The organism is Streptomyces sp. NBC_00328 (assembly GCF_036139655.1).
GTDB lineage: Bacteria > Actinomycetota > Actinomycetes > Streptomycetales > Streptomycetaceae > Streptomyces.
This window is the reverse complement of sequence record NZ_CP108013.1, coordinates 4,882,222-4,939,892: the sequence shown is the minus strand read 5'-3', so window position 1 is coordinate 4,939,892 and position 57,671 is coordinate 4,882,222. Positions and strand designations below refer to the sequence as shown.

Sequence of the window (57,671 nt, the reverse complement as noted above, 5' to 3'; positions counted from 1 at the left end):
ACACGGCCCCCCGTCACGCGGGTGCGGCCCGGCTTTCCGGGCGGCCGGGCGGGCGGTTCCGCCCCGGCGCGCCCCCGCCGTCGTGCGGGCGCGTTCCCTTGTCGTGGCGGGCGTGCCACCGGCGGCGGTGCGGCTTTCCCGAGGGCGTGGTGGCGGCGGTCGCGTGATGGCGCGCCGCCGCATTCCTTCATGGGCGTGTCGGCCGGGGCCGCGGCGGGCCCGGTTCGGACCTCTCCGCAGGTGGGCCGGCCGGCCCCGCGGACACGGCGCCTGTTCGGCACGGCGAGAGCTGTGGCGGAGCGGGGCGCTCCCGCGGATCTGGAGGCTGCCGTCCGGCGGTGTGGCGCAGGCGGCGGGGCCCTCCGGCGGGTCGGGGGCGGACGGGACGGGGCGTCCGGCGGATGTGGCATGCGACGGGACGGGGGGCCGGCGGGTGTGGCGCAGGGGCCGGGGGCCGTCCTGCGGTGTGGCGCGGGCCGGGGCCGTCCGGAGCCGGGCAGGTGGGGCGGCGGGCGTCCGTCACCAGCGGAACGTGCGCATACGCATCGCGTGGCGCAGGCGGGCGGTCTTGGCGCGGCGGGGCTGGACCCGGTCGCGCAGTTCGCGTGCCTCGGCCAGGTCGCGCAGGAACTGGGCCCGCCGCCTCCTGCGCTCGGCGTCCGTCTCCAGCCGTTCGGACGACTCCTCTTGCTGGTTCCGCATTGGCACACCACCCCAGGTCCGTCCCTCCCACCTTCCCTCCGATGGACGGTTTGATGCCAGCGGACGGGTGATGCCGGGCGGCGGACCTTGCCGGGCGGGTCAGTGGCGGGTGCCCTCGGCCCCGCTACTGTTGTGGACATGCGTCTTCACGTCGTCGACCACCCCCTGGTCGCCCATAAGCTCACCACCCTGCGCGACCAGCGCACCGACTCCGCGACCTTCCGGCGGCTGGCCGACGAGCTGGTCACCCTGCTCGCCTACGAGGCCACCCGCGACGTGCGCACGGAGCAGGTCGACATCGTGACGCCGGTCTCCCCGACCACGGGCGTCAAGCTCTCCTACCCGCGCCCGCTCGTCGTGCCGATCCTGCGCGCGGGCCTCGGCATGCTCGACGGCATGGTCCGGCTGCTGCCGACCGCCGAGGTGGGCTTCCTGGGCATGGTGCGCGACGAGGAGACGCTCGAGGCCTCCACGTACGCCACCCGGATGCCGGACGACCTCTCCGCCCGTCAGGTGTACGTCCTGGACCCGATGCTGGCCACCGGCGGCACGCTCGTCGCCGCGATCCAGGAGCTGATCAAGCGTGGCGCCGACGACGTCACCGCCGTGGTCCTTCTCGCCGCCCCCGAGGGCGTCGAGCTCATGGAGCGCGAACTGGCGGGCACCCCGGTCACCGTGGTCACGGCCTCGATCGACGAGCGCCTGAACGAGCACGGCTACATCGTTCCGGGCCTCGGCGACGCGGGTGACCGGATGTACGGGGCCGCCGAGTAACTCCGAGGTGACGGCGTAGCGCCGCGCCTCACTTGTGACCAGCGGCTCTTCCCGGGCTGCGGCCCCGGAGCCGGCTGCTCCCGTGCGACCGTGACTCCGGAGCCGGCCGCTCCTGTGCGAGCGCGGCTCCGGAGTCGGTGCGTGTTCTCCGGAACCGGTCCCGGAGAACAGTCACCGGGACCGGTCCTGGAGTCAGCAGTGCTTCTTCGAGGTGGCGGGCGCCGGCTTGGGCTGAGTCAGGACGGTCAGCGCCTTGTCGGCGTCCTCCTTCTTCGTCAGCGCCTTGAAGCCGGTGCCGATGATCAGGTCGACCGTCGTGGCCCGGGTACGGCCGTCGGTCTTCAGCTGGGCGCCGGAGAGCTGGGTGTTGAGGACGGGCAGCGCGGCCCGGTCGGCGGCCTTGGCGCCGAGCAGCAGTCCGGCGCCCGTGACCTTCTTGTCGTACGAGGCCGTCGCGTTGCCCACGTCGCCGATCTTGAAGCCGCGCTTCTTCAGCTCGTCCGCCGTCTGCTTGGCGAGACCGCTGCGGGGCGTCGCGTTGAGGACGTTCACGGTGATCTGGCCGGGTTTCGGCAGGGAGGCCGCGACGGCCGCGGCCGCCTTCGCCTCCGGGGTGACCTTGGACGCGCAGTCCGCCTTGGTGTCCGCCGCCGTGGCCTTGCCGCCGCCCGTGTAGATGTCGATGAGCTGCAGCGACCCCCACCCGATCAACCCGAGAACGGTGACGGAGGTGATGCTCACGAACACGAACTTGCGACGCCCGCGGGGGCGGCGCATCCGCGGGTACTTGTCCCCCGTGATCCGATACTGGCCACCCATGCCAGGGGGAGTAAGCATGCTCATGGGCGCAGCGTAGTGCGCCGGGGCGCCAATGCCTACTAGATGATCATTGCCCGGTGTTCAGTTCAACCCATTGAGGTCAAGCCGTGGCCATTAGTCCAGTTCAAGAACGCGCGCGTGCAGCACCTGGCGCTGCTGGAGCGCGGCGCGGACGGCGCGGTGCAGGCCGTCCTCCAGGTACAGATCGCCCTGCCACTTGACGACGTGGGCGAAGAGGTCGCCGTAGAAGGTGGAGTCCTCGGCGAGGAGGGTCTCCAGGTCCAGCTGGCCCTTCGTCGTCACGAGCTGATCGAGGCGGACCGGGCGCGGCGCGACGTCCGCCCACTGCCGGGTGCTTTCCCGGCCGTGGTCGGGGTACGGCCGGCCGTTTCCGATGCGCTTGAAGATCACACGGAAAGCCTACCGGTCAAGACCTTCCGGGCGCAGCCATGGAGGCGGAGTGCGACGCTGGAAAAGATGTCGTAAATCCTTGCAAAACGGGAACAGGGGTCTGATATGAGTGACGGCGAGACCGTGTCGTCGGCTGCCACCGGGACCGCTCCCGAGCGGGTCGCCGGTGCCCCCGCGCTCCCGCGGGAGGCGCTGGAGATCGCGGCCGGTTACGCCTTCGCGGGTCCCGCCCTCGAACTCGGCGCCCTGCTCTGGGACGGGTCGTGCCTGCCCGACGCGCAGATCCGCGTCCCCCTGCCGATGCTCAACCGGCACGGCCTGGTGGCGGGCGCCACCGGCACCGGAAAGACCAAGACGCTCCAGCTCATCGCCGAGCAGCTCGCGGCGCAGGGAGTCCCCGTCTTCCTCGCCGACATCAAGGGTGACGTCTCCGGGATCTCGGCGCCGGGGGAAGCAGGGGCGAAGGTCCAGGAGCGGGCCCGGGAGGTCGGCCAGGAATGGACACCGGGCGGCTGCCCGGCGGAGTTCTACGCGCTCGGCGGTCTCGGCCACGGCATTCCCGTACGGGCCACGGTCACCGCCTTCGGGCCGGTGCTGCTGTCGAAGGTGCTCCAGCTCAACCGGACCCAGGAGCAGTCCCTCGGCCTGATCTTCCACTACGCCGACCGGAAGGGCCTGGAGCTGGTCGACCTCAAGGACCTGCGCGCGGTCGTCGCCTTTCTGACCTCGGACGAGGGCAAGCAGGAACTGAAGGGGATCGGCGGTCTCTCCACGGCCACGGCGGGTGTCATCCTGCGCTCGCTCACGGCCTTCGAGGCGCAGGGCATGAGCCCCTTCTTCGGGGAGCCGGAGTTCGACACGAGCGAGCTGACGCGTCTGGCGCCGGACGGCCGGGGCGTGGTGTCGGTCCTCGAACTGCCCGCCGTGCAGGAGAAGCCGCAGCTCTTCTCGACGTTCCTGATGTGGCTGCTCGCCGATCTCTTCCACGACCTCCCGGAGGTCGGCGACGCCGACAGGCCGAAGCTCGTCTTCTTCTTCGACGAGGCCCATCTGCTCTTCAGCGACGCGTCGAAGGCGTTCCTGGACGCGATCACGCAGACGGTCCGGCTCATTCGCTCGAAAGGGGTCGGCGTCTTCTTCGTGACGCAGACACCGAAGGACGTTCCAGCGGATGTCCTCGCCCAGCTCGGCAACCGCGTCCAGCACGCGCTGCGCGCCTTCACGCCGGACGACCAGAAGGCGCTGAAGGCCACCGTGAAGACGTTCCCCGACTCCCCGTACGACCTCGAAGAGGTCCTCATGGGCCTGGGGACCGGCGAGGCCGTGGTCACCGTGCTGAGCGAGAAGGGCGCTCCGACGCCCGTCGCGGCGACCCGGCTGCGCGCGCCGCGGTCGCTGATGGGTCCGGTGGAGGCGGGCGCGCTGGACCGGGCGGTGCGGGAGTCGCCGCTGTACGGGCGGTACGCGCAGGCGCTGGACCGGGAGTCGGCGTACGAGAAGCTGACGGGCTCGCCGGACTCCGGGGCGCCCGCGTCTCCCCCGCCCTCCTCGCGGCCGCGAGGAGGGACCGAGGCCGGGACCGGAGCGGGGCGCGAGGCCGGGCGCTCCGGCGGCCGGAGCCGGTCCGAGGAGGAGCCCTCCCTGGTCGAGCAGGTCGTCGGAAGCGGGCTGTTCAAGTCTCTGGCGCGGTCGGTGGGTACGCAGATCGGGCGGGAGATCACCCGGTCGGTCTTCGGAACGGCGCGCAAGCGGCGCTAGGCCGGGGAAAATCCCAGCCCCTCCGGCGTTTGAGGAGCGGGGTCCGGGGCGGAGCCCCAGGGGTGGGAGGGCAGGGGCGGCGGGGGGAAAGACGGTTGGGGGCGGGCACCCGTGCCGGGGATGGCGGGGGCGCCGGTTCCCCGGGCCCGGGCTACTTGCCGGAGGCCTTCGCCGCCTTCATCTCCTGCTTGTGGGCGCGGACCTTGGCGAGTGACTCCGGGCCGGTGATGTCGGCGACCGAGCGGAAGGAGCCGGCCTCGCCGTAGGGGCCCGCCGCCTCCCGCCAGCCCTTGGGGGCGACCCCGAGCTGCTTGCCGAGGAGGGCCAGGAAGATCTGGGCCTTCTGCGCACCGAAACCGGGGAGTTCCTTGAGGCGGCGCAGCAGTTCCGCGCCGCTGCCGACGTCCTTCCAGACGGCGGCGGCGTCTCCGTCGTAGTGCTCGACGAGGTACTGGCACAGCTGATGGATGCGCTTGCCCATCGAGCCGGGGTAGCGGTGCACGGCGGGCTTGGCCGAGAGCAGCTCGGCGAACTTCTCCGGGTCGTACGCGGCGATCTCGTGCGCGTCGAGATCGTCCGCCCCCATGCGCCGGGCGATCGTGTACGGCCCCGCGAAGGCCCACTCCATCGGCACCTGCTGGTCCAGCAGCATGCCGACCAGGGCCGCGAGCGGGCTGCGGCCGAGCAGTTCGTCGGCCTCGGGCTGCTGGGAGAGGTGAAGCGTGACGTCCATGGACCGATGATCCCGCGTGCGGCGGCCGGTCACCCGGTCGCGGTCGTCGTGGCCACCCGGCTTCACCGGGTCCTCGTCCCGGACGTACGATCCCGAAGGTTAAATTAGGTTAGCCTAACCTGACATGACTGGGGATGGACCGTGAAACCCGAGATCTACCGTGACACCTGGGGCGTCCCGCACCTGCGCGCCGGCAGCGCCCTGGAACTCGCCCACTCCCAGGGCCGGGTCACCGCCCGGGACCGCGCCTGGCAGCTCGAGGTCGACCGGCACCGCTCCCAGGGCACCTCAGCCGCGTTCCTCGGCGAGGAGTCCGCAGGCTGGGACCGTTTCGCCCGGCAGGCACGGCTCGACGACACCGCGCGACGCTGCTTCGCGGCCCTGGAGGAACGCGACCCCGAGACCGCCGCGTGGGTCGTCGCGTATGTCGACGGAGTCAACGCGGGGCTGGCCGAAGGGGCCGCGAGAGCACCCGAGTTCGCGGCGAGCGGGCTCGTTCCGGGACGCTGGGAGCCCTGGAGCCCGCTGGGCGTCTGGCTCGGTATCCACATCCTCTTCGCCGGTTTCCCCGCCAAGCTGTGGCGCGATGAGGTCGTACGGCGGCTGGGCGCGGACGCGGTCGGCCTGTTCGCCATGGACGGGCCCGGCACGGCGGGGAGCAACGGATGGCTGGTGAGCGGCGAGCGCACCGCCACCGGGCAGGCGGTGATCGCCGGTGACCCGCACCGCTTCATCGAGGACCCCGGCGCCTACCAGCAGATCCGCCTCTCCTGCCCGGAGTTCGACGTCGTCGGCATCGCCGTCCCCGGTGTCCCGGGCATCGCCCACTTCGCCCACACCGGAACCGTCGCCTGGGCGATCACCAACGCGATGGCCGACTACCAGGACCTCTACCGGGAGCGGCTGCGACGCGTCGACGGCGGGGCCGTCGAGGCACTCGATCCCGACGGTGTCTGGCGGGCCGCGGCACGGCACACGGAGCGGGTGGAGGTGGCCGGCGGCGAACCCGTCGACGTCGAGGTGATCGAGACGGCGCGCGGGCCCGTGGTGATCGGGGGCGCCGGCGCCGAGGAGTCCATCAGCCTGCGCTACCCGCCCCGCGTGACGGCGGACCTCGGATTCGGCGCGCTCCTGCCGCTGCTGCGGGCCCGCCGGGTCGCCGACGTGGACCGGGCCCTCGACGCCTGGGCGGAGCCGGTGAACGTCGTGCAGGCCGCCGACACCGAGGGCGGGTTGCTGCACCGTGTCGCGGGCCGGGTCCCGGTGCGCGCCACGGCCAACCGCAGCCGGGTGGTGCCCGCGTGGGAGGCCGGCCACGAGTGGACCGGCTGGCACGAGATGCCGTACGGCCCGGTCGAGGACGGACTCGCCGTGATGGCGAACCAGCGCGGCCCCGCGGCCCCGCTCGGTGTCGAGTTCGCGCCGCCGCACCGCGCCGACCGTATCCGCCGGCTGCTCGACACGGGCGAGGCGTTGTCGGCGGCGGACATGCCGGCCGTCCACATGGACACGCACCTCGCCTCCGCGGCCGCCCTGCTGGACCCGCTGGCCGCACTGGAACTCTCCGGCGCGGCGGCCGGCCTCAGGGACCGACTCCTGCGCTGGAACCGGCACATGGACGCCGGCAGCGTCGCGGCCGCGACGTACGCGCGGGTGCGCGACGCGGTCGTACGACGACTCGTGGCGCACCCGGCCCTCGCCGTCCTGGCCGAACCGCCCGCCCGCCCGGCCGTCTTCCTGCCCTGGCTCGCGCTCACCCCGCGCGTCGCCTTCGCCCTCGAGAACCTGCTGACGGCAGGGGAGCCGTACGGCATCGACCGCGACGCCGTGATCCGGGCGGCCGTCGAGGAAGCGGCCGTCGAGGAAGCGGCCGCCGGGCCCGTGCCCCGGACCTGGGGCGACACCCATCGCCTCGCCCCCTGGCGGGCGCTCCCCGGCACCGCGTACGACGAACCGGCCCTGTCCGGCGACAACGACTGCGTCCTGTCCACCTCGTCGCTCCCCGGACTGACCGACCTGAGCGCCCGCGGACCCGCCGCCCGCTACGTCTGGGACCTCGCCGACCGGGACGAAAGCCTCTGGGTGGTCCCGTTCGGGGCCGACGGCGTCCCCGGCGCGGCCCACCACCGCGATCAACTCCCCTTGTGGCTCAGGGGAGATCTCGCCCCGGTGACCACCGACTGGAACAAGCTGACCAAGGAGAGCGATGACGACTGAGACGTACGCAGGCACCCGCGAGGCCGTTCACGAGCAGCGCGTCGAGGGTTTCGGCACGGTCCGCGTGCTGCCCCTGGACCCGCGCGCCGACCTCGACGTGCTGCACGGCTGGGTCACCGAGGAGCGGGCCGCGTACTGGGGGATGACCGGGTTCTCGAAGCAGCAGGTGCTGGAGACCTATCTGCACCTCGACTCGCTCGACACGCATCACGCCTTCCTCACCGTCAAGGACGGCGTACCGGCCGCGCTGTTCCAGACCTACGAGCCCGAGGCCGACCGGGTCTCCGAGTGCTACGAGGTCCGGCCCGGCGACATCGGGGTCCACCTGCTCATCGGGCCCCCCGTGCCCGGCGCCGGGGAGCGGCCGGGCTGGTCGTCCACGCTGCTGTCGGCGTTCCTGGCGTACGCGCTGACCGGCCTCGGCCGGGAGCGGGCCGTGGTCGAACCCGACGCCCGCAACGCCAAGGCCATCGAGCGGCTGGCCCGGCAGGGTTTCGTGCCCGCCGGGGACATCGTGCTCCCCGAGATCGACCTGCCCGAGGTCCATCTGCCCGAGAAGCACGCCCGGCTCGCCTTCCTGACGCGCGAGGCCTTCGAGAAGGGCCCGACGGCACCGAGGTGAGCCGGACGCGGCCCGTATCCGTACATGACCGAGACTCTGGACATGCGGATACGGAGACGGCGTGTGAACGAGAGCCGGCAGCGAGAGCGGCGGATCGGCGCCAGGGCCCTGGCCCTGCTGGGCAGTGTCCTGGTCCTGGTGCTCTTCGGCGGTGTGAACGGCGCGTCCGCCCACGCGGCGCTGACGGGCACCGATCCGCGGGAGGGCAGTGTGCTGAAGTCGGCGCCCCGCCAGGTGACGCTGACGTTCACCGAGTCGATCGGCCTGTTCGACGACTCCTTCCGCGTGCTCGACCCGGAGAACCGGCGCGTGCGGACCGGGGAACCGGAGCACGCGGACGGCCGTGCCGACACCGCCGGCGTCACCCTGCCGCGCGGCCTCGGCACCGGCACCTACACCGTGGCCTGGCGGGTCGTCTCCGCGGACAGCCACCCCGTCTCCGGCGCCTTCACGTTCTCCGTCGGCAAGCCGTCCGCGACCCGCGCGCCGCTGCCGCCCACCGCCGGTGATCCCGCCTCCTCCGCCCTCTACGACATCGCCCGCTACGCCGCGTACAGCGGACTCGCCCTGCTGATCGGCGCGGTCACGTTCGTGCTCGTCTGCGGCTTCCCGGGGTCCGTACGGCGCCTCCTGGTGACCGGCTGGTGGATCCTGCTCGGCTCCACGTTCGCGCTCCTCCTGCTGCGCGGCCCCTACGAACGCGGCACCGGCCTGTCCGGGGTCTTCGACCCGGAGAGCCTCAGCGACACCCTGGCGGGCCGGCCCGGCATCGTTCTGGTGGCGCGGCTGGCGCTGCTCGCCGCCGTGGCCTTCGTGCCCCCGAGGGTGCCGGTACGGGGCCGGGGAGCCGGCCGTGGCGTCCTCGTGCTCGGTGCGCTGTTCTCCCTGGCCCTGGCGGTCACCTGGGCCGCCAGCGAGCACGCCTCCGCCGGGATCCAGGTCCCCGCGGCGATGGTCTCCTCCGTGCTGCACCTGCTCGCCATGGCGGTGTGGCTCGGGGGTCTGGCCGCCCTGCTGGCCGCACTCCACCGTCCCGCCGGGCCGGTTCCCCCGGCCGTCGTCACCCGGTTCTCCCGGCTCGCCCTCGCCTCGGTCGCGGTCCTCGCGGTCACCGGCGTCTACCAGTCCTGGCGCGGCCTGGGCTCCTGGGACGCCCTGACCTCGACCTCGTACGGCAGGCTCCTGGCCGTGAAGGTCGTCCTGGTGGCGCTGCTCCTGGCCGGAGCCGCGTTCTCGCGACGCTGGACGACCCGCGCGGCGACGGCGCGGACCCCCGCTACCGTCCCGGCCGGCCGCGTCGCGGTCCCGGTCGCGGTTCCGGCGTCGGACGGACCGGCTCCGGAAGAGCCCGCCTTGGAGGAGTCGGCCTCGGAGGGACCCGCCTCGGACGGGCCGGCGGGAGACGGGCCGGAGGGAGACGGGGCGAAGGGCGGGCCGGGGGACACCGAGTACCACCGGGGCCTGCGCCGCTCGGTGCTCGCCGAGGTCACGATCGGCATCCTGGTACTGGTGATCACGACGATGCTGACCGGGACCCAGCCGGGCCGCGCCGCCACGGAGAGCGCCGACGCGGTCGCGGCCGCGCGCCGGGTGACCTCCAGGACGACCCTGGTGCCCTTCGACGTCGGCACCCCGGGCGGCCACGGCAAGGTCCAGATCGAGCTCACGCCCGGCCAGGTCGGCGAGAACTCCGTGCAGGTCGTGGTCTTCGGCCCCGACGGCGGCCTCGTGACCGTCCCCGAGGTGCGTCTGACCTTCACCCAGGAAGCGCAGAAGGTCGGCCCGATCGACGCGGAGATCACCGACAAGGGCGGCTACTGGACCTCCGACGGCCTCACCCTCCCCCTCCCCGGCACCTGGACCATGAAGGTCACCGTCCGCACCGGCGACATCGACGAGGTCACCGTCTCGAAGAAGGTGACGATCGACTGAGTCCGACGGGCGCGGGCCCCGGCCACCTGGTGGCCGGGGCCCGCGCATGCCCGATGGGGCCGGACAACGTCGAAGGGCCCCGCTGCAAGCAGCGGGGCCCTTCGACGTTAGTGCCCGGTGAGGCACTGGCGGAGGATACGAGATTCGAACTCGTGAGGGGTTGCCCCCAACACGCTTTCCAAATGTTCGTCTGGGGGTACAGGGGTGTGCGGGAGCGTTCTGAGCTGCGGTGCGGCTGTGGCGGGTGGGGCTCCTGAACGGTGCTGTACGGAGGTGAATGCAACCAGAACTGCAACCACCGCCCGCCTATTTGCCGCTCTCCGGGCCGTACCACTGGAGAGCCTGGCCGGTCACTGCCGCGATGCAGGCGAAGTCGTGGTCGCGGTGCAGAAGCGTGAGCCCTTGCAACTCGGCCGTCGCGGCGACGACGAGATCCACCGCACCCGCACTGCGATGCTTTCCCTGTTTGGTGAGAGCTTCCTGGACCTGCCAGGCGCGGTCGTAGGCGCGGTCGTCGACGGGAACCCAACCGAAGATCAGTCGCATGTCCTCGATGCCGCGCGCCCTGTCGGCGGCCGACCGGGCGCTGTAGAAAAACTCAAGCTCGATGATCGGGCAGGTGGCGATGAGCCCGGCGGCTGCCGCCTGGTCCCAGCCGTACTGCTCCGAGTCCGCGCGCACGAACCGAGCGAGCGCGCTGGTGTCGATCAGGAACTGAGCCGCGTTCACCGGCGGTAGTTCCCCTTGTTCTCGAACAGCTCGAGATCGAATGCGCCGTCCCCGGCCGCGGCCCGCAGCCGGGCGAGAGCCAGTGCGCGACGCCGACTCTCCAGCACCTCGCGAAGAGCGGTGTTGACCGTCTCCTTCTTGGTGCTCGTCCCGAGGGCTTTAGCCACGTCCGCGACCAGGTCGTCGTCCAGGTCGATAACCGTCCGACTCACGAGTTCCTCCCTGATATCAAATGTGGGGTCAAGTATATCTCGCGAGGTGCCCGCGAGGTGGCACGCCCGGGTACCCGGCCTGGCCGCCGAGTCCTACGCGGGCATCACGCCATGGATGCGGGAGAGAGTGAAGACGCGTTCCGCTTCGCGCAGGTGGCACCAGGCGTCGAGATAGGGCGGGTCGAGGTCCAGGTCGCTGAGGGTGCGTACGGTCCGGTTGCCCGAGGCGGCGATGTACTCGACCGTGATGGCGCCGCCGGTGTCGATGGCATGGGCGACCTGGCGGACGTCGCTGTACGACAGGTGCTTCGCGTATCCGGCGACGATCTCCTCGGTGTCCGTCGCGAAAGGCACTCCGCTGCCGAACGGGTCGGGTTCCGGCGCTGTCGGCGGGGCCTTGAGCAGTCGGTCGGCCAGGACGTCCATCCCGGTGTCGGTGGGCATGTCCGAGGCGCGGGTTGTGGTGGCCCGGGGGCCGCGCCGCCCCACGTTCCTTCGCGGGGGCGGGACGGCGGCGGCCCTCTGCGGCAGGCTCTTTTCGATGCGTACCGTTCCCCGGGCTGTCTCGGAGACCGGGGCGTAGCCCGCAGCACGGAGAGCGGCGAGAGTCGTCGCGGGTGGGCTGCCGCTGACCAGCACCGTCGGGGCGAGCTGCCGTAGGGAGAGCTTGGACAGCGCGCGGTGGGCGGCGAGTTCGGCGAGGAGCGCGGGTTCGTCGCCGTGGATGACGCAGGCCGCGGGGGCGATGCGGACCCGTCCGTGACCTCGTGCGGTGTCGGCGATGAGATAGGTCAGCGGCTGCGGCAGGGCCGTGGCAGAGCCGGCTGCCAGGTCGGCTGTGATGTCGTCCGGGGTGCGGCCGGCGTCCAGGGCCCGGCGGATACTACCGGCACTGAAGCGCCATACCGAGGCCGTGCCACTGGTCTCCCGGTCGGCCATCGAATCCAGCAGCGTTGCGAGTCGCGCGGACGGAGTGCCGGTGACGACGGCAGTGAGGTCGGCGCCGATCCGGGCTGTCGTGGTCGCGGGGGGCAGCAGCCGCCGGGCCGTGATGTCGAGCTCTTCGTCGGCGTGGGCCGCCAGGTGGGCACCGAGTGGGGACAGCGCACCCCGTGCCAGCACGCCCAGCAGTTCACCTTCGCGGATCACGGTGCTGAACGGTGTCGTGTCCTGGGGCGAGGCGTCGTCGGCGAGCGGACGGTGCCAGGCCACGAGCGGCCCCAGCTCCGAGGCGACCTTCACCCCCTGTCCTGCCGGGAGCCCCGCTGCCGCCGTGAGCAGCCCGTGGCGGGCCTGTAGACAGCCGCCGCAGTCAGGCGCACCAGCGAGCGCGGGAAGCGCCTTGCCGTCTTCGTCGCGCGCCCGGGTGGGGGTGAGCGGCAGGTCCCGCCATGCCCGGAGCAGTACGGCGAGTTGTTCTGCGGGTTCCTGCTCGGCCCAGGCGTCGTACGCCTCGGTGGGAGGTACGCGATCGCCGTCGCGGGCAAGCAGTCCGGCGGCGTACGCGGTCTCCAGAGCGATGCGTACGACGGCGTCGTCCGCTTGGGCGGCCTTGCCGAGCCGGGCCAGTTCACGCGCGCCGACCCCGCCCGACTTCAGCCGGGTCGGTGGAGCGGTCGCGCATGCCGAAAGGACGGAGGCGGCATGGGCCGCGAACGCGGTGGCGGCCGCCGCGGCCTCCCGCTCCACCTCCGAGGAGGTGATGGGCGCCAACTGTGTGACGGGCGGCAGAGGTTCGAACGGAGCGTGCCAATCGGGGCCCCGCAGAACCAAGGCCACCTCGACCGGCATCCGGACGGGCCCGTACCGGTGACGGTCCTGGAGCAGAAGCCCGCGGTCGAGTGCCCATCGGGCGCCTGGTTGGAGGTCGCGGCCAGGAGCCCCGAACACGACGAACAGTGACTGACGCGGCATGGACCCGCCGCTCTGCTCAAGCAACTTCCGTGTGGCCGCCGGCGCTTGAGCCACCAACGCGGCGACCCGTTCCGTGTCACTGTGATGCTCCACCAGAGCCGCGAGTCGCTGCTGTTTGGTGCTGGGTGGCTTGATGCCCAGGACCGCCAGCATGCCGCGCAGTTCCTCTGAGGCGGTGCCGGCCAGCAGCTCTTCCAGCGGGGCGTCAAGTCCCAGGGGCGTGCTCCACGCCTGCCGCAAGGGCGTAGGCATGCGGAGTGCCTCGTTGCCGTCGTGCCACACGAGCGCCCGATCCGACAGTGCCTCCAGGGTCGCGTCCAGCGCATGTACCGCCGCAGGGGATGTCGAGCCGAGCAACTCCGCGAGGCTGTCCCGGGTCGCTCGGGCTCCCAGGGCTGCCAGCGCCTCGGCGGCCTGCAAGCACGGCAGTGTGAGTTGCGGCAGGACGAGTGCCACGGACCCCGGACGTTGGAGACGGTCCGCCAGTTCCCCCACCGAGCGTGGTTCCGGAGAGGAGGCTGCGTCCTTCCGCATGGCGAGTATGCGTGCCAGGCGGGAACCGTCGAGTTCGCTCAGCCAAGCCGCAAGCGTTGATCGGTACTTCATGAGGGGTGCACCTCGACAGGCAGGGAACGTCACAGGCGGGCAGAAGCCGCTTCGGAGCCAAGGCCAAGGATGGCGCAGTTCCATGATCTGCGAATGCCGTACGAAGACAGGGCCTGGGGCACCTCCCCACCGCGGGCCCAGCCCGAGGAGACGAGCCGACGGCAGTAGAAGATCTGGCTACCCGCTCGCCGAAATAGGGTCTGCCGCACGGTCGAGTGACGGTCGGTGTCAAAGATGACGGCAAGCCCGACCGCCGCCACATCGAGCGCAAGACCAAGGCCGAGGTGACCAAGGCCGTCCGCGAGATGGAGCGGGCCCGGGACGACAAGAAGCCCCGGAAGCCCGGCAAGGGGTGGACCGTCCAGACCTGGCTTGAGCACTGGGTCGAGAACATCGCCAAGCCGTACGTCTCCGAGAACACGTACGCCGGGTACGAGGTGGACGTCCGTGTGCACCTGGTTCCGGGCTTGGGCGCCCATCGGCTTGAGCGGCTGGAGCCCGAGCACCTGGAGCGCTTCTACCAAAGGATGCAGAGCACCGGCAGCGCGGCCGGAACCGCTCACCACGTGCACCGCACGGTCCGTACGGCCCTCAGCGAGGCTGTACGACGCGGGCACGTGCCCAACAACCCGGCGGAGATCGCCAAGGCTCCACGGCTCGAAGAGGAGGACATCGAGCCGTTCACGATCGAGGAGGTGCAGAGCCTGCTCGTCGAGGCGGCCAAGCTCCGCAACAGCGCGCGCTGGGTAGTCGCCTTGGCGCTCGGGCTTCGGCAGGGGGAAGCGCTTGGGCTCCACTGGGAGGACGTCGACCTCGACGCGGGATACGTCCGCATCCGGAAGAACAGGCTTCGGCCCAAATACGCGCACGGCTGCGGGGGCAACCCGTGCGGTCGGAAGGCGGGCTACTGCCCGAAGCGGCAGCAGACCCGGCGTGAGCACAAGTCCACGAAATCGCGGGCGGGGCGCCGCACGATCGGTCTGCCCGATCCGCTGATCAAGATTCTCCGGCAGCACCGAGAGGTCCAGGAGCGCGAGCGGATCGCGGCCGGTGCGGACTGGGAGGGCAAGGGGTACGTCTTCGCCTCACCGGTCGGTGGACCGTTGAGCCCGAACACGGACTTCCACGTCTGGAAGCGGCTACTTCGCGATGCGGGTGTCCGGGACGGGCGCCTCCATGACGCACGTCACACCGCGGCGACCGTGCTCCTGATCCTCGGCGTCCCGGACGTCGTGGTCGACGCGATCATGGGATGGGAGCCCGGGGGAGCGGCTCGGATGCGCGCTCGGTACATGCACGTCACGGGACCGATGCTCCGGAAAGTCGCGCAGCAGGTCGGGCGAGCCCTCTGGGAGCTGCCCGGAGCCGAAGAAGAGACCGACTGAGACGGAAACTGAGACGGACAACGTCGAAGGGCCCCGCTGCAAGCAGCGGGGCCCTTCGACGTTAGTGCCCGGTGAGGCACTGGCGGAGGATACGAGATTCGAACTCGTGAGGGGTTGCCCCCAACACGCTTTCCAAGCGTGCGCCCTAGGCCACTAGGCGAATCCTCCGGGGCAAACAATACAAGACGTTGAGGAGTGCTCGCGAACTCGTTCCCCGCCCCGGGGATCCTGTACTCTTTGCGGAGCCCCTCACGTGGCGCTATCTGACTGAACTCCCCCAGGGCCGGAAGGCAGCAAGGGTAGGTCGGCTCTGGCGGGTGCGTGGGGGGCGCTTGCGTTTCCGGGGCGGTCGCCCGGACGCCGTCGGGCCGTGGCCGGGCGGGCCGGGGACCGGATGCCGCCGGGGTCGCGCCCGGGATGCGCTCAGGGCGGTCCTTGATGTCAGTGGGCGCCTATAACCTCGTAGACGTGTCGTCTCTCGCGCTGTACCGCCGTTATCGCCCGGAGTCGTTCGCCGAGGTCATCGGGCAGGAGCATGTCACCGACCCGTTGTCGCAGGCGCTGCGGAACAACCGGGTCAATCACGCGTACCTGTTCAGCGGTCCGCGCGGGTGCGGCAAGACGACGAGCGCGCGCATCCTGGCCCGCTGCCTGAACTGTGAGCAGGGACCCACCCCCACTCCGTGCGGTGTGTGCCAGTCCTGTCAGGACCTCGCCCGGAGCGGCCGGGGCTCGATCGACGTCATCGAGATCGACGCCGCTTCGCACGGTGGTGTGGACGACGCCCGTGACCTGCGGGAAAAGGCCTTCTTCGGGCCCGCGAGCAGTCGTTACAAGATCTACATCATCGACGAGGCCCACATGGTCACGCCGGCCGGCTTCAACGCGCTGCTGAAGGTCGTCGAGGAACCCCCGGAGCACCTCAAGTTCATCTTCGCCACGACCGAGCCCGAGAAGGTCATCGGGACGATCCGGTCGCGGACCCATCACTACCCGTTCCGGCTCGTGCCGCCGGGCACCCTGCGCAAGTACCTGGGCGAGGTCTGCACGCAGGAGGGCATTCCCGTCGCGGACGGTGTGCTGCCCCTCGTCGTACGGGCGGGCGCGGGGTCCGTGCGTGACTCCATGTCCGTGATGGACCAGCTTCTGGCGGGAGCCGCCGACGACGGTGTGACGTACGCCATGGCGACCTCGCTGCTCGGCTACACCGACGGCTCCCTGCTGGACGCCGTCGTCGAGGCGTTCGCGTCCGGGGACGGCGCCGCGGCCTTCGAAGTCGTGGACACCGTCATCGAGGGCGGCAACGACCCGCGGCGCTTCGTCGCCGACCTGCTGGAGCGGCTGCGGGACCTGGTGATCCTGGCTGCCGTCCCGGACGCGGTGGAGAAGGGGCTCATCGACGCCCCGGTCGACGTGGTGGAGCGCATGCAGGCGCAGGCCGGGGTCTTCGGCGCCGCGGAGCTGAGCCGCGCCGCCGACCTCGTCAACGAAGGGCTGACGGAGATGCGCGGGGCCACCTCGCCGCGCCTCCAGCTCGAACTCATCTGCGCCCGCGTTCTGCTGCCCGCCGCCTACAGGGACGAGCGGTCCGTCATGGCCCGCCTCGACCGTATCGAGCGCGGGGTGAACTTCTCCGGCGGCCAAGCCGCCCCCGCCATGGGCTACGTGCCCGGACCCGAGGCGCACGGCGCGGTGCCGGTCCCGTCGGCCGGGCCCGCGGCTCCGCCGGTCTCCCCGGTCTCCCCCGGGGGAGGCCTGGCGGCGGCCCGTGCCGCGGCCCGGGGAACGGGACCGGCCACGGGGCAGGGCGCAGGACAGGGGGGCGGCGGGGAGAACACCGGCGCCGTCCCGGGCGCGGCGCCCGGGACGCCCGCTCCCGCCGCGCCTGTGGCGCCCGCCGCGTCCTTCACGGCTCCGGCACCGACGGCCGCGCCCCCGTCGGCCCCTGCGGCGCCCGAGCCGCCAGCGGCCCCGGCCGGCGCCCCCGCGGGGGCCGCGCCCGGCGCCTGGCCCACCGCCACGGCGGCCGGCAGCGGCCGGCGCCCCGGCGGCTGGCCCACGACGACCCCAGCGGGCGGCGGCCGCCCTCCGGCCCAGTCGGCGCAGACGCCCTCCGCCGCACCCGCCGGACCGCCCTCCGCCGCACCGGGAGCGCCCCAGGCGGCCGCTCCGGCCGTCGGCGGTCCCGATCCCCGCATGCTGTGGCCGAACATCCTGGAAGCGGTGAAGAACCGCCGCCGGTTCACCTGGATCCTGCTCAGCCAGAACGCGCAGGTCACGGCCTTCGACGGCACGACCCTGCAGATCGGCTTCGTCAACGCCGGGGCCCGGGACAACTTCGCGAGCAGCGGCAGTGAGGACGTGCTGCGGCAGGCGCTCGCGGAGCAGTTCAACGTGCAGTGGAAGGTCGAGGCGATCGTGGACGCCTCGGGCGGCTCGACACCGCCGCCCGCACCGGCGGGCGGCGGATTCGGCGGTGGCGGCTACGGCGGTGGCGGTGGTGGGTACGGCGGAGCTCCGGCCGGCCAGCGGCCCGCGCCCCAGCAGCCGTCCGCTCAGGCCCCCGGGCCCGCGGCCCCGCAGTCCGGCCCGTCCACCGGCCGTCCCCAGGCCCAGGGCATGTCGGCGCCCGCTCAGGCCCCGGCCTACGAGCCGCCGCCGGTCGCCCCGGAGGACGACACCCCCGAGGACGACGACCCCGACCTGGACGAGTCCGCCCTCTCGGGCCACGAACTGATCGTCCGCGAACTCGGCGCGACGGTGGTCGAGGAGTTCTCGAACGAGTGAGAGGCGGACCGGGCCCCGGCCACCGCCCGCCCCGTGCGCGGGGCGTCACAGGCGTCACCGGTCGGGCCTTGAAGGCCGTGAGCCTGGTGCGGGAGTGACATCGGCCGAGTTCTGGTTCCGGGCGCCGCTCGCCCGGCGCGGGGGATGCCATCGCCCGGGCTTGAACGGCGTCCACATGGTGCGCGGGGTGCCGGCGGTCGGGTCCGGACGCCGTTCGCCCGGTGCCGCGGGACGTCGCCGCGCGGGCCCTGGACGTCGTCCGTCCAGCGCCGCGGGGCCGTACCGCACCCGCCCGGAGACCCCGCCCCACCCCACGCCCGGGGCCGTACCGCACAGGCCCGGACCCCGCTCCGCCCCATGCCCGGCGCCGCACCGCCCGGTGCGTCGGGGACCCCGCTTCCTGGAGGATCGCACCAGCGTCGTATCCCCGTAGCTTCGGAAGCCCCTACAAGGGCACCCGCGTGCGGCGGTTAGGCTGACCCCGTGAAGGTCCTTGTCATCGGTGGTGGCGCCCGCGAACACGCCCTGTGCCGCTCCCTGTCCCTCGACCCCGACGTCACCGCCCTGTACTGCGCTCCCGGGAACGCCGGGATCGCGGAGGTGGCGGAACTGCACGCGGTCGACGCCCTCGACGGCGCGGCCGTGGCCGCGCTGGCCACGCGGCTCGGCGCCGAACTGGTGGTCGTGGGCCCGGAGGCCCCGCTCGTCGCCGGTGTCGCCGACGCCGTGCGCGCGGCGGGCATCCCCTGCTTCGGCCCCTCGGGGGAGGCAGCGCAGCTGGAGGGCTCCAAGGCGTTCGCGAAGGACGTGATGGCGGGTGCCGACGTCCCCACGGCGCGCTCCTACGTCTGCGCGACGCCCGAGGAGGTCGAGGAGGCGCTCGACGCGTTCGGAGCGCCCTACGTCGTGAAGGACGACGGACTGGCGGCAGGCAAGGGCGTCGTCGTGACCGACGACCTCGAAGCGGCGCGGGCGCACGCCAACGCCTGCGACCGCGTCGTGATCGAGGAGTTCCTCGACGGTCCCGAGGTCTCCCTCTTCGCGATCACCGACGGCACGACCGTCGTCCCGCTCCAGCCCGCCCAGGACTTCAAGCGCGCCCTGGACGGCGACGAGGGCCCGAACACCGGCGGCATGGGCGCGTACTCGCCGCTGCCGTGGGCTGACCCGAAGCTCGTCGAGGAGGTCATGGAGACCGTCCTCCAGCCGACCGTCGACGAGATGCGCCGTCGCGGCACCCCGTTCTCCGGACTCCTGTACGCCGGTCTGGCCATCACCAGCCGTGGTGTGCGGGTCATCGAGTTCAACGCCCGCTTCGGCGACCCCGAGACCCAGGTGGTCCTCGCCCGGCTGCAGACCCCGCTCGCCGGTGTCCTGCTGGCGTCCGCGAACGGCACCCTCGCCGATCTCGAACCCCTGCGCTGGAGCGAGAAGGCCGCGGTCACCGTCGTCGTGGCCTCGTACAACTACCCCGACACCCCGCGCACCGGCGACCCGATCACCGGGCTCGACGAGGTGGCCGCCGAGGACGCCCCGCACGCGTACGTCCTGCACGCCGGCACCCGGCACGAGGGCGGAGCGGTGGTGAGCGCGGGCGGTCGAGTGCTGTCCGTCACAGCGATCGGATCCGGCCTCACCGAGGCCCGCGGGCGCGCCTACACGGCTGTCGCCCGCATCGGTCTGGACGGTTCGCAGCACCGCACGGACATCGCGGCGAAGGCGGCCGCCGAGGCATAGCCCACGGCCCCCATAGCAGCACCTGGCCCCGGACTCCGTACGGAATCCGGGGCTTTGTCTTGTTGCGTCCAGGCCCTTCCACCTGCGGGTTCCTGTACGGAACCGGAAGCCTGTCGGGGGTCTGCCGTCATCCACCTTTCCCCAGAGCCATTCCATCGGGTGACCGATGCCGTATCCGGCTGACGAGGGCCGGGGCCCCAACTAGGGTGCGGCGAAGGCATTCCGGCACTTGGCCCACCGGCATTGCGATGTCGGCGGCGGGTGCCACAGTGGGGGAGTGACCAACGCCAGGGCATCCGTCGGCACCGGCAGCGACAGGGCCGGAGCCCGGCGGACAAGAGGGGGTGACGTCCGGTCGTGACCGGTATGGGTGTGGAGGCGGGCGCGCAGGCAGCGCGCTCCCGGGCTCTCGCTGTGCTGCGCATCCGCAGCAGGGCGCTGGCTGTCGCCCTGCTGCCCGCGGCCGTGGCCGTCGTGCTGCTCGTCGGTGGATACACCGGCCGCATCACCGGTACGTCCTGGGGGATCGCGGGAGGGGTCGTGACGGTGTTCGCCGTTCTCGTCCTTCTGGCGGCGGCGGGCATCGCGCTCGTCGTGGCCCGTGCCCGGCCCGCGACGAGCCCCACGGTCCCGATCTCCGAGGAATCGGCCCCCGATCTCTACCGCATGGTCCGTGACCTGGCCGACCGTCTCGACGTCCCGGCCCCCTCGGCGATAGCGCTCACCCCGGACTGCGACAGCTGGCTGGAGGACCGCACCCACCGGGCCCTCGGCCGGTTCTTCCCGGGTGGAGGGGACGAGCCGGACGGCCCGCGCCGAGGCCCGGCCGGAAGCGGCCCGGTGACCACGCTGACGGCCCGCGCCGCCCGGGTCACCGCCGCCCCCGTCCTCGTCATCGGCTCCCCGTTCCTGTGGTGGATGCGGGTCGGCGAGCTGCGGGCGGTCCTCGCCCCCGTCGTCGCCGGTACGGGCCCGTCGGCGCACCCGGACATAGCCGCGGCCCGCCGCTTCGTCCGAGGCCTGGACGCGGCGGTGGCGGTGGCCTCGGCACCCGGCCGCGGCCCGCTGTCCCGCACGGTCCTGGCCGGAGTCGGCTGGGTCACCCGGCTCCTGCTGCGCGGCTGCCGGGGTCACGCGGCCGAGATGGAGCGGGCCGTGGCGTCCGCGTCGGCCGAGCGTGCACAGGCTGTGGACTACGGCGTGCGGATCGTCGCCCAGGAACAGGTGGGCCTGGCGTACGCGGGCTGGGACCGCCTGCTGACCCGGGTCGCGCTGCCCGCCTGGCGGATGGGCCGCTGGCCCTCCCGGCTGGACGTGGGCGTCGTCGCGGCCCTGACCGAGCTGTCCCGCCGCGACCGCCTCGCCGAGGGCTTCACCTCCCGTCTCGGCGAGCGTCCCGCCTGCGACCTGCTCGAAGAGCCCGGCACGGTGGACGAGGCCGCTTCGCTGCTCGCCGCCCGGCTCTTCCACGGCGGTCCCGCCGAGGCCGGCCCCGACTGGGCGCCGGTCGACTGGCAGGACTACCCGGACGAGGTCGTCGACCGCGCGTGGCGCACCGACGCGGCCCGGCTCCACCGGGTCCTGGACGCGCTCGGCGTCCGCCACCCCGCCGACCCCGCGCTGCCCGAGGCGGACGGACCGACCCTGGCCCGCGTGCTCGACCACCTGTCCGTGGCGGCGGGAGCCATGCCCGCCCCGGACGCGGCCCCCGTGGCCGTCCTCGCCGAGCACCGGACGGAGGCGTACGGGGAGATGGGCATCGCCGAGAGCGACGACCCCGACCTCGCCGTGGGGAACGAGCGCTCGGCGGCCCTCGCGGCCCGCCTCACCGCCGAACTGGCCCGTGAGGAGGCGTCCGCCCCGGCGAAGCCCCGGCCCGCCGGGAGCGCCGGGCAGCAGGGCTCCGACCACGACCTCTGGGACGACCGGATGCTTCCGCTGTTTCCCCTCCAGCCGCCCAGGACCGGTCGCGAGCTGCTGGCCGACCACGTCACGGCGATGGTCTGCTGCGCCGCGATGGACACCGCCGGGGCGGTTCCCGGACTCGACTGGCTGGACGGCCCGTCCCTGCTCGTCGGCGGTGAACGGGCTGCCGACATCGGCCCCCGCGTCCTCACCCTCATAGAGACGGGGGACCCCACACCCCTGCGGGACTGGCTGCGCCATCTGGGCGTCCGCCCGGAGAAACCGGTCCGGCTGGTCTGACGGCGGCCCCTCCGGCGGCCGCCCCCACCGTTCGTTTCCCCGGCCGTGCACACACCCCACCGTTCGCAGGCGCCCCGGCCCAGCCGGAGCGGCCCGTTCCACTCCCGCCAATTCGCGACGAACGGTGACGGACTGCGTGCGTAATGTGATGTGCTGGGACCGATCGAGCACGGCGCAAGGGCTTGCCAGTACGACGGGGGCACGAAGGAGGGGTGCGGGCATGGGATCGGAGCAGATCCGCCGCTGGGAGTCGGGAGCACTCGCGCACGCCGTCACGGATCCCTTCGGCCTGGGACCCGTTCCCTGGCTCCGCGGCAGCGAGACCTATTTCGACGACACCGGCCACGTCGTCCCCTGGTACGTGGACACCGACGCGCCCCAGCCACCGCAGCCGGCGGCCGCCCGGATCCCGGCGCCGCGGTCCACCTCCCGCACCCGTGTGCGCATCGGTCCCGGAGGCCCCCGCTCCGCCGACGACGTCCACCGTCAGATCAAGGGCTTCACCAGCACGGGGGCCACCGCTCCCGGCGAGTCCATCGACTTCCATGTGACGGTCGACCCGCCGCAGGAATTCAGCGTCGACATCTACCGCATCGGCCACTACGGCGGCGACGGCGCCAGCAAGATCACCACGAGCCCCCGGCTCTCCGGGATCGTCCAGCCGCCGCCGCTCACCGCCGACCGCACGGTCTCCTGCCACCACTGGTGGCTGTCCTGGCGCCTCCAGATCCCGACCTACTGGAACGTCGGCGCCTACGTCGCCGTCCTGACCACCCTCGACGGCTACCGCTCGCACGTCCCCTTCACCGTCCGCAACCACCAGACGGCCGATCTGCTCCTCCTGCTCCCGGACATCACCTGGCAGGCGTACAACCTGTATCCGGAGGACGGCCACACCGGCGCCAGCCTGTACCACGCGTGGGACGAGAGCGGCCGGCTCCTCGGCGAGGCCGACGCCGCGACCACCGTCTCCTTCGACCGCCCGTACGCGGGCGCGGGCCTGCCCCTCCATGTGGGCCACGCCTACGACTTCATCCGCTGGGCCGAGCGCTACGGCTACGACCTCGCCTACGCCGACGCCCGAGACCTGCACGCCGGCCGCGTCGACCCCACCCGCTACCGGGGCCTGGTCTTCCCGGGCCACGACGAGTACTGGTCGCCGCAGATGCGCCGCACCACGGAACTCGCCCGCGAGCACGGCACCTCGCTCGTCTTCCTCTCCGCCAACACCATGTACTGGCAGGTGGAGCTGGGGCCGTCCCCGTCGGGTGTCGCCGACCGGCTGCTGACCTGCCGGAAACGCAGGGGTCCCGGCAAGCCCGTCCTGTGGCGCGAGATCGACCGCCCGGAGCAGCAGCTCATCGGCATCCAGTACGCGGGGCGCGTCCCCGAGCCGTCCCCCCTGATCGTCCGCAACGCCGGCCACTGGCTGTGGGAGGCGACCGGGGCGCACGACGGCGACGAGGTGGAGGGCATGGTCGCGGGCGAGGCGGACCGTTACTTCCCGCGCACCCCACTGCCGGAGCACCAGGACCGGATCCTGCTGGCGCACTCCCCGTACCCGGACAGCGAGGGCGTCCTGCGGCATCAGGAGACCTCGCTCTACCGCGCCCCGTCCGGCGCCCTGGTCTTCGCGTCCGGAACGTTCGCGTGGTCCCCGGCCCTCGACCGCCCCGGCCACGTGGACCCCCGTATCCAGCGGGCGACCGCCAATCTCCTCGACCGCATCTGCAAACACGACTGAGAAAGCCCCGCGGGCGCCTGTGACGCACCCCCGCCACGGGCGTTCGCACCCGCTCGGGCCGCCCCCTGTCCACAGCCGCTCGTCCCGTACGGGAGAATCGAGTCACTTGTACAGAACCACGGGGAGGAACCGTGTCCGGATTCGTCGAAAAGCCCGAGCCCCTTCAGGTGCCGGGTCTGGTACATCTGCACACCGGCAAGGTGCGCGATCTGTACCAGAACGAGGCGGGCGACCTCGTGATGGTCGCCAGCGACCGCATCTCCGCCTACGACTGGGTGCTCCCCACCGAGATCCCCGACAAGGGCCGCACCCTCACCCGGCTCTCCCTGTGGTGGTTCGACCAGCTCTCCGAACTGGCGCCCAACCACGTGCTGAGCACCGAACTCCCGCCGGGCGCCCCGGCCGACTGGGCCGGCCGCACCCTGATCTGCAAGTCCCTGCGGATGGCTCCGGTCGAATGCGTGGCCCGCGGCTATCTGACCGGCTCGGGCCTCGTCGAGTACAACGAGACCCGCACGGTCTGCGGTCTCGCGCTCCCCGAGGGGCTCGTCGACGGCTCGGAGCTCCCCGCGCCGATCTTCACCCCGGCCACCAAGGCCGCGGTCGGCGAGCACGACGAGAACGTCGCGTACGAGGAGGTCGCGCGTCAGGTCGGCGCCGACACCGCCGCCGAGCTGCGCCAGGCGACCCTCGCCATCTACGGCCGCGCCCGCGACATCGCCCGCGACCGGGGCATCATCCTCGCGGACACCAAGTTCGAGTTCGGCTACGAGGGCGAGACGCTCGTCCTCGCCGACGAGGTGCTGACCCCGGACTCCTCGCGCTTCTGGCCCGCCGACGCGTGGGAGCCGGGCCACGCGCAGCCGTCCTTCGACAAGCAGTACGTCCGCGACTGGCTGACCTCCGCCGAGTCGGGCTGGGACCGCAGGAGCGAGCAGCCGCCGCCCGCTCTGCCCGAGCACGTCGTGGAGGCCACCCGCGCCAAGTACATCGAGGCGTACGAGCGTCTGACGGGCGTCAGCTGGTCCTGACCTCGTCCACGGGCCCGGCCGCCGGCCGGGCCCGTGGACACGAAGAAGCCCCCGACCGAAGTCGGGGGCTTCCTTTTTGAGCGGACGACCAGGTTCGAACTGGCGACCTCAACCTTGGCAAGGTTGCGCTCTACCAACTGAGCTACGTCCGCGTGCGCCGTGGTGCGACAGCCACTATACCCAACCTCGCTCCCGTGCGAGACGCACCGCAGCGTGTCGGTTCTCCGCGCCCAGCTTGGACGCGGCCGACGACAGATAGTTCCGCACCGTCCCCTGGGACAGCGCGGCCCGCTCCGCGATCTCCGCCACGGGCGCCCCGTCGGCGGCGAATTCGAGCACCTCGGCCTCGCGCGCGGTCAGCGGCGAGTCCCCCGCGGAGATCGCGTCGGCGGCCAACTCCGGGTCCACATAACGGTTTCCCGCGTGAACGGTACGGATGATCTCCGCAAGCCGCCGTGCGCTGACCGTCTTCGGGACGAACCCGCGCACACCCGCCGCGAGCGCCCGCTTCAGATGCCCCGGCCGTCCGTGACTCGTCACGATCAGCACCTGGCAGCCGGGCAGTTCGGCCCGCAGGGATGTGGCCACGCTCACACCGTCGGCTCCCGGCATCTGGAGGTCCAGGACGGCGACATCGGGTGCGTGCGCCCGCGCCATCGCCAGTGCCTCCGGTCCGGTCGCAGCCTCGGCCACCACGACCAGGTCGTCCTCCAGCCCGAGCAGCGCGGCCAGCGCTCCCCGGATCAGATGTTCGTCGTCGGCGAGCAGCAGCCGTACGGGAGCGTCGGGCGCCGGCGCGCCGGGCGGCACGGAAGTCATGGGGTGGCCTCTCTCATCGGGTGCGGAACCGGCGGTACCGACGACTCCCGTGGCGCCCCGTCGCTTCCCGGGGCCGGTTTCCCGGAAGGGTCCGCGCGGGTGTCCGGGGAGGGCCGCAGCGGCACTTCCGCCGTCAGCAGGAACACTCCTCCGCTCGCGCCGGCCCGCAGCACCCCGTCCACCTCCTCCAGCCGCTCCCGCAGTCCCACGAGCCCGCTGCCTCTCCTCGGCCCGGAGCCGCCGTCCGGCCCGGGTCCCGTTCCCGCCTCCCGCGGCACCCCGTCGTTCTCGACGGTGAGCGTCACCAGCTCCCGTGTCACCCGCAGGGACAGCGCGCACGTCCTGGCGTTCCCGTGCCGCAGCACATTGGTGGTCGCCTCCCGTACGACCCAGCCGAGCGCCGACTGGACCTGCGCGGGCAGCTCCGCGGCCGTGCCGGTGATGGCGCAGTCGATGCCCGCTGCCGTCAACACGCCTTGCGAGCCCGCCAGTTCGTTGGCGAGGTCGGCGTCGCGATAGCCCCGTACCACCTCGCGCACCTCCCGCTGGGACTCCCGCGCGATCCGCTGCACCTCGGTCATCTGGTCCATGGCCTCGGACCGCCCGCGCCGGGCCAGCTGCACGGCGAGTTCGCTCTTGAGGGCGATCACCGCGAGGTTGCGGCCCATCACGTCGTGCAGATCGCGGCCGAAGCGCAGCCGTTCCTCGGCGACGGCGAGCCGGGCGCGAGTCTCGCGGGCCGCGTCGAGTTCGTAGACGGCGTTGAGCAGCCAGACGGAGAACGCCGCGGTGAAGGTGAGGAAACCGGCGGTCAGCAGGACGAGGAGAGCGGTGACCGGCGCGGCGGGGCCGGGGAAGCCGAGGGGCAGGGAGAGCGCCCCGGCACCCGCGGCCGCGCCGAGCACGACGTACGTCATCCGGCGTCTGTCACGGGTCCCGAGCGCGACCGTGCCCGTGCCGAACGCCGTGACGCCGACGAGCAGCGAGGAGGCGACGAGGAACTCGCCGTCGCTCGCCGGGTGCCAGGGGGTGCCCGAGAGGACGGCTCCCACGACGGCCGTCACACCGGTGCCCGCGGCCAGTGCCAGCAGGGTCCCGCGGGGCTGTTCCCGGGTGCCGCGCGTCCAGTCCAGTGCCCGCGAGGCGGTCACCGCGCAGCACAGCGAGTGCCCGCACACCAGCAGGAACACCGCCCAGGACCGGGCCGCCGGCATGTTCCCGAAGACGGGCAGTCCGATCGAGATCGCTTCGAGCAGGGCGAAGAAGTGGAACGACCACCGGGTGTACGTCTCGACCTTCGCCGGTGTGCTCTTGCCCCGCCACCAGCCGGACGGCCTGCCCATGCCCACCCCCGTGTCCGTGGTCACCGCCGCGGCTCCCAGCGGAACCACCGTCGTACAGCAAACACCGCGATCAGGGTCCAGGCCACCGCCGTGGCGAGGGCGCCGAGGGTGTCGTGGGCGGAGAGGTGTCCGGTCCAGCCGCCGCGGATCAGGGTGATCACCGGGGTGAGAGGCAGCAGTTCGCAGAACCGGGCCATGCCGTCCGGCAGCAGTTCGAGGGGGATGAAGGTCCCGGAGCCGAGCAGCGACACCACGGTCAGCGGGGTGGCCGCGATCTGGGCGCCCTCGACGCTCCTGCTGAGGCTCGCGGTGACGGCCGCGAGCGCCGGCCAGGTGACGAACGCGGACAGCAGCCCGAGCAGGACGAGTTCGGGTCTCTCGGGCATCCCGATCCCGAGGGTCGCCCGGTAGGCGACGGTCAGGATCAGGCACTGGGTGAGACCGATCGCCACCGAGGGCAGCGCGGCACCCGCGAGGATCTCCAGGTCCCGCAGTTCCCCGGTGCGCAGCCGCTTGAGGACGAGTTCCTCCCGGCGCGCCGCGTACACGCTCACCAGGGAGCCGTAGACGGCGAAGAGGAGCGCGAAGCCGATGGAGGAGGGGAGCAGGACCGAGCCGATGGTGAGTCCGGTGCCTTTCAGGTGCATCGACCCGAGGTTCGAGCGGAGCATGAGCGGCATGACCATCGGGACGAGTACCGCGGTGGCGAGGGTCGCCCTGGTGCGGCTCAGCAGCGTGAGTTCGGCGCGTGCCAGTGCTCCGATCCGGCCGGCGGCCGTGGTCCCGGCCGTGCCGGTGCCGGTGGTGACCGCTGTTCCGCTCATGCCGCCGTTCCCTTCCCGCGTGCCTTCCGCGTGTCCGCGGTCGTCCTCGTCCCGTCCACGCCGTGCGCCGCCTCCCGCGAGATCCGCAGGAACGCCTCCTCCAGGGAGGCCGAGCGCACGTCGAGCCCCCGCAGTTCGACGCGGGCCCGCTCGGCCCACACCAGCAGGGCGGTGGCCGTCCGCTGGAGTTCGCCGGTCCGCAGCCGGATCGTCCGGCCCGACGCCTCGTGGCCGCTCACCCCGAGTTCCGGCAGTGGGGGCAGGTCGCCGGGGAGGTAGCCGTCGGGCAGTTCGAAGGAGACGTGCGACGGCTGGGAGGCGGTCACCTCGGCCGGGGTGCCGACGGCCGCGACGCGTCCTTCGTGCAGGATCGCCAGCCGGTCGGCGAGCGCCTCCGCCTCTTCCAGATAGTGGGTGGTCAGCAGGACCGTGGTCCCGTCGTCGCGCAGTTCGCGGACCAACTCCCAGGTGTTGCGGCGGCCTTCCACGTCGAGCCCGGTCGTGGGCTCGTCGAGGAAGAGGACCTCGGGGTCGCCGAGGAGCGCGAGCGCCAAATCCAGCCGCCGCTTCTCGCCGCCGGACAACTGCTTCACGCGGACGTCCGAGCGGTGCCCGAGCCCGACCCTGTCCAGGGCCTCTCCGGCGGGCCGGGCGCCGCTGGTGCACGCCGCCCACATCCGTGCGGTCTCGGCGGCCGTCAGCTCGGACGGGAAGCCGCCTTCCTGAAGCATCACGCCGATACGGGGCCGTACGGCGGCCCGGTCCGCGTACGGATCGTGTCCGAGGACGCGCACGCGCCCGGCGGCCGGGGGAGCCAGGCCCTCGATCAGTTCGACGGTGGAGGTCTTGCCCGCCCCGTTGGTGCCGAGGAGCGCGAAGATCTCACCGCGGCCCACGGAGAAGCTGACTCCGCGCACCGCCTCGAAATCCCTTTTGCCGCCCCCGTACACACGCCGCAGATCAGTGACCTCGATCACGTCGTCGTGCTCGCTCGTGTTCATGGAATCAGCGTCGGCGCGGACGGGGCCCGGCAGCAGTGCGCGTTGTCATCACTCGGCATGACAAATGTCAGACGCTTCGGCATCCCGTCGTGAGGACGTCGGCGCGCACGCGGATACCGCGCATGGGGATACGAGAAAGGCCCCGGTCGATGACCGGGGCCTTTACTTCGCTGAGCGGACGACCAGGTTCGAACTGGCGACCTCAACCTTGGCAAGGTTGCGCTCTACCAACTGAGCTACGTCCGCATTGCCTCCGACCGGCTTCCACCGATCGGCGCGAGCACCACCCTACCTGATCGGCAAGCGATCGGTGAGCGATGCAGAGCGGGTGACAGGAATTGCACACTGCGCCTTCCCCCTGGAAGGGGGATGTTCTGCTACTGAACTACACCCGCACGACCTTCGGGTTCCGACCTTTCGGCCTTGCCCTTCGGCGTGTTCCAGACTCTAGCCGATCGGGCGGGGGTCAGCGCAAGTCGGTTCTTCGGGGGTCCGGTGGAGGGGTCCGGGGGCACCTCGGCGGGGTGCCCGGCCCGGTCCGCGGCCGGGTGCCGGCTCAGTGCGACTCGGCGAACGCCTCGTAGACCTTCTTGGGGATCCGGCCGCGCGGCGGCACGTCCATCTTGTTGGAACGGGCCCAGGCGCGGACCGCCGCGGGATCGGGCGTCAACGCGGTGTGCGTGTACGCCTTCCCGGACTTCGACCGCTTGCGGCCGGCCTCGACGTACGGCTCGAGGGCCTTGCGCAGGCCCTCGGCGTTGACTCGATTGAGGTCGATCTCGTACGACTTGCCGTCGAGTCCGAAGGCGATCGTCTCCGCCGCTTCCGAGCCGTCGATGTCGTCAAAGAGAGTGACCACGACACGCTGCGCCACGAATATCGGTCCCTTCGTGCGACACCTTCGCGATCAACGGTCATGACGTGCGCTGACGTCACGGAGTTGTCGGAGAGATGTCGGCTGTCCGGCTGTTATCGAGCAAAGTATCGGCTATTGCCAATTCATTTGTACAGTGCCCGGCATTGCATTGTGAAGCCCGACTAAATCCCTCCGCGTGTCCGATGGCAATGGGCCCCTGCCGTTCTTCTGCGGTTTTTCCCAGGATTTTCCGTGCATGCCCCCGGGCTGATGCGTGATCGTGATCGGGGTCACGTAGGATTCTACGAATCTACGCGAGTAGAAATTTTGTACGGGTAGTCTGAAGGGACCTGCTCAGCACCACACACCGGGAGTGCCAGTGGCACGCGTCGTAGTCGACGTCATGCTCAAGCCGGAGATCCTCGACCCCCAGGGCCAGGCGGTGCAGCGTGCACTGCCGCGCCTCGGTTTCGAAGGTGTCTCCGACGTCCGTCAGGGAAAGCGATTCGAACTCGAAGTGGACGGGCCGGTGGACGACGCCGCGCTCGCCCGCATCCATGAACTGGCGGAATCCTTCCTCGCCAACACCGTGATCGAGGACTTCACCGTCAAGGTCGAGGAAGTCGCGGAGGCCGGAAAGTGACCGCTCGTATTGGAGTCGTCACCTTTCCGGGCAGCCTCGACGACCGCGACACGCAGCGCGCGATCAGGCTGGCCGGCGCCGAGCCCGTAGCCCTCTGGCACAAGGACAAGGACCTCAAGCAGGTCGACGCCGTCGTGCTGCCCGGCGGTTTCTCGTACGGCGACTATCTGCGGGCGGGTGCCATCTCGCGCTTCTCGCCGGTGATGGAGACCGTCATCGAGCAGGCGAAGTCCGGAATGCCGGTTCTCGGCATCTGCAACGGCTTCCAGGTCCTCACCGAGGCGCACCTTCTTCCCGGCGCGATGCTCGGCAACAACCACCTCCACTTCATCTGCCGCGACCAGAAGCTGCGGGTGGAGAACGCGGGGACCGCCTGGACCGCCGACTACGAGGCCGGCCAGGAGATCCACATCCCGCTGAAGAACATGGACGGGCGCTACGTCGCCGACGAGCACACGCTCGACATGCTGGAGGCCGAGGGCCGGGTCGCGTTCCGTTACGTGGACGTCAACCCGAACGGTTCGCTGCGCGACATCGCCGGCATCACGAACGAGGCGGGCAACGTCGTCGGTCTGATGCCGCACCCGGAGCACGCCGTCGAGCCCCTGGTCGGGTCCGGCCGCACCGACGGCCTCCCCTTCTTCACCTCGATCCTCAAGAAGCTGGTCAACGCATGAGCCGTACGCCTCTGGACACGGTCGAGCACGCGGCCGCGACCCCCGACGTCGAGCTGCCCTGGGCCGAACTGGGCCTGAAGAAGGACGAGTACGAGCGCGTCGTCGAGATCCTCGGCCGCCGCCCGACCGGCGCCGAGCTCGCCATGTACTCCGTCATGTGGTCCGAGCACTGCTCCTACAAGTCCTCGAAGGTCCACCTCCGCCAGTTCGGCGAGAAGGCCCCGCAGTCCGACGCGCTGCTCGTCGGCATCGGCGAGAACGCCGGTGTCGTCGACGTCGGCCAGGGCTACGCGGTCACCTTCAAGGTCGAGTCGCACAACCACCCGTCGTACGTCGAGCCCTACCAGGGCGCGGCCACCGGCGTCGGCGGCATCGTGCGCGACATCATCGCCATGGGCGCCCGCCCGGTCGCGGTCGTCGACCCGCTGCGCTTCGGCGCGGCCGACCACCCCGACACCAAGCGCGTCCTGCCGGGCGTCGTCGCGGGCATCGGCGGCTACGGCAACTGCCTGGGTCTGCCGAACATCGGCGGCGAGGTCGTCTTCGACGCCTGCTACCAGGGCAACCCGCTCGTCAACGCCGGTGCCATCGGCGTCATGCGGCACGAGGACATCCACCTCGCGAAGGCGTCCGGCACGGGCAACAAGGTCATCCTGTACGGGGCCCGCACGGGCGGCGACGGCATCGGCGGCGCGTCGATCCTCGCCTCGGAGACCTTCGACGACGCCAAGCCGTCGAAGCGTCCCGCCGTCCAGGTCGGCGACCCCTTCCAGGAGAAGCTCCTCATCGAGTGCACCCTGGAGGCATTCGCCGAGAAGCTGGTCGTCGGCATCCAGGACCTCGGCGCGGCCGGTCTGTCCTGCGCCACCAGCGAGCTGGCGTCCAACGGCTCCGGCGGCATGCGCGTCACCCTGGACGACGTACCCCTGCGGGACTCGACTCTCTCTCCCGAGGAAATCCTCATGAGCGAGTCGCAGGAACGCATGTGCGCGGTCGTCGAGCCGGAGAAGGTCGACCGGTTCCTGGAGATCTGCGACAAGTGGGACGTCATCGCCACCGTCATCGGTGAGGTCACCGACGGCGACCGCCTGGAGATCTTCTGGCACGGTGGCAAGATCGTCGACGTCGACCCGCGCACGGTCGCCCACGACGGCCCGGTCTACGAGCGCCCCTACGCACGCCCCGAGTGGCAGGACGCACTCCAGGCCGACGACGCGAACAAGCTGCCCCGCCCGGCGACGGGCGAGGAGCTGAAGGACCAGGTCCTGAGGCTCGTCTCCTCCCCGAACCAGGCCTCCAAGTCCTGGATCACCTCCCAGTACGACCACTTCGTGCAGGGCAACACGGTGCTGGCCCAGCCCGAGGACTCGGGCATGATCCGCATCGACGAGGAGACCGGGCTCGGCGTCGCCATCGCGACCGACGGCAACGGCCGCTACGCCAAGCTCGACCCGTACGCCGGTGCGCAGCTCGCCCTCTCCGAGGCCTACCGCAACGTCGCGACGACCGGTGCCAAGCCGCTCGCCGTCTCCGACTGCCTGAACTTCGGCTCGCCCGAGGACCCGGCCGTCATGTGGCAGTTCGCCGAGGCGATCCGCGGACTGGCCGACGCCTGCCAGCAGCTGGGCACCCCGGTGACCGGCGGCAACGTCTCGCTGTACAACCAGACCGGTGACGTCGCCATCCACCCGACTCCGGTCGTGGCGGTGCTGGGCGTCATCGACGACGTCGCCCGCCGCACCCCGGTCGCCTTCCAGGAAGAGGGCCAGCTCCTCTACCTGCTCGGCGACACCCGTGAGGAGTTCGGCGGCTCGGCCTGGTCGCAGGTCGTCCACGACCACCTCGGTGGTCTGCCGCCGAAGGTCGACCTGGAGCGCGAGCGGCTGCTCGCCGAGATCCTCATCTCGGCCTCCCGCGACGGCATGATCGACTCCGCGCACGACCTGTCCGACGGCGGTCTGGTCCAGGCCGTGGTCGAGTCGGCGCTGCAGGGCCGCAAGGGCGCGCGCCTGATCGTCCCCGACGGTCTCGACGCGTTCACGTTCCTCTTCTCGGAGTCGGCGGGCCGCGCGGTCGTCGCCGTCCCGCGCTCGGAGGAGCTCCGCTTCAACGACATGTGCGGTGCCCGGGGTCTGCCCGTCACCCGCATCGGTGTCGTCGACGGCGACGAGTCCGACGCCACGGCCGTCGTCGAGGTCCAGGGCGAGTTCACGCTCCCCCTGGCCGAGCTGCGTACGGCCCACGAGGGGACGATCCCGGCGCTGCTGGCGTAACCCGCCCGCCCCGCCGAGCCCGCGAAGGCCCCGCCCGTTCCGACGGGTGGGGCCTTCGTCACGCCGGGACAGGCTCGGTCTCCTGCGGTGCCCAGTGCGTTGCCCAAGGTCTGGAAGAAGCGGCCGCCCGTGGTGGCCCCGCCGAGCCGGTGGCGCGGGGCCCGGCCGACGCACCCGGCTCGCCGAACGGGCCTTCGCGCTGGTGGAACACGGGCTCACGCTGGTGGAACACCGGCTCACGGACTACGCCCGCCGCCCCTGACGATCCCCCACGGAGGCCGGGGCGCGCGCCGGTTCCCGGAGGGCTCCGCTCCGCTCGGCCCGGCGGGCAAGGCGCCGAGTCTCGGGGCCACGTGATCCGGACGAAAGGCTCTAGGCTCGCCGTATGACCCCAGCCCGCAAGCGCGCCCGCACCTATGACTCGGCCAAGATCCGCGCGGCGGTGCTCGCGCAGTTCGGGAACGTGCGGGAGGGCGTACGTGCCCTGAGCGAGGAGCAGTTGGCGCGGCCCGCGCGGCTCGGGGACTGGAGCGTGCGGGAGTTGGCCACGCACATCACGATGTCGCTCGACGTCGTGAGCCGGCACCTCGACCTGGCCGCGCCCGCCGCGAAGGAACTCGGGTTGCTGGAATGGCCGTTCGGGACGGCCTCCCGCTCCGGGAAGATCGCCGACGGCACGCGCGCACTCGCCGCCGCCCACCCCGACCTCGACGCGCTCTACGCCGGCGTCGGCGCGCGGATCACTGACCACCTGGCCACGGCCCCCGACGACCGGCTGCTCGGCGTGCCCGCCGGGGCGATGACCCTCGCCGACTACCTAGTCACCCGCACCGTCGAACTCGTCGTCCACACCGACGACCTGAACCGCGCCGCCGGTACCGACATCCCCCTCGACCGCCAGGCCCTCGCCGCCTGCACCCGGCTGCTCGCCGACGCGATCGCCGTGAAGGCACCCGGCGCGTCGACGGAGGTCCGGATCCCGCCGTACGCCGTCGTGCAGTGCGTGGAAGGGCCCCGGCACACCCGTGGCACCCCGCCGAACGTCGTCGAGACCGACCCGCTGACCTGGATCCGGCTCGCGACGGGCCGCACGGAATGGAAGGCCGCGCTGGACGAGGCGAAGGTCAGCGCGAGCGGCGAGCGCGCCGACCTCGGCGGCCTGCTCCCGCTGATGGGATAGCCCGCGCGCTGAAGGGACAGCCTGCGCGCTGATGGGACAGCCCGAACGCGCCACCCGCGCGGGCTTCCCGCCCCACGCCCGGGGGAACCGGTCGCCCGGCCCTCCCGTCACATCGGCATGGACAAGCAGCGAATGACCCTCGGTGTCCTGACCCTGCTGCCCCTCGCCGCCGCGTGCGGTGCCCAGACGGCGGGGAACGGTTCCGCCCGGACGGAGACGGCGCCGCTGACCGGCGTGCACTGGACGGTCGACAGCCTCACCGTGGGAGGAAAGACCACGCGGGCGCCCTCGGGGGCGTATCTGCGGATCGGGGACGACGGCCGCGTCAGCGGCAGCCTCGGCTGCAACGGGTTCGGCTCGAAGGCCGTCCTCACGGGTGACCGTGTCGACTTCGGCGAGCTCCGGACGACGGACATGGCCTGCGCGAAGGGCCCGATGGACTTCGAACGGAGCCTGGGCCGGACCTTCGCGGACAAGGGTCCGTTCACGGCGAAGGCCGAAGGCCGCCGGCTGACGCTCACCGCCGACAACGGCGACCGGATCGGCCTCGCCGAGGAGAAGGACGCACCCCTGCGGGGGACGAGGTGGACGGTCACGGCACTGGGGGACGACAACGTCTCCCAGCCGCTCCCGAAGGGGGCGAACGCGTACTTCGTCCTGCGCGAGGACGGCACCTTCGAGGCCCGGCTCGGCTGCAACCACGCCACCGGTCGGGCCACTGTCGGCGACGGACATATCACCCTCGGCCCGGCCCGGACGACCCGCATGATGTGCCAAGACTCACTCATGAGGACCGAGAAGACGCTGCTGGAGCTCTTCGACGGCAAGGTCACCTACACATTGGATCATCGTGGCATCGCGCTGACCAGCAAGAACGGCACGGTGGTCAGCGCGGTGGCCGACGAGTGATCCCAGCGGGGCCCGTATCGCCAATTCGGACCAGTGGTCGATCTCGCCTACACTCGGTGCCGTGCCACGTGGTGACGGTCGACTCAATCATGATCTGCTCCCCGGTGAGAAAGGCCCCCAGGACGCTTGTGGCGTCTTCGGTGTCTGGGCTCCGGGCGAAGAGGTCGCCAAGCTCACTTACTTCGGGCTCTACGCCCTCCAGCATCGGGGTCAGGAATCCGCGGGAATCGCGGTCAGCAACGGCTCCCAGATCCTCGTCTTCAAGGACATGGGCCTCGTGTCCCAGGTCTTCGACGAGACCTCGCTCGGTTCGCTCCAGGGTCATATCGCGGTCGGTCACGCCCGCTACTCGACCACCGGTGCCTCCGTGTGGGAGAACGCCCAGCCGACGTTCCGTGCCACCGCGCACGGTTCCATCGCGCTCGGCCACAACGGCAACCTCGTCAACACGGCGCAGCTCGCCGAGATGGTCGCCGACCTGCCCAAGCAGGAAGGCCGCACCACTCGTGTGGCGGCCACCAACGACACCGACCTGCTCACCGCGCTCCTCGCGGCCCAGGTCGACGACGACGGCAAGCCGCTGACCATAGAAGAGGCCTCCACCAAGGTCCTCCCGCAGGTCATGGGCGCCTTCTCGCTCGTCTTCATGAACGAGCACACCCTGTACGCCGCCCGTGACCCGCAGGGCATCCGCCCGCTGGTCCTCGGTCGCCTGGAGCGCGGCTGGGTGGTGGCCTCCGAGTCCGCGGCCCTCGACATCTGCGGCGCCAGCTATGTGCGCGAGATCGAGCCGGGCGAGTTCGTCGCCATCGACGAGAACGGTCTGCGGACCTCGCGATTCGCGGAAGCGAAGCCCAAGGGCTGCATCTTCGAGTACGTCTACCTGGCCCGTCCCGACACGGACATCGCAGGCCGGAACGTGTACCTCTCGCGCGTCGAGATGGGCCGCAAACTCGCCAAGGAAGCCCCTGTGGAGGCCGACCTGGTGATAGCGACCCCGGAGTCCGGGACGCCCGCCGCGATCGGTTACGCGGAGGCCTCCGGCATCCCGTTCGGCGCCGGCCTGGTCAAGAACGCCTATGTCGGCCGGACCTTCATCCAGCCCTCGCAGACGATCCGCCAGCTCGGAATCCGCCTGAAGCTGAATCCGCTCAAGGAAGTCATCAAGGGCAAGCGTCTGGTCGTCGTGGACGACTCGATCGTGCGCGGCAACACCCAGCGCGCCCTGGTCCGGATGCTCCGCGAGGCGGGTGCGGCCGAGGTCCACATCCGGATCTCCTCCCCGCCCGTGAAGTGGCCCTGCTTCTTCGGCATCGACTTCGCGACCCGCGCCGAGCTGATCGCGAACGGCATGACCGTCGAGGAGATCGGCACCTCGCTCGGCGCCGACTCGCTCTCGTACATCTCGCTCGACGGGATGATCGAGGCCACGACGATCGACAAGCCGAATCTGTGCCGCGCCTGCTTCGACGGCGAGTACCCGATGGAGCTTCCCGACCCCGAACTGCTCGGCAAGCAGCTCCTGGAGACCGAGCTGGCCGCGGGTCCCGCAGCCACGGCCGCGGCTGACGCCATCCGTCGCCCGTAGCGCCGCAGAGCCCCGTTTCACCAACCGAAAGATCCCAGGCAATGTCTTCTGTGTCTGATCAGTCCCCTGCGGCGACGGGCAGTGCCTCCGGCGCGTCCTACGCGGCTGCCGGAGTCGACATCGAGGCGGGCGACCGCGCCGTAGAGCTGATGAAGGAGTGGGTGAAGAAGACGCAGCGCCCGGAGGTCCTGGGCGGCCTCGGCGGCTTCGCCGGTCTCTTCGACGCCTCGGCCCTCAAGCGTTTCGAGCGCCCGCTGCTCGCCTCCGCCACCGACGGCGTGGGCACCAAGGTCGACATCGCCCGGCAGCTCGGCGTGTACGACACCATCGGCCACGACCTCGTGGCGATGGTCATGGACGACATCGTGGTGTGCGGCGCCGAGCCGCTCTTCATGACCGACTACATCTGTGTGGGCAAGGTCCACCCGGAGCGGGTCGCGGCCATCGTGAAGGGCATCGCCGAAGGCTGTGTCCTCGCGGGCTGCGCCCTGGTGGGCGGCGAGACGGCCGAACACCCCGGTCTGCTCGGCCCGGACGACTTCGATGTCGCGGGCGCCGGCACCGGCGTGGTCGAGGCCGATCAGCTGCTCGGCCCGGATCGCATCCGTACGGGTGACGCGGTCATCGCCATGGCGGCCTCCGGTCTTCACTCGAACGGGTACTCGCTCGTCCGGCACGTCCTCTTCGACCGGGCGAATCTGCGCCTGGACCAGCACATCGAGGAGTTCGGCCGCACGCTCGGCGAGGAGCTCCTGGAGCCCACCAAGATCTACTCGCTGGACTGTCTGACGCTGACGAAGAGCACCCAGGTGCACGCCTTCAGCCACATCACCGGCGGCGGTCTCGCGGCCAACCTGGCCCGCGTGATCCCGGACGGCCTGCACGCCGTGGTCGACCGCGGGACCTGGACCCCGGCACCGGTCTTCGACCTGGTCGGCAGGACCGGCGATGTCGAGCGTCTGGAGCTGGAGAAGACGCTGAACATGGGCGTCGGCATGATGGCGATCGTCCCCGAGGAGTCGGCCGAGGTCGCCCTCGCCGTCCTCGCGGACCGCGGAGTGGACGCCTGGGTCGCCGGTGAGATCACCGAGCGCGGGGACCACACGACGGGCGCTGAGCTCATCGGCGACTACGCGAGCTGAAGCGGGCGACGGGAGCCGAGGCCGGCGGTCACGCGGGCCGAAGCTCCCGAAGCAGCACGAAACCCGGTCCGGCGCTGAGGCCCCGGACCGGGTGAGGTGCAGTCGCTACGAGAAAGCCGCCAGGCGGAATCTGCCAGAAACCCACGCCAGGAGATCCGCTACGAGAAGAGATCGCGGAAACTGCGAGGGACGCTGTTGCGTCAAGCGCCGCGACGTTGCGACTGAGGCCCGGACTGGTCGTCCTCGTCCTCGTCGTCGTCGTTGTAGAGATCCGCGTACTGTGCGTACGGGTCGTCTTCCTCGTCGTCGTCCTCGAACGGCTCGCCATTAGGCGGCTGGTTCGAAGTCGAAGCGCCCAGCTCATTGGCCAGACGCGAGAGGTCAGTCCCGCCGCTGCTGTACTTCAGCTGGCGGGCGACCTTCGTCTGCTTGGCCTTTGCCCGGCCGCGCCCCATGGCTCGACCCCCTCGGATACGGGGCTCGACGGCCCCAGAGTCTTGACACGCGTTCATGATCTGGAACGGACTCTCCGTGGAGAGACCGGTCCGTAGGGCTTCCACGGTACCTGAGCCCACGCCCATACGGTACGTCGCCCGCAGCACGCGCCTACACCCAGAACCCGCGAGGTGCCCTGTCCTCGCTGGTCAACCGCGATTTTAACCTCTTCTTGGCGCCCGACCCGCCGACGGACGTGAGAGTTCTCTCCCAACCGACCGCCGACGGGTCCCTGACAAGCACCTATGGCCTCGGCAGGCGTCAGTGACGCCGTGCCTCCGCCATCCGCTGCTCGGCGATCCGGTCGGCCGCCGCGGCCGGCGGGATCCCGTCCTGCTTCGCACGTGCGAATATGGCCAGCGTGGTGTCGAAGATCCTCGCGGCCTTCGCCTTGCACCGGTCGAAGTCGAAGCCGTGGAGCTCGTCGGCGACCTGGATGACACCGCCCGCGTTCACGACGTAGTCGGGGGCGTACAGGATCCCGCGGTCCGCGAGGTCCTTCTCCACGCCCGGGTGCGCGAGCTGGTTGTTGGCCGCGCCGCACACGATCCGTGCCGTGAGCACCGGCACGGTGTCGTCGTCGAGCGCGCCGCCCAGCGCGCAGGGGGCGTAGATGTCCAGGCCCTCGGTGCGGATGAGCGTCTCGGTGTCCGCGACGGCGGTGACACCCGAGGGGTGCCGGTCCAGGATCCGGCGCACGGACTCGGCCCGCACATCCGTGATCACGACCTCGGCGCCGTCCTCGCGCAGGTGGTCGACCAGGTGGTGGCCCACCTTGCCGACGCCGGCGACGCCGACCTTGCGGCCGCGCAGCGTCGGGTCGCCCCACAGGTGCTGTGCGGAGGCTCGCATGCCCTGGAAGACACCGAAGGCGGTCAGGACCGACGAGTCGCCCGCGCCGCCGTTCTCCGGGGAGCGTCCGGTCGTCCACCGGCACTCACGCGCCACGACGTCCATGTCGGCGACATAGGTGCCGACGTCGCACGCGGTGACGTACCGGCCGCCGAGCGAGGCGACGAACCGGCCGTAGGCGAGGAGCAGCTCCTCGGACTTGATCTGCTCGGGGTCGCCGATGATGACGGCCTTGCCACCGCCGTGGTCGAGCCCGGCCAGGGCGTTCTTGTACGACATCCCGCGCGCGAGGTTGAGGGCGTCGGCGACGGCCTCCTGCTCGCTCGCGTACGGGTAGAAGCGCGTGCCGCCGAGGGCGGGGCCCAGGGCGGTGGAGTGGATGGCGATGACGGCCTTGAGGCCGCTGGCGCGGTCCTGGCAGAGCACGACTTGCTCATGACCGCCCTGATCCGAGTGGAACAGGGTGTGCAGTACATCAGCAGGCGCGCCGGTTACGTCGGTCACTGTGGTGACTCCCAGGTAAAAAGCGGCGGTTGGGTGCGGTGCCCGTGCGGATGGCGGGCTCCGTGGGAATGAGACTAGAGCCTGCGCCGACCCGCCCTCGGCGCAGTGGTCAGGATCACCTACGGGCGGGGTACGGCCATGGTTCGATTTGCATAGATTTCTCTTCAGGTTCCGAGTGGTTCTCGCTGGTTTTCCCTGTGGTGGACGGGGGAGGGAGCAGGCGTGCCGAAGGTGTCCGCGTTGATCGTCCCGTACACGTCGTATCTGCGGGTGTACGAGCCGCTCGCCGCGTTCCCCGAGTCCGAGCGCGCCCACTGGACGCGCTACGCCCGGCGCCCCGAGCGCCCCTCCTACCAGGACGAACTGCGCCGCTCGCTGGCCGATCTGCTGCCCACCCCGCCGATCCCCGTGCCGGTGCACGAGAGCGGCGACGCGTTCGTCGCCGAGGTCGACGGGGTGGTGTGCGTCTGCCCCTGGCGCACCCGGCTGCGCGGCTGGCAGGCGCTGGACGAGCTGGGCGAGGAGCTTCCCGTGTCCGTCCTGGACGCGGTGCTGCCGCCGCTGGTGCGCCGTCAGGCCGCCCTCGACTACGAGCGCTGGCTGGCGCGCAACCCCGACGCCCGCCCGTGGATCCGCACCTCGACCTGGCAGGTGCCGCTGAACTGGTTCGTGCTCGTCACCGACGAGGAGCGGGAGTACGAGAAGGGGACGGGCCCGGGCGGGACCGCGCCGCTGCTGCGCTACCGGACGCCGATGGTGCAGGCACGGCGGCGCACGGCGCGGGCCCTGCGGACGCTCAGGGACGCGCTGGACGAAGGGCCGCTCATCGAGGGCCTGGTGGACGTGGGGCGCTGGCTGGAGGAGTTCCATCCGCGCTCGCTGGTCGAGCTGGACTACGGCGGGCTCGTGCACACGCTGCCGGCCGCTCAGCTGGAGGACGACCACTCCGCCGCGGACGTGGCCGAGGGGATCGAGGCGCTGCGCACCGGGGACGGGTCGACCGCGGGCGAGGCGTACGGCCGGCTGGTGGAGCGCTGGCGGTCCGTCAGGGACCGGCGCTCGTCGAACTGAGGCCGGCGCGGGCGGTCCCGGGCGGGCGGTACCGGCGTGGTCCGTGCGCGGGAGCCTGACTGGGCGGGAGCGCTCTCAAGGCGCCCGCTCCGGTGTGACCTGCCTCTCACAGGTTTGGGGTCGAACTCGCGTATGGTCCTCACACGCTGAAGAACCCTCACGTCCAGGACGTAGGCCCCGATCCGGGCGTATGCGTCAACGGGTGTCAAGCGTGACGGACGGCACTTACCCGGCTCTTGCATCGCTTCCCCCTCCTCGTGTCAAAATAGGACAAGGAGTCCGGGGGAGGACTCCCTCCGCCCGCTTTTGGGGGGGAATCTCGGCATTGCACGCTTTTAGGGCGTCTGGTGACTGCTGATCGCCCTGTGACTGATCGTCACAGTGGCGTGACTGTCCGCTATGGCATGGTCCATCGGCTTCCGTCGCTGATGAACACCTGGGAGGGCAATTCCATCGGTTTGGCCGACGCGGCTGGACGGATGGTGTAGTTGTAGTGCCGAGGACAAGCCGTTCGTCCTATAACCGACTCGACTCGCGTCCGCCATTTCGGGCAACGCGGGTCAAGGTGCAGAATTTAGAGGAAAGAACCGAGAAGGTTCGGTTCTCCCGAGGAGGCCGCTCATGACCGCTCGCACCCCTGATGCCGAGCCGCTGCTGACCCCCGCTGAGGTCGCCACGATGTTCCGCGTCGACCCCAAGACGGTCACGCGGTGGGCGAAGGCCGGCAAGCTCACGTCCATCCGCACGCTCGGAGGACACCGTCGTTACCGCGAGGCTGAGGTCCGCGCACTGCTCGCGGGTATCCCGCAGCAGCGCAGTGAAGCCTGAGTCATCGCATAACCGGACAAGTCAACGGATCCCCCAACCCGTCGAGGCGTCCACACCACAGCTCCAAGCGACGCGGGTTCTGCCCCAACAGAGCTCACGCCCAAGCGTTTTTGCCAGATGAACAGGGTGCGTCGTAGATCGCGCTGGACTCCGCCGGGTCCAGCGCGATTTTTTTTGTGCGTTCCACGCGCCTGGACGGCCGGTCTGTGAGCGGCCTTGTCGAAGTCTGGGGGTGGGTGTCGGATCGGCTGTGGATGCCTCCGGTGAGGGGTGCAATTGCACATATTAAATTGACTGGTTGTAGGAGGGGGGTAAGTTCCACACTTCTGAAAACATATGCGGTGACTCCCGTCACATGCCACAGTCCTTGTCCCCTGAGAGTCCTCTGCGCTAGGGGAGTTGGGGTCGTGAGGGGGTGTGTCGGGCAGACGCCCGCGTCGGGCGTCGGGCGTCGGTCGCGGGAGCGGGCCCCGGTCACGCCGTCGAGGGGCTTTCGTCCTCCGGAGTGCTCTCGGGGTCCTGCTCGTCGTTCGGGACGGCTTCCATGGCCAGGCGCGCGAGCTGATGGCAGATCGGGCAGTGCCGCGTCAGATGGCGGTACCCGGAGGCGGCCGCCAGGTGGGCTCGGAGCAGAGCCCGGGTCTCGTGGCGAGCGGACACCGCCATACGCACCTCCAGGGGGCCGGCAGGGCGAGGGCCCTGGATTCCGGGGTACCGGCGGAATGTGACGCCGTCAAGGGACGGGGGCGCGCCGCGAGGGAGCACCCCAGGGCCCAGTGGCCGGACGCGGACCGGTACGCGCAGGCGAACAGGCGACCCGGACACCGGCGTACGGGCGGATCGGGCCGGCGCAGGGGCAGTGCGGGCCGGCGCAGGGCCGGACCGGGCGTCGTGCGGGCCGATCGGGTGCCGAGACGCGGGCGGACCGGGAGCGGACGGGAAGCGGACCGGGAGCGGGCACGCGAAAAGGCCCGGAGCCGAAGCTCCGGGCCTTTCCTCATGCGGTCCTGACGGGATTTGAACCCGCGGCCTCCACCTTGACAGGGTGGCGAGCACTCCAAACTGCTCCACAGGACCTTGTTTCGCAGCGACTTGTTCTTGCGCTGTGCTGCGAAATGAGACTGTACATGAGCTCAGGCCCGGGGTCGAACTCACCGCACGTGCGGGCGCCGTTACGGGACGGCGGCGTCGATCGCCTTCACGATCCGCTTGTCGGAGACCGGGTACGCCGTGCCCAGCGCGTGGGCGAAGTAGCTGACCCGGAGCTCCTCGATCATCCAGCGGATGTCCAGGACCGACGAGGGCACCGGCCGGCCCTGGGGAAGCTGCTCCAGGAGCCAGGCGTACTCGTCCTGCATCTCGTGGACCTTCTCCATGCGGCTGGTGTCCCGCTGGACACCGGTCGGCATCTGCTGGAGACGGCGGTCCGCGGCGACCAGATAGCGCATCAGGTCCGGCAGCCGCCGCAGTCCCGTCGCCGTGACGAAACCGGGCTTCACAAGGGCGTCCAGCTGCCCGCGTACGTCCGCCAGGTTCGCGAGCAGGGTCGGGCTCCTGACGCCCTTCAGACGGCGCTCACAGGCCTGCCAGGCGGCGAGCACCTGCTGCACCTGCCCGACCGTGCGCACGGTCGTGTCGACGATCTCGGCGCGCACCTTGTCGTACAGCTTCCGGTAGGACTCCTCGTCCCACGCCGGTCCGCCGAAGTCCGCGATCAGCTTGTCCGCCGCGGCCATCGCGCAGTCGTCGAAGAGCGCCTGGACCGAGCCGTGCGGGTTCGCGGACAGGGCGAGCTTCTGGGCGTTGGTGAGCTTGTCCGAGGCGAACTTGCCCGGGTTCACCGGGATGTTCCGCAGGATCAGCCGGCGGGTGCCCTTCCACATGGCCTCGGCCTGCTCGGCCTCCGTGTCGAAGAGCCGCACGGAGACGGTGTTCGCCGCCGCTCCGTCGTCGACCAGCGCCGGGTACGCCTTCACCGGCTGGCCGGCCCGGCGCGTCTCGAAGACCCGCCGGAGCGAGCCGATCGTCCAGTCCGTCAGCCCCGAGCGTTCCAGGGACTCGCCGCCCTCGCGCTCCGCCGTCGCCGCAGCGGCCTGCGAGATCGCCTGACGCGCCTTCGGCTTCAGCCGGACCTTCAGGACCTCCAGGTCCTTGTCCTCGGCGAGCTTGCGGCGCCGCTCGTCGACGATCCGGAAAGTGATCTTCAGATGCTCGGGGAGCCGTGACCAGTCGAAGTCGTCGGCCGTCAGCGGCACTCCGACCATGCGCTTGAGCTCGCGCGCCATCGTCAGCGTCAGCGGCTCCTGGAGCGGTACCGCCCGCTCCAGGAACTTCTGGGCGAAGTTGGGCGCGGGGACGTAGTTCCGCCGGATCGGCTTCGGGAGGGAACGGATCAGCTCCGTCACCACTTCCTCCCGCAGCCCCGGGATCTGCCAGTCGAAGCCCTCGTCCGTGACCTGGTTCAGGACCTGGAGCGGGACGTGGACGGTCACGCCGTCCGCGTCCGCGCCCGGCTCGAACTGGTAGGTCACCCGGAACTTCAGCCGCCCCTGGAGCCAGGAGTCGGGGTAGTCGTCCTTGGAGACCGCCCCGGCCCGGTCGTTGATGAGCATCGAGCGCTCGAAGTCGAGGAGCTCGGGCTCCTCATGGCGCTTGTGCTTCCACCAGGAGTCGAAGTGCGCCCCGGACACGACGTGTTCGGGGACCCGCTGGTCGTAGAAGTCGTACAGGGTCTCGTCGTCGACCAGGATGTCCCGGCGGCGGGCACGGTGCTCCAGCTCCTCGACCTCGGTGAGGAGCTTGCGGTTGTCGGCGAAGAACTTGTGGTGCGTACGCCAGTCGCCCTCGACGAGGGCGTTGCGGATGAACAGCTCCCGGCTGGCCTCCGGGTCGATCCGCCCGTAGTTCACCTTCCGCTGCGCGACGATCGGCACGCCGTACAGCGTGACCTTCTCGTACGCCATCACGGCGGCCTGGTCCTTCTCCCAGTGCGGTTCGCTGTACGTCCGCTTGAGGAGATGGCCGGCCAGTGGTTCGACCCACTCCGGCTCGATGCGGGCGTTGACGCGCGCCCAGAGCCGTGAGGTCTCGACGAGCTCGGCCGACATCACGAAACGCGGGGGCTTCTTGAAGAGCGCCGAACCCGGGAAGATCGCGAACTTGGCGCTGCGCGCGCCCAGGTACTCGTTCTTCCCCGTGCTCTTCCCGCTCTCCCCGCCGGTCTCCTTCACGTCCTTCATGCCGACGTGCGAGAGCAGACCGGCGAGCAGGGACACATGGACGCTCTGCTCGGGCGCGTCCTCCTCGTTCAGATGGATGCCCATCTGCTTGGCGACGGTCCGCAGCTGGCTGTAGATGTCCTGCCACTCGCGGATGCGCAGGAAGTTCAGGTACTCCTGCTTGCACATCCGGCGGAACGCGGAGGAGCCGCGCTCCTTCTGCTGCTCGCGGAGGTAGCGCCACAGGTTGAGGAAGGCCAGGAAGTCGGAGGTCTCGTCCTTGAAGCGGGCGTGCTGCTGGTCGGCCTGCGCCTGCTTCTCGGACGGCCGCTCGCGCGGGTCCTGGATGGAGAGCGCGGCCGCGATCACCATGACCTCGCGGGCGCAGCCGTTCTTGTCGGCCTCCAGGACCATCCGGGCGAGCCGGGGGTCGACGGGCAGCTGGGCGAGCTTGCGGCCGGTCGGCGTGAGCCGCTTGCGGGCGTCCTTCTCGGCCGGGTCCAGCGCGTTCAGTTCCTGGAGGAGCTGGACGCCGTCGCGGATGTTGCGGTGGTCCGGCGGGTCGATGAAGGGGAACTTCTCGATGTCGCCGAGTCCGGCCGCGGTCATCTGGAGGATGACGGAGGCGAGGTTCGTACGGAGGATCTCGGCGTCGGTGAACTCCGGGCGGGCCAGGAAGTCGTCCTCGGAGTACAGCCGGATGCAGATGCCGTCGGACGTACGGCCGCAGCGGCCCTTGCGCTGGTTGGCGCTGGCCTGCGAGACCGGCTCGATGGGCAGCCGCTGCACCTTCGTGCGGTGGCTGTACCGGGAGATGCGCGCCGTGCCCGGGTCGATGACGTACTTGATGCCCGGGACGGTCAGCGAGGTCTCGGCGACGTTGGTCGCCAGAACGATCCTGCGCCCGGTGTGCGCCTGGAAGACCCGGTGCTGCTCGGCGTGCGAGAGCCGGGCGTACAGCGGCAGGACTTCGGTGAAGCGGTAGTTCTTCTTCGTCAGCGCGTCGGCCGTGTCGCGGATCTCGCGCTCTCCCGACAGGAAGACGAGGATGTCGCCCTTGCCCTCGGCCTGGAGCTCCTCGACGGCGTCGCAGATCGCGGTGATCTGGTCGCGGTCGGAGTCTTCAGAGTCCTCCTCCAGGAGCGGGCGGTAGCGCACCTCCACGGGATACGTCCGTCCGCTGACCTCGACGATCGGGGCGTCCCCGAAGTGCCGGGAGAAACGCTCCGGGTCGATGGTCGCTGAGGTGATCACGACCTTCAGGTCGGGCCGCTTGGGCAGCAGCTGGGCGAGGTAGCCGAGCAGGAAGTCGATGTTGAGGGACCGCTCGTGGGCCTCGTCGATGATGATCGTGTCGTACGCGCGCAGCTCGCGGTCCGTCTGGATCTCGGCGAGCAGGATGCCGTCCGTCATGAGCTTGACGAAGGTGGCGTCCGGATTCACCTGGTCGGTGAAGCGGACCTTCCAGCCGACGGCCTCGCCGAGCGGCGTGTCCAGCTCGTCGGCCACCCGCTCGGCGACCGTACGGGCGGCGATACGACGGGGCTGGGTGTGCCCGATCATGCCGCGGACGCCCCGGCCCAGCTCCATGCAGATCTTCGGGATCTGCGTGGTCTTGCCGGACCCGGTCTCACCGGCGACGATCACGACCTGGTGATCACGGATGGCGTCCGCGATCACGTCCTTCTTCTGGCTGACCGGCAGCTGCTCGGGATACGTGATGGCGGGTACGCGGGCGCGGCGCGCGGCCATGCGGACCTCGCCCTGGGTGACCTCCGCCTCGATCTCGGCGAAGACGGCGGAGCGGGCCTCGGGCTTGCGGATCTTGCGCGCGCCTTCGAGCCTGCGCCCGAGCCGGTGCGCGTCGCGCAGGGACAGCTGGGCCAGACGGGCGGCGAGATCGCCGAGGGCGGGGGCGGGGTGCGTAGACATACGCGGTCCAGGATCTCATCCCGGGGAAATCCGTGGCGAACCCTTTTGCCACGGCTTCGGGGACGGGGGTGTCAGGGAGCGCGCTGTGCCGGCGGCGCGGGCGCGTCGGCGGCGGGCGTGGCGGGCACGGGGGTACCGGCGTCGGGCACGGGGGCCTTGGCCGGGGTGTGCGCGGGCTCCCGCCGGGACGCCGATCCCAGGGCGATGGACCGGGCGGTGTTGGAGATGGCCTTGATGCCCAGGTAGGCCGTGGTCATGCTGCTCACCGCGGTGAACGCGGCGGTGAGCACACCGACGATCACGGCCTTGTCGCCGTCGAACCGCCAGACACCGAAGATCGCGACGCCGGCGATGGCGAGATTGCTCATGACGACCGCGATCAGCCCGTACCGGGCCCGGTCCTTCTCCAGCTCGGTGTCCCGCATCGCCGCGGTCTCGTCCCGGCTCATGTCATCCCCCCGAAGAACTGATCGATCAGCCAGAGAAGCTAGCGTCGACCGGGTGCGGTGCCAAGCGGACCGCCGCTTACCGGTCACGCCCGTCCCGGTGTGCGACGAGGGGCGGACCCTTCCGGATCCGCCCCTCCTCAGCCGTCCGCACGGGTGTCATCGCACGTCGACGTAGTCCTCCGTGCCCTCGCCCACGAAGTGCTTGCTGTCGGGGTACGAGAAGACGGGCACCCAGGTGCCGTCCTGCTGGGCCTTGAATCCCTTGCTGAAGGATCCGTTCGACGCCGTGGTGACGGTCGACATCAGGTACCAGGTCGTCTTGCCCTTGGGCCGGAAGAGGATCTGCACCTTCTTGGCGCCGTACGCCTTCCAGGTGGTGCTGCCCGCCGCGCGCTCCTGGAGCACGCCCTTCACGGTGATCGTCCGGCCTTTGGTGACGGGCTCGGGGGACGCGTTGGCGTCCTTGATCCGGGTGAGGGCGCGGTTCCTGCGCAGGCTGCTGCTGACGCCGCCCTTGATGTCCTTGGTGGTGGAGCCGGCGTAGTGCAGCCGCCAGTAGCCGTCCGTGTAGCCGGGCAGCCGCTCGACGATGAACTGCGAGCTGTTGGTGGTCTGCACCGTCTTCTTGGTGCTCCAGCCGGTCGTGCCGTTGGCCGAGTACTGGATGTCGACGGCGATCCGGTCGTTGGTGTCCCGCCCGACCAGGTCGACGCTGCCGGTGACCTCCAGCCGCGCGTACTCGTCCAGTCGCGCCGTGAACTCGGTGAACTTCGTCGTGGCGGTGACCGCGACGGTGACGTCGGCGGTCGAGGTGCGCTGGATGAAGGGGTTGTACGGGTACGACTGGAAGGCCACCTCGTAGATGCTCTTGCTGCCGTACGGGTGCTTCACGAAGGAGAAGCGGCCGTTCGCGTCGGTGGTCGACGCGGTGGGACTGCAGGTGGTGCAGTCCTTGTAGTCCATCTCCAGCGGGCTGCCGGAGAGCGGCTTCCATTCCGTGCCGCTCTGGTACTGGAGCGTGCCGGTGACGTTGATCTTGTCGCCCGCGGTGACGTGGTAGCTGCTCTTGTCGAGGACGATCCGGGTAGGCGCGGCCTTCGGCCTGACGTCGACCCAGGGGCTGGCGGCGAAGCCCAGGTCGCCCCTGTACTGGGCGGAGGTCCAGCCGCCCGCCGTCGTCTCATGGGAGGCGGAGAAGTGGCCGGTGTCGTCCGTGACGGCGGTCGTGTCGATGTTCTCGTCGAACGTGAGGTCGACGGTGGCACCGGGCAGCGGCACCGTTTCGCGGGTGCTGGGGTCGCGGACGACCATGTCGCCGGCGGCCGTGACCGTCTTGTGTTCGATGTCCGGTTCGGTCGGCGTGACGGCGAAACCGGTGATGACGGGCTGCTTCTGGTACCGCAGAGTGCCGGCGTTCTGCTGGACGGTGGTCTCGCCCGAGGAGCCCGTGGCCTCGATGTCGACCGTGTAGTCGCCCAGGGTGTCCAGATGGATGGGCCGGGAGGCCCAGGTGCTGTCCCCTGAGCTGTAGTCGTACCTGTGGGTGAAGTCGGTGATCGTGGCCACGGGCGCGTCCGACGCGCTGCCGCCGACCGGGCGGAGCCTGGCCGTGATCCTGTCGACCGAGCCGCTGTACCTCAGGCGGACGTCCAGGACCGACCAGTCGGCCTGGTCGCTGTACGCGTCCTTGACGTTCGGCCCCGCGGCGTGGGCCGTGCCGGGTATTGCGAAGGTGCCGACCAGGACGGCACCGGCCGTCACCAGTCCTCTGGCGATATGTCTCAAGAACCCCCCTAAGGTCCCCGTGAGCGACGAAAACCCCCTCCGATTGACCCGGAGGGGGTTTTCGTTCTTGTGGCTGGGGCCGGGGTCGAACCGGCGACCTATCGCTTTTCAGGCGATCGCTCGTACCAACTGAGCTACCCAGCCACGAGGCTTCCGAAGAAACCTCAGCGGTCCTGACGGGATTTGAACCCGCGGCCTCCACCTTGACAGGGTGGCGAGCACTCCAAACTGCTCCACAGGACCAAGCTATTTTGCGTGCGACGTGTAACCAGTGTCCCACACGGTGTTGCGTACCCCCAACGGGATTCGAACCCGTGCTACCGCCTTGAAAGGGCGGCGTCCTAGGCCGCTAGACGATGAGGGCGAGCCAGTACCGCTCTGCTTCGTCTTCGCGTTCCCGAAGGGACGTGAGAAGCATGTGACTCCGCTTTCCCCCGAGGGGTTCCGCTTCTCCTTCACTTCGACAGAAGCTCTGGACGGTCAAGCCCTGACCGGCGCCCTTGGGCACGAACAGACTGTACTACGTGGTCTGGACGCGGACCAAACCAGATAGGGAGGCGGGGCTCAGGGCCGGTTCCCTTCGGGGAGATGGCGGCTGATCTCGGCCGTCGTGAGGCCGAGACCGCCGAGTTTGATCTCGTCCCAGGCCTGGAGGCGGCGGGTGTCCCGGTCGAAGTAGAGGACCGATGCCTCGATCGGGTCCGGGTACCGTCCCTCGACGGCGCGCAGCCCGCTGCCGCCCGTGGAGCCCTCGACGCGCAGCCGGGTGCCGTACTTCATGACCTCCATCCCCTCGTGGTGCAGATGACCGGCGAGCACCAGGGGCACCTCACCGTCCGTCCCGCGGGCGGCGAGCGGTTCGTGGGCGACGGCGATGTCGGCCGGGGTGCCCGCGGCGCGCTGGTCGCGCAGGGCCGAGGCCAGGCGGGCGCCCGCCAGGCCCTCCGCCGCGTCGCCGCCCGTCGCGACCGCGCGGTCCGGGGTGAACTGGGGGTCGCCGATGCCGGCGAAGCGCAGGCCCGCGACCGTGACCGCCCGGCCGTCGTCCAGGACGTGCACGTTCTTCAGGCGTTCGAGGTAGCGCTGCGTCTCACGCGAGTCGTGGTTGCCGCGGACCCAGACGTACGGGGCGCCCAGGTCCGGGATCGGGTCCAGGAAACCGTTCTCGGCCGCCGAGCCGTGGTCCATGGTGTCGCCGGAGTCGACGATCACGTCGATCGCGTACTGCTCCACGAGCGAGGCGATGATCTTCCAGCTCGCCGGGTTCAGATGGATGTCGGAGACGTGCAGCACCCGGATCGTGGTCGGGTCGGGCTGGTAGACCGGGAGGGTGGACGTGACGTCGTACAGCTTCGTCACGTTCGTCACCAGGCGCGCCAGCTCCTTCTGGTAGACGTCGAATTCGCTGACGATGTTGCGGGCGTCGCCGACCAGGGACGGTGCGGAGGCGAGGAGCCCCGAGTACTTCGGCTCCAGGACCGATTCGGGCTTCCAGGTGGCGAAGGCGGTAGCCCCCGAGGCGGCCAGCAGACCGAGGGCGAGTCCGCCGGCGGCGAGGGCCCGGCGCGGGCGGCGGTAGACCGCGAGGCCGAGGGCGGCGGCGCCGGAGACCACGGCTATGCAGGAGCGGACGGCCAGGTCGAGGGTGCCGTGCTCGACGTCCCGTACGACCTCGTCCTGGAGTCCGGCGAGGCGCTCCGGGTGCTCGACGAGGGCCTGGGAGCGCTCAGGGTCGAGCCGGTCCACATCCACGTCCAGGCGCAGCGGGGCCTCGTGGCTGCGCAGCTCCAGCGCCCCGAGAGGGGAGATGTTGATCTTTGTGCCGCCGGTGAGGGAGGGGCGCAGGGTCATGGTGGTGTTCATGGGGCCGACCGGGACGCGGACGTCGCCCACGGCCAGCAGTCCCAGCCAGGCGCCGAGCAGCACCACGCACAGCAGTCCGAGGGCGCGGGCGTACGGGTTCTGCCGGGCGGCGAGTTCGGGCACCGGGCTCCTGCGGCGGCCGGGGCGGCGGAGGGCTAGCGCGTGCAGCGCCCGTCCGGCGCGGGCGGCCGTACGGCGGACGGTGGCGGTTGCGGCAACGGGGTCGCGGGCCATTTGTCCCGTCTGCCCAAGAGGCGGGGCCGGTATGCGGAGTTCCGTCACCCTCGCGTCGCGGGAGTGCGGGCGGCCGGGCGTCGTGCCGGGCCGGGTCCGCGGGGGAGGGCGGGCCCGCTTCCGGCCGCGGGCCCGTCGGCTGGGCCGGGGTCAGCCCCAGCCCAGTTCGTGCAGCCGGTCGTCGTCGATGCCGAAGTGGTGGGCGATCTCGTGGATCACGGTCACGGCGACCTCGTGGACCACCTCGTCCGTGGTCTCGCACGTGCGCAGGGTGGGGCCCATGTAGATCGAGATGCGGTCGGGGAGCACCCCGGCGTACCACTCGCCGCGGTCGGTGAGCGGGGTGCCCTCGTAGAGCCCCAGCAGTTCGGGATCGTCCGCCGGAGGCTCGTCCTCGACGAACACGGCGACGTTGTCCATGACCCGGGTCAGCTCGGGCGGGATCCGGTCCAGCGCCTGGCTCACGAGCTCTTCGAAGGTTTCGCGCGTCATCTCCAGCACCTGGCCATTGTCGGGGATGGCGCGCCGGTGGCGGCGGACGACGGAGACCCGGAGGGGCCGGAATCCGGCGGGGAAGCCGGGTGCCTGCCCCACACGGGGTGTCTCGTAGCATTTTCGGAGTGTTCTGTCGAATTGCCCTCGTCCGTCCGGTGATAGTGCGGGCATGACACGCACCTCTTCCCCGGCCCGTCGCGGCGCTCGCTCCCGTGTCCGCAAGGTCCTCCTGTGCGCCGCGCTGCTCGCCGTCACGGTCCAGACCGCCGCCGCGCCGGCGTTCGCCCGGGCGCACGCCCGCTACGGCGGCGGCGACTGTGTGAGGACCGGGAGACCTCTCGGCCCGGAGGCCCGCGAGGTCCTCGCCATCGCCCGGAAGGCCAAGGCCGACCTGCGTCTGAAGTCGGTGGAGCTGAAGGTCACCAGTGACGGGCGCGAGGTCCTGACCGACGCGCTCGGTGAGTCCATGACCGGTGTCCCGGCCCAGCCCGACATGCACTTCCGCGCCGGTTCCGTGGTGTTCTCCTACGTCGGCACGGCCCTGCTCCAGCTCGTCCAGGAGGGCAGGGTCCGCCTCGACGACACCGTGGAGCGCTGGCTGCCCGGTCTGCCCAAGGCGAACCGGATCACGCTGCGGATGCTGGCCACCAACACCACCGGGCTGCACGACTACGTCACCGACCCGGCCTTCCTGGCCGAGCTGGAGGCCCACCCGTTCCGCAGCTGGACCCCGCGGCAGCTGCTCGCGTACCCCTACAGCCACTCGTTCTGGTACGAGCCGGGTACCAACTGGAGCTATTCGCACGCCAATTACCTGCTGCTGATCCAGGCGCTGGAGAAGATCACCGGTACCCGGATCGACAGGTTCCTGCGGGAGCGGGTCACGGGTCCGCTGGGTCTCGACAACACCCGGAACAACTTCACCCCCGACATCCCGCGTCCGGCCCTGCACGCCTTCACGTCCGAGCGCGGCCTGTACGAGGAGTCCACCTTCTGGAACCCGTCGTGGACCACCGCGCCCGGCGCCGTGATCACCACGCACGTCTGTGACCTGGCCCGTTCGGCACAGGCCATCGGCAGCGGCGAGCTCCTCTCGCAGCGCTCCTACCGCACTCTGCTCAACCCGGGGACGGTCGGTCTCGGCCACCCGACCGCCAAGTGCCCCGCCACGGTCTGCCTGGAGCAGACCGAGGCCAGGCACTTCGGACTCGGTGTCATCGTGATCAACGGATGGGTCCTGCAGAATCCGTCGTTCTCGGGCTACGCGGCGATCCAGGCGTATCTCCCGTCCGACCGTCTGGCCATCGCGGTCAACGCCACCAAGACCAAGGACACGCCCGACGGCAACATGGCCGAGGTGGTCGCCCAGCGCATCGCGGCCGCCCTGGCGCCGGAGACCCCGCTGGCGATCGGCTGACGCCCGGCACCTCCGGGACCGCGCCGTACCGCGCGGCGGGAGCGGTCTCCCCCACGCCCTGCGGGCCCGGTTGGGCCCGCAGGGCGCGTGTCCTCGCGCGGGCGGCGGGAGTTGGAAGGGGGAACTCCCGTTTCTTCCCACGCTCCCGGCTCCTTGTGAGCGGGGGACACCCCGTTCGGAGGTGGCCGCTCGTGCGTGCCTTGTACGTACCCGTCCGTCTGGCCGCCGTGGTCCTGGCCGCGGCCGTCACCGCCGGCTGCATGAGCGTCGACGACGACGCGGGGCTGCCGGGGCCCTCGCACTCGGCGGGCCGGCGGGCCGACGGGGTGCCCGGCGGCGGATCCGCCGTGGGCGGCGGCGGGGCCGGGTCGTTCAGCGGGAAGAGCGGGAAGAGCGCGAAGGGCGCGAAGGGCGGAAAGGGCGGCAAGGCCTCGGCGAAGCCGGGGGAGTCCGCGTCCGCCGACGCGTCGGCCTCGTCGTCCCCGGGGGCGAAGCCGTCCGAGAAGGCGCCGGACAAGGGCGGGACCCCCTCCAAGGACACCGCGTCGCCGGGCGGCGAGCCGACCCCCACGCGTACGACGTCGGAGCCGTCGCCCGAGCCCCCGCAGCCGCCGTCGCCGCCCGGACCCGGGACGCCGGAGCCGTCGTCGTCGGCGCACGAGCCGCCGGTGACGCAACTGATCCAGCGGGAACCGGCCCCGGAGGCGGGCTCGCCCGTGTAGCCCGGCCCCGTGCACCGCCGATGCCCGTATCCGTGGAGCGGGCGTCCGGGTCCGGGGCGGGGCGGGTGTGGCGGGGTTCACGGACATCGGAGCCCTGGATGTGGCCGGTACAACAGCGCGGTCGGCGCGGGCGGGGTAGCTTTGATGAAGCGAGCAGGTGGCTAGGAACGCACCCTGGCCTGCTCGTATGAGGCTCAGTTTGCCTTCATGGGGGAAGGGTGCGTATGGTAGTAGATCGTTTGATCCCATTTGCCCGGCGCCGCCGCAGAGAGCGCCGCGTGGCGCGTACTCTCCCTTGCCGTGGCCGGACCGCATAGAGGCGGTCGTTTGCGACTTCACGGAGTTTGGGCGCGTGCCGAAGAACTCCGGAAGGTTCGCATTTCGCATGTCTGTTTCCAGTACTGATCACGTCGTCGTGCCCGAGAACAACGAGAACAACGACGCGGTCGAGGCCGTTGAGACCATCGAGGCCGTTGAGGTCATCGAGGCCGTCGAGTCCGCCCCCGAGCTCACGTTCGAGGACCTCGGTCTCCCCGAGGGCGTCGTCCGCAAGCTCGCGCAGAACGGCGTGACCAGCCCCTTCCCGATCCAGGCCGCGACCATCCCGGACGCCCTGGCCGGCAAGGACATCCTCGGCCGCGGCCGCACCGGCTCCGGCAAGACCCTCTCCTTCGGCCTGCCGCTGCTGACGCAGTTGTCCGGCGGTCACACCGAGAAGAAGAAGCCCCGCGGCATCATCCTCACGCCGACCCGTGAGCTGGCCATGCAGGTCGCCGACGCGCTGCAGCCCTACGGCGACGTCCTCGGCCTGAAGATGAAGGTCGTCTGCGGCGGTACGTCGATGGGCAACCAGATCTACGCCCTGGAGCGCGGCGTCGACGTCCTCGTCGCCACCCCGGGCCGTCTGCGCGACATCATCAACCGTGGCGCCTGCTCGCTGGCGAACGTCCAGGTCGCCGTCCTCGACGAGGCCGACCAGATGTCGGACCTGGGCTTCCTGCCCGAGGTCACCGAGCTGCTCGACCAGATCCCCGGCGGCGGTCAGCGCATGCTGTTCTCCGCCACGATGGAGAACGAGATCTCCACGCTGGTCAAGCGCTACCTGACCAACCCGGTGACGCACGAGGTCGACAGCGCCCAGGGCAACGTCACGACCATGTCGCACCACATCCTCATCGTGAAGCCCAAGGACAAGGCGCCGGTCACGGCCGCGATCGCCTCCCGCAAGGGCCGCACGATCATCTTCGTCCGCACCCAGCTCGGCGCCGACCGCATCGCGGAGCAGCTCCGCGACGCCGGTGTGAAGGCCGACGCGCTGCACGGCGGCATGACGCAGGGCGCCCGTACGCGGACGCTGGCCGACTTCAAGGACGGTTACGTCAACGCGCTCGTCGCGACCGACGTCGCCGCCCGCGGTATCCACGTCGACGGCATCGACCTGGTCCTGAACGTGGACCCGGCCGGTGACCACAAGGACTACCTGCACCGCTCCGGCCGTACCGCTCGCGCGGGCCGCTCCGGCACCGTCGTGTCGCTGTCGCTGCCGCACCAGCGCCGCCAGATCTTCCGGCTGATGGAGGACGCGGGCGTCGACGCCGCGCGTCACATCATCAACTCGGGTACGGCCTTCGAGCCCGAGGTCGCCGAGATCACCGGCGCCCGTTCGATGACCGAGGTCCAGGCGCAGTCCGCGGGCGACGCCGCCCAGCAGGCCGAGCGTGAGGTCACGCAGCTCACCAAGGAGCTGGAGCGCGCGCAGCGCCGTGCCGTCGAGCTGCGCGGCGAGGCCGACCGTCTGGTCGCCCGTGCCGCGCGTGAGCGGGGCGAGGACCCGGAGGTGGCCGTCGCCGCCGCTGCCGAGGCCGCGGCCGAGCAGGCCGTCGTCGAGACTCCGGCCGCCGAGGCCGTCGCCGCCGAGCCGGCCGAGCGTCCCGCCTACGAGCCGCGTCAGCGCCGCGACGATCGGGGCAACTACGAGCGTCGTGACAACGACCGTGGTGGTTTCCGTCGTGACGACAACCGCAGCGGTGGCGGCTTCAACCGCGATGACCGTGGCGGCCGTTCTTTCGAGCGTCGTGACGACAACCGTGGTGGTGGCTTCAACCGCGACAACCGCAGCGGTGGCGGCTTCAACCGTGACGACCGTGGCGGCGACCGTGGTGGTTTCCGTCGTGACGACAACCGCAGCGGTGGCGGCTTCAACCGCGATGACCGTGGCGGCCGTTCTTTCGAGCGTCGTGACGACAACCGTGGTGGTGGCTTCAACCGCGACAACCGCAGCGGTGGCGGCTTCAACCGTGACGACCGTGGCGGCGACCGTGGTGGTTTCCGTCGTGACGACAACCGCAGCGGTGGCGGCTTCAACCGCGATGACCGTGGCGGCCGTTCTTTCGAGCGTCGTGACGACAACCGCAGCGGTGGCTTCAACCGCGACAACCGCAGCGGTGGCGGCTTCAACCGCGACGACCGTGGCGGCCACCGGGGCAGCGACCGTCCCTTCAACCGTGACCGTCAGGGCGACCGTCCCGCGGGCGGCGGTTTCCGCTCCGGCCACGACCGCCCGACCGTCCGTCGCGACGACCACCGCACGACCGGCACCGGCACCGCTCCCGGTTCGTTCCGCCGTGACGAGAAGCCGCGCTGGAAGCGCAACGGCTGACGCCGACTAGCTCAGTGAAGTGATGTGGCCCCCACCCGGACCGGGTGGGGGCCACATTGTCGTTTTCGGGTGAGCCGCGGAAAAGCCTTTCCTGTTCACCCGTCAACCCGCTGTAATATCAGCTTACTTGTGTGGAGGGTGCGACGACTGGGGGCCAGGTCGACGCCTGGGGCGGTAGACGCCTCTCCACTGTTCCGGGAGGGATTCCTTTGCTTCGTCATGCCTTCGTCCGTCGTTCGCGAGCGAGACGCGCGGCTGTCGCCGCGGCCGCTTCCGCGCTGCTCGCGGGCGGCGCGATCCCGCTGCTGCCGACGTCCGCCTCCGCGGTGGGCGCGGCTCAGGAGACGGTCGTACCCGCCGCGTTGCGGAACACCAATACGTCGGCGACGCTGTTCAGCGGTTCGACCTACAAGGGGCACGACGGTGCGGGCGCCCAGGGCGTCTTCCACCGGCTGGAAGGACAGTCCGGGCTGGTCTGGACGCGCTACGCCGACGGGGTGTCCGTACCGGTGCGGCAACCGGAGGGCGTGCTCGGTACCTGGGGGACGGGCGGCGACGTTCTCGCCTACCGCTACGAGGGCGGCCGGACCGATCTGTGGGACGCGACCGACGGGTCCACCCGCACGGTCCGGACACCCTCGGGTGTGGGCCTGCTCACGGCGTACAGCGATCTGGTGATCGGGTACCGCACCGTCACGGCCGAGGACGGTACGAGCGGGAGAGAGATCCACCTGCTGTTCCCGGAGGCCGACGGCACGACCCGTGACGTGCCCGTCACCGGGCTGCCCACGGGGCTGAAGATCGGTCAGCCGCTCGGCGGGGACTCCGACGGGCTGCTGTTCAACGCCATGCAGGACGGTGAGTACCGGGAGGTCATGGTCGACCGGAAGTCGGGGCAGGTGCGTGGCCTGACCACACCGCGTTCCAAGGTCTACCTGGGTGCTCAGGTCACTCCTGAGCACGTGGTCCTGTTCAACCCCGGCGAGGCGAAGGTCCTCGTGTCCGACCGCTCCGACCTGTCGGCCCCGCCCGTCGAGGTCACGCTGGACGGCGACGGCAGCGTGAATCCCGCACAGGACCTCGCGGTCGTCGGGGACTGGCTGGTCCACCGGCCGAGCAGCGGTACGAAGGTGACCGCCGTACCGATCACGGGCGGCGCCGCGGTGACCGTGCTGGCCGGGGCCGACCCCGTCATTTCCGCCGTCCAGGGCGGTACGGCGGTGGCCAAGGGCCGTACCGGCGCCGACGACTGGGGCATCCAGCGCATCACCCCCGGTCCGGACGGCGCTCCCCTCGTCACCCAGGTCAAGCCGCTGCCCAGGCCGCCCTTCCCGGTCCAGGGGATCTCCCTCGACCAGGGCCGTCTCGTCGTCACGGACGACAGCCTGCGCGGGCACCGCGACGACTTCGTGCGGACCGTCGCCGTGACCGGCACCCCCACCTACGGCGAGCGGTCCGAATTCACGCCCTACGCCGAGACGGTGTCCATCGCCCCCTGCGCGACGGCCGACGCGGCCTGCTCCCAGCTCCACGGGACGGCCGACGGCCGGATCGCCTGGCTGGAGCACTCCTCG

44 protein-coding genes, 8 tRNA genes and 1 other RNA gene (1 of these 53 running past the window's edge) are annotated in these 57,671 nt (G+C 71.1%); 25 read left to right on the top strand and 28 right to left on the bottom strand.

All coding sequences use genetic code 11. The annotated features are described in order from the left end of the window. Nucleotides 1-519: 519 nt before the first annotated feature. Nucleotides 520-702: a hypothetical protein gene (locus OG485_RS21575; protein ID WP_326786866.1), complete on the bottom strand. Its 183-nt coding sequence runs from the start codon at nt 700-702 to the stop codon at nt 520-522. A gap of 138 nt (nt 703-840) precedes the next feature. Here OG485_RS21575 and upp point away from each other — a divergent pair, with 138 nt between their 5' ends. Continuing rightward, nucleotides 841-1,476 (top strand): uracil phosphoribosyltransferase, encoded by a 636-nt coding sequence (gene upp, locus OG485_RS21570; protein WP_328670074.1) that lies wholly within the window; start codon nt 841-843, stop codon nt 1,474-1,476. Between the two features lie 192 nt (nt 1,477-1,668). Here the strand turns inward: upp and OG485_RS21565 are convergent, their stop codons facing one another. Continuing rightward, entirely contained in the window at nt 1,669-2,319 is a 651-nt protein-coding gene (locus OG485_RS21565) for a LytR C-terminal domain-containing protein (RefSeq protein ID WP_328670072.1), read from the bottom strand. A 90-nt stretch (nt 2,320-2,409) separates the two neighbouring features. Then, complete coding sequence (locus OG485_RS21560; RefSeq protein WP_003999914.1) at nt 2,410-2,706, bottom strand: type II toxin-antitoxin system VapB family antitoxin; 297 nt, start codon at nt 2,704-2,706, stop codon at nt 2,410-2,412. Nucleotides 2,707-2,811: 105 nt separating this feature from the next. Here OG485_RS21560 and OG485_RS21555 point away from each other — a divergent pair, with 105 nt between their 5' ends. Further along, nucleotides 2,812-4,464, top strand: coding sequence for a helicase HerA-like domain-containing protein (locus OG485_RS21555; RefSeq protein ID WP_328670071.1), 1,653 nt, complete (start codon nt 2,812-2,814; stop codon nt 4,462-4,464). Nucleotides 4,465-4,615: 151 nt separating this feature from the next. On the opposite strand, the gene OG485_RS21550 is transcribed toward OG485_RS21555, so the two are convergent. Beyond that, nucleotides 4,616-5,197, bottom strand: a complete 582-nt coding sequence (locus OG485_RS21550; protein ID WP_328670069.1) for an HhH-GPD-type base excision DNA repair protein — start codon at nt 5,195-5,197, stop codon at nt 4,616-4,618. A gap of 141 nt (nt 5,198-5,338) precedes the next feature. On the opposite strand from OG485_RS21550, the gene OG485_RS21545 reads away from it, so the two are divergent. The 3 genes from OG485_RS21545 to OG485_RS21535 are packed head-to-tail and all read left to right on the top strand — an operon-like array spanning nt 5,339 to nt 9,968. After that, complete coding sequence (locus OG485_RS21545) at nt 5,339-7,414, top strand: penicillin acylase family protein (protein ID WP_328670066.1); 2,076 nt, start codon at nt 5,339-5,341, stop codon at nt 7,412-7,414. Further along, nucleotides 7,404-8,036, top strand: a complete 633-nt coding sequence (locus tag OG485_RS21540; protein ID WP_328670064.1) for a GNAT family N-acetyltransferase — start codon at nt 7,404-7,406, stop codon at nt 8,034-8,036. Before OG485_RS21545 ends, OG485_RS21540 begins: the two co-directional genes overlap by 11 nt. Before the next feature lie 42 nt (nt 8,037-8,078). Beyond that, nucleotides 8,079-9,968 (top strand): copper resistance protein CopC, encoded by a 1,890-nt coding sequence (locus OG485_RS21535; protein ID WP_443048932.1) that lies wholly within the window; start codon nt 8,079-8,081, stop codon nt 9,966-9,968. A 306-nt stretch (nt 9,969-10,274) separates the two neighbouring features. On the opposite strand, the gene OG485_RS21530 is transcribed toward OG485_RS21535, so the two are convergent. From OG485_RS21530 to OG485_RS21520, 3 genes are all read right to left on the bottom strand, one after another. Then, a complete protein-coding gene (locus OG485_RS21530) occupies nt 10,275-10,697 on the bottom strand; it encodes a PIN domain nuclease (RefSeq protein WP_328670060.1) in 423 nt (140 codons plus the stop codon). Continuing rightward, a complete protein-coding gene (locus tag OG485_RS21525; protein ID WP_053752751.1) occupies nt 10,694-10,909 on the bottom strand; it encodes a type II toxin-antitoxin system VapB family antitoxin in 216 nt (71 codons plus the stop codon). The genes OG485_RS21530 and OG485_RS21525 overlap by 4 nt, the downstream gene beginning before the upstream one ends. Before the next feature lie 93 nt (nt 10,910-11,002). After that, the gene (locus OG485_RS21520; protein WP_328670054.1) at nt 11,003-13,429 is read right to left on the bottom strand and encodes a helicase-associated domain-containing protein; all 2,427 of its coding nucleotides are present in this window, start codon (nt 13,427-13,429) and stop codon (nt 11,003-11,005) included. 215 nt (nt 13,430-13,644) lie between these two features. Between OG485_RS21520 and OG485_RS21515 the strand changes: the two genes are divergently transcribed. Continuing rightward, on the top strand, nt 13,645-14,814 hold the full coding sequence (locus OG485_RS21515) for a tyrosine-type recombinase/integrase (protein ID WP_328670050.1): 1,170 nt from the start codon (nt 13,645-13,647) through the stop codon (nt 14,812-14,814). 80 nt (nt 14,815-14,894) lie between these two features. On the opposite strand, the gene OG485_RS21510 is transcribed toward OG485_RS21515, so the two are convergent. Then, nucleotides 14,895-14,982, bottom strand: a tRNA-Ser gene (locus OG485_RS21510). Nucleotides 14,983-15,054: 72 nt separating this feature from the next. Between OG485_RS21510 and ffs the strand changes: the two genes are divergently transcribed. The 6 genes from ffs to OG485_RS21480 all read left to right on the top strand — a co-directional run bounded on the left by ffs (nt 15,055) and on the right by OG485_RS21480 (nt 24,318). After that, an RNA gene (gene ffs / locus OG485_RS21505) (signal recognition particle sRNA small type) lies at nt 15,055-15,153 on the top strand. Nucleotides 15,154-15,282: 129 nt separating this feature from the next. Next, nucleotides 15,283-17,601, top strand: a complete 2,319-nt coding sequence (locus tag OG485_RS21500) for a DNA polymerase III subunit gamma and tau (RefSeq protein ID WP_328670048.1) — start codon at nt 15,283-15,285, stop codon at nt 17,599-17,601. A gap of 483 nt (nt 17,602-18,084) precedes the next feature. Then, nucleotides 18,085-19,338, top strand: coding sequence for a phosphoribosylamine--glycine ligase (gene purD / locus OG485_RS21495; protein WP_328670046.1), 1,254 nt, complete (start codon nt 18,085-18,087; stop codon nt 19,336-19,338). A 366-nt stretch (nt 19,339-19,704) separates the two neighbouring features. Then, nucleotides 19,705-21,543: a hypothetical protein gene (locus tag OG485_RS21490; RefSeq protein ID WP_328674579.1), complete on the top strand. Its 1,839-nt coding sequence runs from the start codon at nt 19,705-19,707 to the stop codon at nt 21,541-21,543. Between the two features lie 220 nt (nt 21,544-21,763). Beyond that, nucleotides 21,764-23,287, top strand: coding sequence for a N,N-dimethylformamidase beta subunit family domain-containing protein (locus OG485_RS21485; protein WP_328670044.1), 1,524 nt, complete (start codon nt 21,764-21,766; stop codon nt 23,285-23,287). Between the two features lie 131 nt (nt 23,288-23,418). After that, nucleotides 23,419-24,318 (top strand): phosphoribosylaminoimidazolesuccinocarboxamide synthase, encoded by a 900-nt coding sequence (locus tag OG485_RS21480; protein WP_328670042.1) that lies wholly within the window; start codon nt 23,419-23,421, stop codon nt 24,316-24,318. A 79-nt stretch (nt 24,319-24,397) separates the two neighbouring features. On the opposite strand, the gene OG485_RS21475 is transcribed toward OG485_RS21480, so the two are convergent. The 8 genes from OG485_RS21475 to OG485_RS21440 all read right to left on the bottom strand — a co-directional run bounded on the left by OG485_RS21475 (nt 24,398) and on the right by OG485_RS21440 (nt 29,179). Continuing rightward, a tRNA-Gly gene (locus OG485_RS21475) sits at nt 24,398-24,470 on the bottom strand. 22 nt (nt 24,471-24,492) lie between these two features. Continuing rightward, complete coding sequence (locus OG485_RS21470) at nt 24,493-25,137, bottom strand: response regulator transcription factor (RefSeq protein WP_328670040.1); 645 nt, start codon at nt 25,135-25,137, stop codon at nt 24,493-24,495. Then, complete coding sequence (locus tag OG485_RS21465) at nt 25,134-26,480, bottom strand: sensor histidine kinase (protein WP_328674578.1); 1,347 nt, start codon at nt 26,478-26,480, stop codon at nt 25,134-25,136. Before OG485_RS21465 ends, OG485_RS21470 begins: the two co-directional genes overlap by 4 nt. Nucleotides 26,481-26,500: 20 nt before the next feature. Then, on the bottom strand, nt 26,501-27,304 hold the full coding sequence (locus OG485_RS21460; protein ID WP_328670038.1) for an ABC transporter permease: 804 nt from the start codon (nt 27,302-27,304) through the stop codon (nt 26,501-26,503). Then, nucleotides 27,301-28,305, bottom strand: a complete 1,005-nt coding sequence (locus OG485_RS21455) for an ABC transporter ATP-binding protein (RefSeq protein WP_328670036.1) — start codon at nt 28,303-28,305, stop codon at nt 27,301-27,303. Before OG485_RS21455 ends, OG485_RS21460 begins: the two co-directional genes overlap by 4 nt. A gap of 173 nt (nt 28,306-28,478) precedes the next feature. Next, nucleotides 28,479-28,551, bottom strand: a tRNA-Gly gene (locus tag OG485_RS21450). Between the two features lie 77 nt (nt 28,552-28,628). Next, nucleotides 28,629-28,700 (bottom strand) — tRNA-Gly (locus tag OG485_RS21445). 161 nt (nt 28,701-28,861) lie between these two features. Continuing rightward, nucleotides 28,862-29,179: a histone-like nucleoid-structuring protein Lsr2 gene (locus tag OG485_RS21440; RefSeq protein ID WP_328670035.1), complete on the bottom strand. Its 318-nt coding sequence runs from the start codon at nt 29,177-29,179 to the stop codon at nt 28,862-28,864. A 361-nt stretch (nt 29,180-29,540) separates the two neighbouring features. Here OG485_RS21440 and purS point away from each other — a divergent pair, with 361 nt between their 5' ends. The 7 genes from purS to purM all read left to right on the top strand — a co-directional run bounded on the left by purS (nt 29,541) and on the right by purM (nt 37,573). Then, entirely contained in the window at nt 29,541-29,804 is a 264-nt protein-coding gene (purS, locus tag OG485_RS21435) for a phosphoribosylformylglycinamidine synthase subunit PurS (protein ID WP_005482678.1), read from the top strand. Continuing rightward, nucleotides 29,801-30,481, top strand: coding sequence for a phosphoribosylformylglycinamidine synthase subunit PurQ (gene purQ / locus OG485_RS21430; RefSeq protein ID WP_328669988.1), 681 nt, complete (start codon nt 29,801-29,803; stop codon nt 30,479-30,481). Before purS ends, purQ begins: the two co-directional genes overlap by 4 nt. Beyond that, nucleotides 30,478-32,754, top strand: coding sequence for a phosphoribosylformylglycinamidine synthase subunit PurL (purL, locus tag OG485_RS21425; protein WP_328669986.1), 2,277 nt, complete (start codon nt 30,478-30,480; stop codon nt 32,752-32,754). The genes purQ and purL overlap by 4 nt, the downstream gene beginning before the upstream one ends. A gap of 385 nt (nt 32,755-33,139) precedes the next feature. Continuing rightward, entirely contained in the window at nt 33,140-33,934 is a 795-nt protein-coding gene (locus OG485_RS21420; RefSeq protein WP_328669984.1) for a maleylpyruvate isomerase family mycothiol-dependent enzyme, read from the top strand. A gap of 117 nt (nt 33,935-34,051) precedes the next feature. Next, a complete protein-coding gene (locus OG485_RS21415) occupies nt 34,052-34,843 on the top strand; it encodes an META domain-containing protein (RefSeq protein WP_328669983.1) in 792 nt (263 codons plus the stop codon). A gap of 61 nt (nt 34,844-34,904) precedes the next feature. Then, nucleotides 34,905-36,431, top strand: coding sequence for an amidophosphoribosyltransferase (purF, locus tag OG485_RS21410; protein ID WP_328450770.1), 1,527 nt, complete (start codon nt 34,905-34,907; stop codon nt 36,429-36,431). Between the two features lie 41 nt (nt 36,432-36,472). Next, the gene (gene purM / locus OG485_RS21405; RefSeq protein ID WP_443048736.1) at nt 36,473-37,573 is read left to right on the top strand and encodes a phosphoribosylformylglycinamidine cyclo-ligase; all 1,101 of its coding nucleotides are present in this window, start codon (nt 36,473-36,475) and stop codon (nt 37,571-37,573) included. A gap of 200 nt (nt 37,574-37,773) precedes the next feature. On the opposite strand, the gene OG485_RS21400 is transcribed toward purM, so the two are convergent. Continuing rightward, on the bottom strand, nt 37,774-38,028 hold the full coding sequence (locus tag OG485_RS21400) for a DUF3073 domain-containing protein (RefSeq protein ID WP_328450774.1): 255 nt from the start codon (nt 38,026-38,028) through the stop codon (nt 37,774-37,776). A 301-nt stretch (nt 38,029-38,329) separates the two neighbouring features. Continuing rightward, a complete protein-coding gene (locus OG485_RS21395) occupies nt 38,330-39,424 on the bottom strand; it encodes a Leu/Phe/Val dehydrogenase (RefSeq protein ID WP_328669979.1) in 1,095 nt (364 codons plus the stop codon). Nucleotides 39,425-39,646: 222 nt separating this feature from the next. On the opposite strand from OG485_RS21395, the gene OG485_RS21390 reads away from it, so the two are divergent. Together OG485_RS21390 and bldC are read left to right on the top strand one after the other, a co-directional pair. Beyond that, on the top strand, nt 39,647-40,495 hold the full coding sequence (locus tag OG485_RS21390; protein WP_328669978.1) for a hypothetical protein: 849 nt from the start codon (nt 39,647-39,649) through the stop codon (nt 40,493-40,495). Between the two features lie 621 nt (nt 40,496-41,116). Continuing rightward, nucleotides 41,117-41,323, top strand: coding sequence for a developmental transcriptional regulator BldC (gene bldC / locus OG485_RS21385; protein WP_003949541.1), 207 nt, complete (start codon nt 41,117-41,119; stop codon nt 41,321-41,323). 474 nt (nt 41,324-41,797) lie between these two features. Here bldC and OG485_RS21380 read toward each other — a convergent pair whose 3' ends face one another. From OG485_RS21380 to OG485_RS21335, 10 genes are all read right to left on the bottom strand, one after another. Beyond that, nucleotides 41,798-41,989 (bottom strand): DUF6274 family protein, encoded by a 192-nt coding sequence (locus OG485_RS21380; RefSeq protein WP_328450780.1) that lies wholly within the window; start codon nt 41,987-41,989, stop codon nt 41,798-41,800. Nucleotides 41,990-42,325: 336 nt separating this feature from the next. Continuing rightward, nucleotides 42,326-42,400: transfer RNA gene (locus tag OG485_RS21375), tRNA-Asp, on the bottom strand. Between the two features lie 95 nt (nt 42,401-42,495). Beyond that, nucleotides 42,496-46,473, bottom strand: a complete 3,978-nt coding sequence (hrpA, locus tag OG485_RS21370) for an ATP-dependent RNA helicase HrpA (protein ID WP_328669975.1) — start codon at nt 46,471-46,473, stop codon at nt 42,496-42,498. 71 nt (nt 46,474-46,544) lie between these two features. Continuing rightward, nucleotides 46,545-46,922: a hypothetical protein gene (locus OG485_RS21365; protein ID WP_328669973.1), complete on the bottom strand. Its 378-nt coding sequence runs from the start codon at nt 46,920-46,922 to the stop codon at nt 46,545-46,547. A gap of 156 nt (nt 46,923-47,078) precedes the next feature. Then, complete coding sequence (locus OG485_RS21360) at nt 47,079-48,707, bottom strand: hypothetical protein (protein ID WP_328669971.1); 1,629 nt, start codon at nt 48,705-48,707, stop codon at nt 47,079-47,081. Between the two features lie 70 nt (nt 48,708-48,777). Next, nucleotides 48,778-48,851, bottom strand: a tRNA-Phe gene (locus OG485_RS21355). A 24-nt stretch (nt 48,852-48,875) separates the two neighbouring features. Beyond that, nucleotides 48,876-48,950 (bottom strand) — tRNA-Asp (locus OG485_RS21350). A gap of 48 nt (nt 48,951-48,998) precedes the next feature. Beyond that, nucleotides 48,999-49,071: transfer RNA gene (locus tag OG485_RS21345), tRNA-Glu, on the bottom strand. 200 nt (nt 49,072-49,271) lie between these two features. Continuing rightward, the gene (locus OG485_RS21340; protein ID WP_328669970.1) at nt 49,272-50,804 is read right to left on the bottom strand and encodes a metallophosphoesterase family protein; all 1,533 of its coding nucleotides are present in this window, start codon (nt 50,802-50,804) and stop codon (nt 49,272-49,274) included. Between the two features lie 150 nt (nt 50,805-50,954). Beyond that, nucleotides 50,955-51,305: a metallopeptidase family protein gene (locus OG485_RS21335; protein ID WP_326790896.1), complete on the bottom strand. Its 351-nt coding sequence runs from the start codon at nt 51,303-51,305 to the stop codon at nt 50,955-50,957. A 163-nt stretch (nt 51,306-51,468) separates the two neighbouring features. Between OG485_RS21335 and OG485_RS21330 the strand changes: the two genes are divergently transcribed. From OG485_RS21330 to OG485_RS21315, 4 genes are all read left to right on the top strand, one after another. Next, nucleotides 51,469-52,716, top strand: a complete 1,248-nt coding sequence (locus tag OG485_RS21330) for a serine hydrolase domain-containing protein (RefSeq protein WP_328669968.1) — start codon at nt 51,469-51,471, stop codon at nt 52,714-52,716. 191 nt (nt 52,717-52,907) lie between these two features. Continuing rightward, on the top strand, nt 52,908-53,438 hold the full coding sequence (locus OG485_RS21325) for a hypothetical protein (protein ID WP_328669966.1): 531 nt from the start codon (nt 52,908-52,910) through the stop codon (nt 53,436-53,438). A gap of 385 nt (nt 53,439-53,823) precedes the next feature. Continuing rightward, complete coding sequence (locus OG485_RS21320) at nt 53,824-56,097, top strand: DEAD/DEAH box helicase (protein WP_328669963.1); 2,274 nt, start codon at nt 53,824-53,826, stop codon at nt 56,095-56,097. 209 nt (nt 56,098-56,306) lie between these two features. Further along, nucleotides 56,307-57,671, top strand: partial view of an FG-GAP repeat domain-containing protein gene (locus OG485_RS21315; protein ID WP_328669962.1) — the 5' end (the start) only. 1,764 nt of this gene lie beyond the right edge of the window; only the first 1,365 of its 3,129 coding nucleotides appear in the window; its start codon is at nt 56,307-56,309; the stop codon falls past the right edge of the window.

Coding starts and splice junctions, on each gene's coding strand:
- OG485_RS21575 (WP_326786866.1), bottom strand. CDS start 702: ATGCGGAACCAGCAAGAGGAGTCGTCCGAACGGCTGGAGACGGACGCC.
- upp (WP_328670074.1), top strand. CDS start 841: ATGCGTCTTCACGTCGTCGACCACCCCCTGGTCGCCCATAAGCTCACC.
- OG485_RS21565 (WP_328670072.1), bottom strand. CDS start 2,319: ATGAGCATGCTTACTCCCCCTGGCATGGGTGGCCAGTATCGGATCACG.
- OG485_RS21555 (WP_328670071.1), top strand. CDS start 2,812: ATGAGTGACGGCGAGACCGTGTCGTCGGCTGCCACCGGGACCGCTCCC.
- OG485_RS21550 (WP_328670069.1), bottom strand. CDS start 5,197: ATGGACGTCACGCTTCACCTCTCCCAGCAGCCCGAGGCCGACGAACTG.
- OG485_RS21540 (WP_328670064.1), top strand. CDS start 7,404: ATGACGACTGAGACGTACGCAGGCACCCGCGAGGCCGTTCACGAGCAG.
- OG485_RS21535 (WP_443048932.1), top strand. CDS start 8,079: ATGCGGATACGGAGACGGCGTGTGAACGAGAGCCGGCAGCGAGAGCGG.
- OG485_RS21520 (WP_328670054.1), bottom strand. CDS start 13,429: ATGAAGTACCGATCAACGCTTGCGGCTTGGCTGAGCGAACTCGACGGT.
- OG485_RS21490 (WP_328674579.1), top strand. CDS start 19,705: ATGGGTGTGGAGGCGGGCGCGCAGGCAGCGCGCTCCCGGGCTCTCGCT.
- OG485_RS21485 (WP_328670044.1), top strand. CDS start 21,764: ATGGGATCGGAGCAGATCCGCCGCTGGGAGTCGGGAGCACTCGCGCAC.
- OG485_RS21470 (WP_328670040.1), bottom strand. CDS start 25,137: ATGACTTCCGTGCCGCCCGGCGCGCCGGCGCCCGACGCTCCCGTACGG.
- OG485_RS21465 (WP_328674578.1), bottom strand. CDS start 26,480: ATGGGCAGGCCGTCCGGCTGGTGGCGGGGCAAGAGCACACCGGCGAAG.
- OG485_RS21460 (WP_328670038.1), bottom strand. CDS start 27,304: ATGAGCGGAACAGCGGTCACCACCGGCACCGGCACGGCCGGGACCACG.
- OG485_RS21455 (WP_328670036.1), bottom strand. CDS start 28,305: ATGAACACGAGCGAGCACGACGACGTGATCGAGGTCACTGATCTGCGG.
- purL (WP_328669986.1), top strand. CDS start 30,478: ATGAGCCGTACGCCTCTGGACACGGTCGAGCACGCGGCCGCGACCCCC.
- OG485_RS21420 (WP_328669984.1), top strand. CDS start 33,140: ATGACCCCAGCCCGCAAGCGCGCCCGCACCTATGACTCGGCCAAGATC.
- OG485_RS21415 (WP_328669983.1), top strand. CDS start 34,052: ATGGACAAGCAGCGAATGACCCTCGGTGTCCTGACCCTGCTGCCCCTC.
- purM (WP_443048736.1), top strand. CDS start 36,473: ATGTCTTCTGTGTCTGATCAGTCCCCTGCGGCGACGGGCAGTGCCTCC.
- OG485_RS21400 (WP_328450774.1), bottom strand. CDS start 38,028: ATGGGGCGCGGCCGGGCAAAGGCCAAGCAGACGAAGGTCGCCCGCCAG.
- bldC (WP_003949541.1), top strand. CDS start 41,117: ATGACCGCTCGCACCCCTGATGCCGAGCCGCTGCTGACCCCCGCTGAG.
- OG485_RS21380 (WP_328450780.1), bottom strand. CDS start 41,989: ATGGCGGTGTCCGCTCGCCACGAGACCCGGGCTCTGCTCCGAGCCCAC.
- hrpA (WP_328669975.1), bottom strand. CDS start 46,473: ATGTCTACGCACCCCGCCCCCGCCCTCGGCGATCTCGCCGCCCGTCTG.
- OG485_RS21365 (WP_328669973.1), bottom strand. CDS start 46,922: ATGAGCCGGGACGAGACCGCGGCGATGCGGGACACCGAGCTGGAGAAG.
- OG485_RS21340 (WP_328669970.1), bottom strand. CDS start 50,804: ATGGCCCGCGACCCCGTTGCCGCAACCGCCACCGTCCGCCGTACGGCC.
- OG485_RS21330 (WP_328669968.1), top strand. CDS start 51,469: ATGACACGCACCTCTTCCCCGGCCCGTCGCGGCGCTCGCTCCCGTGTC.
- OG485_RS21320 (WP_328669963.1), top strand. CDS start 53,824: ATGTCTGTTTCCAGTACTGATCACGTCGTCGTGCCCGAGAACAACGAG.